General features: G+C 37.6%; 48 protein-coding genes, 2 other RNA genes, 1 pseudogene and 1 riboswitch (2 of these 52 cut by a window edge). Of the genes and pseudogenes, 31 read left to right on the forward strand and 20 right to left on the reverse strand.

Translation table 11 applies throughout. The annotated features are described in order from the left end of the window. The 9 genes from ACIQZI_RS09635 to ACIQZI_RS09675 form a co-directional block, all read left to right on the forward strand. On the forward strand, positions 1 to 520 hold the 3' portion of the coding sequence (locus tag ACIQZI_RS09635) for an ABC transporter permease (protein ID WP_403072443.1). The gene continues 248 nt to the left of window position 1, outside the view; the window shows 520 of its 768 coding nt (coding positions 249-768); the start codon falls outside the window, past its left edge; its stop codon occupies positions 518 to 520. A 332-nt stretch (positions 521 to 852) separates the two neighbouring features. Beyond that, positions 853 to 2,931, forward strand: coding sequence for a glycoside hydrolase family 3 N-terminal domain-containing protein (locus tag ACIQZI_RS09640; RefSeq protein ID WP_403072446.1), 2,079 nt, complete (start codon positions 853 to 855; stop codon positions 2,929 to 2,931). A 17-nt stretch (positions 2,932 to 2,948) separates the two neighbouring features. After that, complete coding sequence (locus tag ACIQZI_RS09645; protein ID WP_403073964.1) at positions 2,949 to 4,214, forward strand: exo-beta-N-acetylmuramidase NamZ family protein; 1,266 nt, start codon at positions 2,949 to 2,951, stop codon at positions 4,212 to 4,214. 246 nt (positions 4,215 to 4,460) lie between these two features. Further along, entirely contained in the window at positions 4,461 to 5,009 is a 549-nt protein-coding gene (gene lepB, locus ACIQZI_RS09650) for a signal peptidase I (protein ID WP_062182488.1), read from the forward strand. 559 nt (positions 5,010 to 5,568) lie between these two features. Beyond that, positions 5,569 to 7,314, forward strand: coding sequence for an ABC transporter ATP-binding protein (locus ACIQZI_RS09655; RefSeq protein ID WP_403072450.1), 1,746 nt, complete (start codon positions 5,569 to 5,571; stop codon positions 7,312 to 7,314). Between the two features lie 4 nt (positions 7,315 to 7,318). Further along, a complete protein-coding gene (locus ACIQZI_RS09660; protein ID WP_403072453.1) occupies positions 7,319 to 9,337 on the forward strand; it encodes an ABC transporter ATP-binding protein in 2,019 nt (672 codons plus the stop codon). 626 nt (positions 9,338 to 9,963) lie between these two features. Continuing rightward, positions 9,964 to 10,548 carry a glycerol-3-phosphate acyltransferase gene (locus ACIQZI_RS09665; RefSeq protein ID WP_403072456.1) on the forward strand — a complete coding sequence of 195 codons (585 nt, stop codon included), beginning with the start codon at positions 9,964 to 9,966 and terminating at the stop codon, positions 10,546 to 10,548. Positions 10,549 to 10,553: 5 nt separating this feature from the next. Then, on the forward strand, positions 10,554 to 12,146 hold the full coding sequence (locus tag ACIQZI_RS09670; protein WP_403072459.1) for an aminotransferase class V-fold PLP-dependent enzyme: 1,593 nt from the start codon (positions 10,554 to 10,556) through the stop codon (positions 12,144 to 12,146). A 6-nt stretch (positions 12,147 to 12,152) separates the two neighbouring features. Further along, entirely contained in the window at positions 12,153 to 14,006 is a 1,854-nt protein-coding gene (locus ACIQZI_RS09675) for an LTA synthase family protein (RefSeq protein WP_403072462.1), read from the forward strand. Positions 14,007 to 14,129: 123 nt separating this feature from the next. On the opposite strand, the gene metC is transcribed toward ACIQZI_RS09675, so the two are convergent. Continuing rightward, entirely contained in the window at positions 14,130 to 15,302 is a 1,173-nt protein-coding gene (gene metC, locus ACIQZI_RS09680; RefSeq protein ID WP_403072465.1) for a cystathionine beta-lyase, read from the reverse strand. Next, positions 15,299 to 16,411 carry a methionine biosynthesis PLP-dependent protein gene (locus ACIQZI_RS09685; RefSeq protein ID WP_403073966.1) on the reverse strand — a complete coding sequence of 371 codons (1,113 nt, stop codon included), beginning with the start codon at positions 16,409 to 16,411 and terminating at the stop codon, positions 15,299 to 15,301. The genes metC and ACIQZI_RS09685 overlap by 4 nt, the downstream gene beginning before the upstream one ends. A gap of 207 nt (positions 16,412 to 16,618) precedes the next feature. Further along, positions 16,619 to 16,730: riboswitch (SAM riboswitch) on the reverse strand. 228 nt (positions 16,731 to 16,958) lie between these two features. On the opposite strand from ACIQZI_RS09685, the gene ACIQZI_RS09690 reads away from it, so the two are divergent. Continuing rightward, complete coding sequence (locus tag ACIQZI_RS09690) at positions 16,959 to 17,417, forward strand: hypothetical protein (RefSeq protein ID WP_403072468.1); 459 nt, start codon at positions 16,959 to 16,961, stop codon at positions 17,415 to 17,417. A gap of 768 nt (positions 17,418 to 18,185) precedes the next feature. On the opposite strand, the gene ACIQZI_RS09695 is transcribed toward ACIQZI_RS09690, so the two are convergent. Beyond that, on the reverse strand, positions 18,186 to 19,142 hold the full coding sequence (locus ACIQZI_RS09695; protein WP_403072471.1) for a patatin-like phospholipase family protein: 957 nt from the start codon (positions 19,140 to 19,142) through the stop codon (positions 18,186 to 18,188). 773 nt (positions 19,143 to 19,915) lie between these two features. On the opposite strand from ACIQZI_RS09695, the gene ACIQZI_RS09700 reads away from it, so the two are divergent. Then, entirely contained in the window at positions 19,916 to 20,425 is a 510-nt protein-coding gene (locus tag ACIQZI_RS09700; RefSeq protein ID WP_403072474.1) for a hypothetical protein, read from the forward strand. Positions 20,426 to 20,876: 451 nt separating this feature from the next. Further along, entirely contained in the window at positions 20,877 to 21,092 is a 216-nt protein-coding gene (locus ACIQZI_RS09705) for a hypothetical protein (RefSeq protein WP_403072477.1), read from the forward strand. Between the two features lie 296 nt (positions 21,093 to 21,388). Here the strand turns inward: ACIQZI_RS09705 and ffs are convergent. The 4 genes from ffs to ACIQZI_RS09725 all read right to left on the reverse strand — a co-directional run bounded on the left by ffs (position 21,389) and on the right by ACIQZI_RS09725 (position 23,217). Next, positions 21,389 to 21,653, reverse strand: an RNA gene (gene ffs, locus ACIQZI_RS09710) — signal recognition particle sRNA large type. A 64-nt stretch (positions 21,654 to 21,717) separates the two neighbouring features. After that, an RNA gene (gene rnpB, locus ACIQZI_RS09715) (RNase P RNA component class B) lies at positions 21,718 to 22,105 on the reverse strand. Between the two features lie 133 nt (positions 22,106 to 22,238). Next, positions 22,239 to 22,352, reverse strand: a complete 114-nt coding sequence (locus ACIQZI_RS09720) for an HIT family protein (RefSeq protein WP_403073968.1) — start codon at positions 22,350 to 22,352, stop codon at positions 22,239 to 22,241. A 247-nt stretch (positions 22,353 to 22,599) separates the two neighbouring features. After that, the gene (locus ACIQZI_RS09725; RefSeq protein ID WP_403072480.1) at positions 22,600 to 23,217 is read right to left on the reverse strand and encodes a TetR/AcrR family transcriptional regulator; all 618 of its coding nucleotides are present in this window, start codon (positions 23,215 to 23,217) and stop codon (positions 22,600 to 22,602) included. A gap of 169 nt (positions 23,218 to 23,386) precedes the next feature. Between ACIQZI_RS09725 and ACIQZI_RS09730 the strand changes: the two genes are divergently transcribed. Together ACIQZI_RS09730 and ACIQZI_RS09735 are read left to right on the forward strand one after the other, a co-directional pair. Further along, the gene (locus ACIQZI_RS09730; protein ID WP_403072483.1) at positions 23,387 to 24,580 is read left to right on the forward strand and encodes a YhgE/Pip domain-containing protein; all 1,194 of its coding nucleotides are present in this window, start codon (positions 23,387 to 23,389) and stop codon (positions 24,578 to 24,580) included. Positions 24,581 to 24,837: 257 nt separating this feature from the next. After that, a complete protein-coding gene (locus tag ACIQZI_RS09735) occupies positions 24,838 to 25,947 on the forward strand; it encodes a lactonase family protein (protein ID WP_403072486.1) in 1,110 nt (369 codons plus the stop codon). A 637-nt stretch (positions 25,948 to 26,584) separates the two neighbouring features. Here ACIQZI_RS09735 and ACIQZI_RS09740 read toward each other — a convergent pair. After that, positions 26,585 to 27,061 carry a GNAT family N-acetyltransferase gene (locus tag ACIQZI_RS09740; RefSeq protein ID WP_403072489.1) on the reverse strand — a complete coding sequence of 159 codons (477 nt, stop codon included), beginning with the start codon at positions 27,059 to 27,061 and terminating at the stop codon, positions 26,585 to 26,587. 130 nt (positions 27,062 to 27,191) lie between these two features. Between ACIQZI_RS09740 and ACIQZI_RS09745 the strand changes: the two genes are divergently transcribed. Further along, positions 27,192 to 27,626, forward strand: coding sequence for a MarR family winged helix-turn-helix transcriptional regulator (locus ACIQZI_RS09745; RefSeq protein ID WP_062182452.1), 435 nt, complete (start codon positions 27,192 to 27,194; stop codon positions 27,624 to 27,626). Between the two features lie 261 nt (positions 27,627 to 27,887). Here ACIQZI_RS09745 and ACIQZI_RS09750 read toward each other — a convergent pair whose 3' ends face one another. Next, complete coding sequence (locus ACIQZI_RS09750; protein ID WP_403072494.1) at positions 27,888 to 28,340, reverse strand: hypothetical protein; 453 nt, start codon at positions 28,338 to 28,340, stop codon at positions 27,888 to 27,890. Between the two features lie 287 nt (positions 28,341 to 28,627). After that, on the reverse strand, positions 28,628 to 29,005 hold the full coding sequence (locus tag ACIQZI_RS09755; RefSeq protein ID WP_403072497.1) for a DUF3888 domain-containing protein: 378 nt from the start codon (positions 29,003 to 29,005) through the stop codon (positions 28,628 to 28,630). 202 nt (positions 29,006 to 29,207) lie between these two features. On the opposite strand from ACIQZI_RS09755, the gene ACIQZI_RS09760 reads away from it, so the two are divergent. After that, on the forward strand, positions 29,208 to 29,909 hold the full coding sequence (locus tag ACIQZI_RS09760) for a class I SAM-dependent methyltransferase (protein WP_062182446.1): 702 nt from the start codon (positions 29,208 to 29,210) through the stop codon (positions 29,907 to 29,909). A gap of 138 nt (positions 29,910 to 30,047) precedes the next feature. Here ACIQZI_RS09760 and ACIQZI_RS09765 read toward each other — a convergent pair. Then, a pseudogene (locus tag ACIQZI_RS09765) lies at positions 30,048 to 31,070 on the reverse strand (IS1595 family transposase). 234 nt (positions 31,071 to 31,304) lie between these two features. On the opposite strand from ACIQZI_RS09765, the gene fumC reads away from it, so the two are divergent. Then, positions 31,305 to 32,687, forward strand: a complete 1,383-nt coding sequence (fumC, locus tag ACIQZI_RS09770) for a class II fumarate hydratase (RefSeq protein ID WP_403072501.1) — start codon at positions 31,305 to 31,307, stop codon at positions 32,685 to 32,687. Between the two features lie 189 nt (positions 32,688 to 32,876). Then, complete coding sequence (locus tag ACIQZI_RS09775) at positions 32,877 to 33,119, forward strand: hypothetical protein (RefSeq protein ID WP_062182440.1); 243 nt, start codon at positions 32,877 to 32,879, stop codon at positions 33,117 to 33,119. A gap of 110 nt (positions 33,120 to 33,229) precedes the next feature. On the opposite strand, the gene ACIQZI_RS09780 is transcribed toward ACIQZI_RS09775, so the two are convergent. Both ACIQZI_RS09780 and ACIQZI_RS09785 read right to left on the reverse strand, forming a co-directional pair. Next, positions 33,230 to 33,721 (reverse strand): GNAT family N-acetyltransferase, encoded by a 492-nt coding sequence (locus ACIQZI_RS09780; protein WP_062182438.1) that lies wholly within the window; start codon positions 33,719 to 33,721, stop codon positions 33,230 to 33,232. 254 nt (positions 33,722 to 33,975) lie between these two features. Continuing rightward, positions 33,976 to 35,709 carry an ABC transporter ATP-binding protein gene (locus tag ACIQZI_RS09785; protein WP_403072506.1) on the reverse strand — a complete coding sequence of 578 codons (1,734 nt, stop codon included), beginning with the start codon at positions 35,707 to 35,709 and terminating at the stop codon, positions 33,976 to 33,978. Between the two features lie 605 nt (positions 35,710 to 36,314). Here ACIQZI_RS09785 and ACIQZI_RS09790 point away from each other — a divergent pair. From ACIQZI_RS09790 to ACIQZI_RS09815, 6 genes are all read left to right on the forward strand, one after another. Continuing rightward, entirely contained in the window at positions 36,315 to 37,442 is a 1,128-nt protein-coding gene (locus tag ACIQZI_RS09790; RefSeq protein ID WP_062182432.1) for an ABC transporter ATP-binding protein, read from the forward strand. Next, positions 37,439 to 38,377, forward strand: a complete 939-nt coding sequence (locus tag ACIQZI_RS09795) for a carbohydrate ABC transporter permease (RefSeq protein ID WP_403072510.1) — start codon at positions 37,439 to 37,441, stop codon at positions 38,375 to 38,377. The genes ACIQZI_RS09790 and ACIQZI_RS09795 overlap by 4 nt, the downstream gene beginning before the upstream one ends. Then, positions 38,374 to 39,192 carry a carbohydrate ABC transporter permease gene (locus ACIQZI_RS09800; RefSeq protein WP_403072513.1) on the forward strand — a complete coding sequence of 273 codons (819 nt, stop codon included), beginning with the start codon at positions 38,374 to 38,376 and terminating at the stop codon, positions 39,190 to 39,192. Before ACIQZI_RS09795 ends, ACIQZI_RS09800 begins: the two co-directional genes overlap by 4 nt. A 51-nt stretch (positions 39,193 to 39,243) precedes the next feature. Then, positions 39,244 to 40,587, forward strand: coding sequence for an ABC transporter substrate-binding protein (locus ACIQZI_RS09805; RefSeq protein ID WP_403072516.1), 1,344 nt, complete (start codon positions 39,244 to 39,246; stop codon positions 40,585 to 40,587). A gap of 156 nt (positions 40,588 to 40,743) precedes the next feature. After that, on the forward strand, positions 40,744 to 41,511 hold the full coding sequence (locus ACIQZI_RS09810) for a glycerophosphodiester phosphodiesterase (RefSeq protein ID WP_403072519.1): 768 nt from the start codon (positions 40,744 to 40,746) through the stop codon (positions 41,509 to 41,511). Positions 41,512 to 42,041: 530 nt separating this feature from the next. After that, the gene (locus ACIQZI_RS09815; protein WP_403072522.1) at positions 42,042 to 42,941 is read left to right on the forward strand and encodes a glycerophosphodiester phosphodiesterase; all 900 of its coding nucleotides are present in this window, start codon (positions 42,042 to 42,044) and stop codon (positions 42,939 to 42,941) included. 413 nt (positions 42,942 to 43,354) lie between these two features. On the opposite strand, the gene ACIQZI_RS09820 is transcribed toward ACIQZI_RS09815, so the two are convergent. The 4 genes from ACIQZI_RS09820 to ACIQZI_RS09835 all read right to left on the reverse strand — a co-directional run bounded on the left by ACIQZI_RS09820 (position 43,355) and on the right by ACIQZI_RS09835 (position 46,663). After that, positions 43,355 to 43,831 carry a thioesterase family protein gene (locus ACIQZI_RS09820; protein WP_062182417.1) on the reverse strand — a complete coding sequence of 159 codons (477 nt, stop codon included), beginning with the start codon at positions 43,829 to 43,831 and terminating at the stop codon, positions 43,355 to 43,357. 18 nt (positions 43,832 to 43,849) lie between these two features. Beyond that, the gene (locus ACIQZI_RS09825) at positions 43,850 to 44,812 is read right to left on the reverse strand and encodes an L-carnitine dehydrogenase (RefSeq protein WP_403072526.1); all 963 of its coding nucleotides are present in this window, start codon (positions 44,810 to 44,812) and stop codon (positions 43,850 to 43,852) included. A gap of 1 nt (position 44,813) precedes the next feature. Beyond that, the gene (locus ACIQZI_RS09830; RefSeq protein WP_403072529.1) at positions 44,814 to 45,707 is read right to left on the reverse strand and encodes a beta-keto acid cleavage family enzyme; all 894 of its coding nucleotides are present in this window, start codon (positions 45,705 to 45,707) and stop codon (positions 44,814 to 44,816) included. Between the two features lie 419 nt (positions 45,708 to 46,126). Next, positions 46,127 to 46,663, reverse strand: coding sequence for a GbsR/MarR family transcriptional regulator (locus ACIQZI_RS09835; RefSeq protein WP_403072532.1), 537 nt, complete (start codon positions 46,661 to 46,663; stop codon positions 46,127 to 46,129). A gap of 292 nt (positions 46,664 to 46,955) precedes the next feature. Here ACIQZI_RS09835 and ACIQZI_RS09840 point away from each other — a divergent pair, with 292 nt between their 5' ends. From ACIQZI_RS09840 to ACIQZI_RS09870, 7 genes are all read left to right on the forward strand, one after another. Continuing rightward, positions 46,956 to 48,089: a betaine/proline/choline family ABC transporter ATP-binding protein gene (locus ACIQZI_RS09840; protein WP_403072535.1), complete on the forward strand. Its 1,134-nt coding sequence runs from the start codon at positions 46,956 to 46,958 to the stop codon at positions 48,087 to 48,089. Between the two features lie 19 nt (positions 48,090 to 48,108). Continuing rightward, positions 48,109 to 48,762 carry an ABC transporter permease gene (locus ACIQZI_RS09845; RefSeq protein ID WP_403072538.1) on the forward strand — a complete coding sequence of 218 codons (654 nt, stop codon included), beginning with the start codon at positions 48,109 to 48,111 and terminating at the stop codon, positions 48,760 to 48,762. A gap of 18 nt (positions 48,763 to 48,780) precedes the next feature. Then, complete coding sequence (locus tag ACIQZI_RS09850) at positions 48,781 to 49,695, forward strand: osmoprotectant ABC transporter substrate-binding protein (RefSeq protein ID WP_403072541.1); 915 nt, start codon at positions 48,781 to 48,783, stop codon at positions 49,693 to 49,695. 17 nt (positions 49,696 to 49,712) lie between these two features. Then, entirely contained in the window at positions 49,713 to 50,396 is a 684-nt protein-coding gene (locus ACIQZI_RS09855) for an ABC transporter permease (RefSeq protein WP_403072544.1), read from the forward strand. A 101-nt stretch (positions 50,397 to 50,497) separates the two neighbouring features. Then, on the forward strand, positions 50,498 to 52,243 hold the full coding sequence (locus ACIQZI_RS09860) for a CocE/NonD family hydrolase (protein WP_403072547.1): 1,746 nt from the start codon (positions 50,498 to 50,500) through the stop codon (positions 52,241 to 52,243). A 148-nt stretch (positions 52,244 to 52,391) separates the two neighbouring features. After that, positions 52,392 to 53,420: a serine hydrolase domain-containing protein gene (locus tag ACIQZI_RS09865; RefSeq protein ID WP_403072550.1), complete on the forward strand. Its 1,029-nt coding sequence runs from the start codon at positions 52,392 to 52,394 to the stop codon at positions 53,418 to 53,420. An 80-nt stretch (positions 53,421 to 53,500) separates the two neighbouring features. Beyond that, positions 53,501 to 53,953, forward strand: coding sequence for a GNAT family N-acetyltransferase (locus ACIQZI_RS09870; RefSeq protein WP_403072553.1), 453 nt, complete (start codon positions 53,501 to 53,503; stop codon positions 53,951 to 53,953). 144 nt (positions 53,954 to 54,097) lie between these two features. Here the strand turns inward: ACIQZI_RS09870 and ACIQZI_RS09875 are convergent, their stop codons facing one another. The 3 genes from ACIQZI_RS09875 to ACIQZI_RS09885 form a co-directional block, all read right to left on the reverse strand. Then, positions 54,098 to 54,970 (reverse strand): DMT family transporter, encoded by an 873-nt coding sequence (locus ACIQZI_RS09875; protein WP_062182386.1) that lies wholly within the window; start codon positions 54,968 to 54,970, stop codon positions 54,098 to 54,100. A 743-nt stretch (positions 54,971 to 55,713) separates the two neighbouring features. Further along, positions 55,714 to 56,850, reverse strand: a complete 1,137-nt coding sequence (locus ACIQZI_RS09880) for an ABC transporter ATP-binding protein (protein WP_403072557.1) — start codon at positions 56,848 to 56,850, stop codon at positions 55,714 to 55,716. A 115-nt stretch (positions 56,851 to 56,965) separates the two neighbouring features. After that, positions 56,966 to 57,671: the 3' portion of a PucR family transcriptional regulator gene (locus tag ACIQZI_RS09885; protein WP_403072560.1), read on the reverse strand. The gene runs 185 nt beyond the window's last position; only the last 706 of its 891 coding nucleotides appear in the window; the start codon falls outside the window, past its right edge; it ends in the stop codon at positions 56,966 to 56,968.

Raw genomic sequence — 57,671 nt, forward strand, 5'->3', positions numbered from 1 at the left:
TCTTATTTCAATGGGAAGTATTGCTGGTGAAAGAGAAAAAGGAGTAGCTGCGATGGTGCTTGTCAAACCAGTCAGCAGAGCGGTTTACCTACTCGCAAAATGGTCAGCGTATTCGTTGCTTGCAGTTGGGAGTTTTATCTTTGGAATGCTGTTAACCGCTTATTATACGAACTTATTATTTTCAGAGAATTTAATTTGGGCAGATACAATCGGCGGCCTCTTGCTTTATCTCCCGATTATCGTTTTAATTATCACTCTCTCAATCTGTGCTTCATCTTTTTCCAAAAGTGCAGTCACAGCTGGGTTTATCTCCCTTGTCCTTTACTTGCTGATTATGAATGTTCCTAAATTCCTACAAGCACGATGGGTAGATTATTTGCCGCATGGTTTGGTAAATGGAGCTAATGAGTTTATGAAAGGAAATATAATTGATTTAGCAGGACCTTTACTTGGCGTATTTTTCTTAATCGTTCTTGTTTTGGCAGTAGGCATTGTCCAATTAAAAAGGCAGGAAATATAATATAGAAAGTCGAAGGATAGCGATTGGGCTATCCTTTTTAAAGTTAATCTCGGTTTAACGGGCTGTAATACTCCATATCAATTTTTTTAAGAGCAATCATTTGAGGATGAAAAAAACCACTGATGGAAGTTTCAATTTGTTAAATGGTGGATAAAACGGTCTTTTATAACCGGTATAACAGTTTTCACAATCTGAATTTAATGTGATTGAAAAGGGCAAAGGCTATATAGATGAAGCTCATCGATTATTGTTAGGCTATTTGTAATCGCCTCCAAATAGGTAATTTTTTCTTAATAAGGGAACACTACGAATGATGAGTTAGGAGGAGTGCAATGAGTCAAGCGATGAAAATGATATGGATGTACATGATGATTGCGGCGATCATTATTTCTCAGATTACAATAACGAGTCCTGGTCTAGCAAAGACAAGGGATACTACGGTCCAAGACTTGATTGTTTTTCAAAATATCCCTCAAATAGAAACAACTTCAGGGAAATTATTTGTGTTAAAAGCGATCCAAAGATACGAAGATGGTCATTTTGAACACACAACATCAGAGGTAAAATGGCAATCAACGAATCCTAAGGTAGCAAAGGTTGATCAACTAGGAAATGTAAAATTCACGGGTAAGAATGGAAGCGCGCAGATTAAGGTTTCAAAAGGGAATTTAAAAGATCAGATTGGCGTTCGTTACAAGGGGCAAGGTGAACTTGTGAAGAAAAAAGGGAAAAGATATGATGTAATCAATCAAGCGATAAAAAAAATGGCACTGGAAGAAAAGGTTGGTCAAATGTTGATGCCAGACTTCCGAACGTGGGAAGGCAGTCATGTAACGAAAATGCTTCCAGAGATTTACGCACTTGTTAAGAAGTATCATTTAGGTGGGGTTATATTATTCCAAGAAAATGTCGTATCAACAGAGCAAACAACGAGACTTGTTGCGGATTATCAACAAGCAGCTGAGAAATATGGATTGCTGATGACAATGGATCAGGAAGGTGGAGCAGTTACGCGGCTGCAAACTGGAACGGATATGCCTGGAAATATGGCATTGGGTGCCACTCGTTCTCCTGAATTAACTTCGAGGGTAGGACTGGCGATTGGAGAGGAATTAGCCTCACTCGGCATTAACATGAACTTTGCACCTGACATGGATGTGAATAATAATCCTGATAACCCAGTGATCGGGGTTCGATCATTTGGAGAGGATCCAAAGCTTGTGGCTGAACTTGGGACTGCTTACGCTAAAGGGTTGCAAACAGCTGGAGTTGCAGCGACGGCCAAGCATTTCCCGGGGCATGGAGATACCGCTGTCGACTCTCATCTTGGTCTACCTGAAGTACCCTATGACAAAGAAAGGCTAAAAGAGGTTGAACTTTATCCTTTTCAAAAGGCAATGGAGGCAAATATTGATGCGATTATGACCGCGCATGTTACCTTTCCTAAAATCGATAATACAAAGGTCATCTCGCAAAAAACGGGAGAAGAAATTGCACTACCAGCAACATTATCATACAAAGTCTTAACGGAATTGATGAGAAATGAATTGAAATTTGAGGGAGTTATTACGACAGACGCGATGAATATGAATGCCATTGCCGAGCATTTCGGATCAGTCGATGCGGCAATTCGTGCTGTAAAAGCGGGTGCAGATATCGTATTAATGCCTGTTGGTTTGGAAGATGTTGCTGATGGTTTGGTTGAAGCGGTAAAAACAAAGGAACTATCAGAAAAAAGAATTGAACAATCTGTTGAGAGAATTCTTACATTGAAAATAAAGCGGGGAATTATGAAGGAAGAAACACCTCAGCTAATTTCTGAAAAAGTCGCTTATGCGCTGGATGTTATTGGGTCTCCAGAGCATAAACAAATTGAAAAAGAAGCAGCTGAAAAATCGATTACGCTTGTAAAAAACAATCACGTATTGCCGTTACAACTTAATGAAGGGGATGAAATTGTCGTCCTTGGACGAACATATCTCACTGATTTAGCAAACGCGGTTAAAAAACACCATCAACATATAACGGTTATTGAGGCCAATGCAAACTATACTCTAGCAGCTGAACAATTGGAAAGGATTCGTGATGCTAAAGCCGTCATTATCGGATCAGACACTTCGACAGTAGCAGACCGTTTACTTGAGAACCCGCAAATGAAAATGATTAATCAAGTGATTGCTGAAACAAATGCTCCAGTGATCGGAATCGGCATCCGTAATCCATATGATGTTATGGCATTCCCAGCGATTGATTCGTATCTCGCCATGTACGGATTTAGACCGGTAAGTTTTGAAGCCGCTGGAGCCGCTATCTTTGGGGGAATCACTCCTCAAGGTAAGCTACCAGTCGCTATTCCAACACTAGATGGTAGTGGAATGCTATATGAATATGGTCATGGACTTACCTTGTAAAAGAAGGAGGGCTAATGTTGAAGAAAAAGTATCTCGCGATTTTGACCATGGCTCTCATTTTTTCATCACTATCCATTGCTTGGGCGGAAAGCGAGAAATCAAACAAGGATAAAGGAATGGTAGATAAAAAGTTCAAATTAGGCGTTGAAGTATTGCTTACAGAACAAAAGAAGTTACTTCAAGGAAAAAGAGTTGGGCTCATCACGAACCCAACTGGGGTGGATCAGGAGCTTACTAATATTGTTGATCTCTTAAACGACGAAGATGATATGAAACTAACTGCTTTATACGGACCAGAACATGGTGTCCGCGGCTCTGCAAAGGCTGGCGAATATGTGGAGTTCTATATCGATGATAAAACAGGACTCCCTGTTTATAGTTTGTACGGTCAAACAAGGAAACCAACACCTGAAATGCTAGAAAATATTGATGTACTTTTGTTTGACATTCAAGATGTCGGAACACGATTCTACACGTATATTTATACAATGGCCTATGCAATGGAAGCTGCAAAGGAAAAAGGCATCCCAATCATCGTATTAGACCGCCCAAATCCATTGACGGGTACGGCCGTTGAAGGGACCGTTTTAGACATGAAGTATGCTTCTTTTGTAGGGAATTACGCCATTCCACTAAGACATGGAATGACGATAGGGGAATTGGCCCAGCTGTTTAATAGCAAGTTCAAAATCGATGCTGATTTAACCGTTGTCAAGATGAAAGGCTGGAAGCGGGACGTGTATTATGATGAGACACCTTTGCAATTTGTCCTTCCTTCGCCAAACATGCCCACTCTTGATACGGCTATCGTCTATCCGGGCATAGCTTTGTTTGAAGGTACGAATATTTCAGAAGGGAGAGGAACAACAAAGCCTTTTGAACTAATTGGCGCACCATTTATCGATGGAACGGAGTTGGCCCAGCAGTTGAACACGCTCAAATTATCTGGGGTAATTTTTCGGCCGGTATCCTTTACACCGACCACATCTAAGTTTGCTAATCAGCTATCTCATGGTGTGCAGATTCATATAACCGATCGGAAGAAATTTCAACCGTTTGACACAGGCGTTCATATGGTAAAGGCCGTTCATGATTTATATCCAGATCAATTCCAATTCCAAGCTGCAAATCGTGCAGGAATCTCATTTTTTGACCAACTTGTAGGGAATGGTTGGATCCGACAAGGAATTGAAGAAAGACGAAGCGTGAAAGATATGAAGAAGCAATGGGAAAAAGAATTATATGACTTTAAGAAAACAAGGTCTCAGTATTTACTTTATTAATGGAACATCTATAGATGGTGGCAAGACTCGATAATCGACATATAAACAACTTAAAGGTCATCCGATCATAATGTGGATGGCCTTCTTTGTTTTGTATGAATCTGGAGACTTTTTATCTTCAGTGACTATGCGCAACGTTAAGCGCTTGAAATATTAAGATTTTTTAATAACTTTTCAAAATCTTAATATTATTTGAAAAAAATAATGGTAAACTAATAGTAATCACTGTTGAAGAGGGTGGATTTGATGAGTTTTAATCAAGTTAAGGGTGAATTTGTATCGTGCCTTAAGGCGTGTATCATTGCAATCATGATTGTTTTAATTTGCCGTACCTTTCTATTTACGCCCACTTTGGTGAGTGGTGAATCCATGATGCCTAATTATCAGGATGGTAATTATGTAATCATCAGTAAAATGAGTGAGATTGATCGGTTTGATACAGTCGTCTTTCGGGCCCCTAGCGGAGATGGAAACTATGTGAAACGAGTAATTGGTCTGCCAGGGGATACGGTGGAAATGAAAGATGACCTTTTATATATCAATGGAGAACCGAATCCAGAATCCTATTTATTGAAAGCGAAGCAACAACTCAAAGCGACAACGCTGCTGACCGGAGATTTTACCTTAAAAAGTGTGACAGGATTTTCGATGGTCCCTGAAGGATATGTTTTTGTTTTAGGAGATAACCGATTGGTTAGTAATGATAGCAGGTATTTTGGGTATATTCCTATGAAATCCATCATTGGGGAAGTGAAATTCAAGGTGTGGCCATTTAAGAATCAACAGGTAAAATAGAAAGTGATTCATGAAGAGATTTTTTCAACTTTTTCGTCAAGTTATCTTTTATGATATAGATATTTCTAAAAAATTCAAATAATTTTAAATATAAAAAATAGGGATTGACAAAGAGATTAACTGATAGTAATCTATTTTACATAAATGTACAAAAAGACTAATGTGTGGGAGGCGAACGTGATGATGACATTTGTTATACGAGATCATAAACGTAGCAATTTGAATACAATCACAGCCTACCTATGTACTTTGTCTTGACATTTTGACAGAGTTATTAACGGGTGCTTACATCAAGCGCAGGCTGCGAAAATATCGTGGCTTGCGCTTTTTCTATTGTTTGCGTTCTTTTTTGAACGTAAAGGTATGTAAAAGCTTTCGCTATGTGGCGGGAGCTTTTTGTTTTTATTGAAATAGATGCATTCGCATCCTTTCAATATAAGGAAGAAGAACCTTAAGGAGGAACCGAAAATGAAAGTACTTAAAAATGTGAGACTATTCAATGTCTGTGATCCAGAAAGTGGCTAGGAAGAGCTGATTTGAGAACAAGGGAGGAAAATAGATGTTTTCGATTTTTAGAAAATTGTCGTGGTATTTTAAAGAACAATGGAAACGATACACGATAGCGATTTTATTTTTATGCTTGGTAAATATCATGGAGGTCATACCACCTAAGCTGATTGGGATGGCAATTGATGACATTAATAATGGAGCATTAACTCGTGAGGGGATCATTCGGTATATCGTTTATTTAGCAGTCGTTGGCCTAGTAAGCTATCTTTTCGGTTATCTATGGAGTTACTTATTGTTTGGCGGCGGTCACTTGGTCGAACGTAAGCTAAGGACTGGGTTTATGGGACATCTGTTAAAAATGACCCCTACTTTTTATGAAAAAAATCGAACTGGCGATTTGATGGCGAGAGCAACCAATGATTTAAAAGCGATCTCCATGACGGCTGGATTTGGGATATTAACTCTTGCTGATGCTGTTTTGTTTACGTTAACGATAATGCTTGTGATGGGAATGACGGTCAGTTGGACTTTAACAATCGCGGCCGTTTTACCTCTGCCAATTATGGCAGTTATGATGCAAGTATATGGAAAAAGAATTCATAAACGTTTTACAGAAGCACAAACTGCTTTTGGAAATTTAAATGATAAAGTGCTTGAATCCGTTGCGGGGGTTCGGGTGATTCGAGCTTATGTTCAAGAACGGGAAGATGAGCGCCGTTTTGATGAAATGACGGAAGATGTCTATAAGAAGAACCTGGAAGTAGCGAAAATTGATTCACTGTTTGACCCGACTATCTCTATACTTGTTGGAATCAGTTATTTGATTGGTCTTGGGTATGGTGCCTATATGGTGTTTCAGCAGCTAATCACACTCGGCAATCTTGTATCCTTTAATGTCTATTTAGGCATGTTGATTTGGCCAATGATCGCGATGGGTGAGCTAATTAATATCATGCAGCGTGGGAATGCTTCTCTTGATCGTCTCACTGAAACGATGTCCTATGAAGTAGATGTGAAAAATGAACCTAGTGCAGGACTGATTGGTCATCCTGAAGATCTATCATTTGATTCTGTCCACTTTACGTACCCAAAGTCTGAAGTGGTGAACCTAGACCAAGTATCTGTAAAGATTGGACGCGGGCAAACATTAGGAATTGTCGGGAAAACAGGAAGCGGGAAAACGACATTTGTTAAACAGCTCCTACGGGAATACCCGCTTGGAGAGGGCGTACTTTCGATTGCAGGAATCCCTATTAATCAGTTGATGATTGAAGAAGTCCGCGGGTGGATTGGCTATGTACCGCAAGATCATTTTCTTTTTTCAAGATCCGTAAAAGATAATATTTTGTTTGGAAAAATGGATGCTACAGCTGAGGAGTTAGCGAAGGCCATTCGCTTGGCAGATTTCGAGAAAGATCTCGAAATGCTTCCTGAAAAGCTTGAAACACTTGTTGGTGAAAAAGGGGTTGCTCTATCAGGTGGGCAAAAACAACGAATTTCGATTGCGAGGGCATTGATTAAAGATCCAGAGATCTTGATTCTCGATGATTCATTGTCTGCAGTGGATGCGAAAACAGAAACAACTATCATTGAAAATATCCAAAGAGAGCGTGCCAGTAAAACGACGATTATCACGACCCATCGCCTGTCTGCTGTTGCGCATGCCCAATGGATTCTTGTACTCGATAACGGTAAGGTGATTGAAGAAGGTAGGCATGAAGATCTACTTGCTTTAGGCGGCTGGTATAAGAAGCAATATGAACGTCAACAAGTAGAAGCAGGAACTGTGAGGTGAACGTATGAAAGTCGCAAAAAAACTATACCAATATGCAACTCTATATAAAAAATTAATTATTGGTGCGCTCATCCTGTTAACCATCTCCGTAGCCGCTGATTTAACAGGACCGTTCATTGCTAAGAAAATCATAGATTCCCATATTCTAGGCATTGAATCAAAATGGTACGAAACAGAAGAAAGTAAAGACGCTGTTTTTTACCAAGGGAACTGGTATAAACGTACTGACTATTTTACAAATCATGAAACGAGAGGGCAGGAAGTCAGGGTTCTACAAGTTGGGATCAAATTTGTCTTTGTGGAAGGTGCGGTACCGTTTGAAGGTAGCCGGAAATTGGATGGGTCGACGTTAATAATTACGAAAGATGGGCAATCGGAGAGGTTTCCTGCAACTGTTTTAGGAAAACAAGACTTAATGAGCTTTTATCAACCAGAGATTGCTAGAATCCTCATGCTTGTAGCTTTTTATTTCGGTCTTGTTTTAATCTCCTCGCTGTTTCAATTTTTCCAAAGTTATTATTTACAAAAATCAGCAAATCGAATTATTCAACGGATGCGTAATGACCTCTTCACACATATGTCGAGGCTGCCGATTCGCTATTTTGATAATTTACCAGCTGGCAAAGTTGTTGCGAGGATTACGAATGATACAGAAGCAATCCGTGAGTTGTATGTAACGGTTCTTGCGAATTTTTTCTCAAGTACGATTAATATTATCGGGGTGTTCATTGCCTTATTCATCTTGAACCCACCGATCGCACTGGTAGCTCTCGTTCTTGTTCCAATCCTTGTGATTTGGACGATCATTTACCGGAAGTTTGCTTCAAAGTATAACCATATCATTCGAGCAAGAATCAGTGATATTAATGGAATGATCAATGAATCGATTTCTGGGATGACAATCATTCAAGCATTTAACCAAGGAAAAAGTGCAAAGGAATCTTTTGAAAAGTTGAACCAAGAGCATTTTACGTACCAAAATAAAATGCTGAACTTAAATTCACTCACAAGCCATAATTTAATTGGCGTATTAAAAACCATTGCATTGGTGCTGTTCATCTGGTATTTCGGTGGCATGTCATTGACCGTTTCAAGTGCTATTTCTTTAGGGATGTTGTATGCGGTTGTAGATTTTATCAATCGTTTATTGCATCCAGTTCAAGGAATCGTCAACCAGTTCGCAAACCTAGAGCAAGCGTTAGTGGCTGGAGAACGAGCATTCAGCTTGTTGGACGAACCTGGAATTTCAGTCGAGGATCAAAGCATTCCGCGTTACAAAGGAAATGTGGAATTTAAAGATGTGTCATTTGGTTATAAAGAAAATGAATATGTGTTAAAGGATATTACTTTTCAAGCGAAACAAGGGGAAACTGTTGCATTGGTGGGTCACACTGGATCAGGAAAAAGCTCGATTATGAATTTACTATTTCGATTCTATGATACGAATAAAGGGCAAATTATGATTGATGGGAAAAACATTCAAGAAATTCCGCATCAAACCCTTAGGGAGCATATGGGGATCGTGCTTCAAGATCCTTATTTATTCACAGGTACAATTGCCTCCAATATTAACCTTGAAAATGAAGTGATTTCTCGGAGTGAGATTGAAAAAGCACTACGTGATGTTGGTGGAGATAAAGTATTAAGTCACTTATCAAAAGGATTAGATGAACCGGTTATTGAAAAAGGCAGCACGCTTTCATCTGGACAACGACAACTCATCTCATTTGCCCGGGCACTCGCCTTTAACCCGGCTGTTCTCATTTTAGATGAAGCGACCGCAAGCATTGATACGGAGACAGAAGCCATCATTCAGTCTGGGATGGAAGTCTTGAAAAAAGGCAGAACAACTTTCATCATTGCTCATCGACTCTCAACGATTAGAAACGCGGATCAAATTCTTGTGCTTGATAAAGGACGAATTGTTGAAAAGGGAAATCATGATGAATTGATGATTCAAAAAGGAAAGTATTATCAAATGTATGAATTGCAGCAAGGCCAGAAGAATGAGGTTGCAGGATAACAATAAATAGATAGTAGACGGCTTTATACTAATTGGATACTCTTACTATATTAGTAAACGGAGGATTTCTATCTAGTATGGAGCCGTTTTTTTGTATGAAGGACAAGGGGACGGGTCTTCGCGACTTACTCATATAGCTAATCTACTTAGCGGGTATACTTATATGATCGAGAAAGCATCCGAAAATCCGGCTCCGCACCGCCACCTTCATAAGGTGATACAATTTGAAAATCGGAACCTTTTCCATTGTTGACTTCGTTGGGCTTAGAGCAGACGCTCATGGATATTTTTATAGATTAATTGAATGAAATAACGACAAGTTTGGAGAATATGCGTTAATATCTAAAAATACGTGTCAAAATCCCAAAATATGTTTCAAATCCGAAATGCCTCATTTACACGAATTCATTAATCCCCTTATTTAATAAATCGAACTCAAAAATATGCGTAAAAACAAGAAAGTTCTTTTGTCATATCTTTTATATGACAACATATATAGCATGTAAACACTTCTTTAAAAGAATCCATTGTATTTCCTTTATTTGTGTAGTATTTTCATATAAAATGGAAATAAAAAGGCCTGATAGAAAAATAATCTAATTGAATGCAGTGAATGGAGTAGTTTAATGATTCAATCGATGATATTAATCGTACTTTCTTATGCTTTTGGCTGCATAAATGGTGCTTATTATCTTAGTAAATGGAAGATGGGAAAAGATATCCGCGAACTCGGAAGTGGGAATGCTGGGGCAAGAAATGCAGGACGGCATTTAGGGAAAAAAGGGTTTCTTTTTACGGTTGTCATTGATGCTGCCAAGGTGTTTATGGCGTTGCTCATTGTTAGTACCTTAACAGAAGTAAGTGAAATGGTCATGCTATTATGTGCTTTCGGTTTATTAATCGGACATATTTGGCCAATTCAGCTTCAATTTCGTGGTGGTAAAGGAGTCGTGGTTTTTTTAGCCGTTACCCTTTATCTTGTCCCAGTTGCTATTGTGGTGACAGGAATTGTCATGGGAATCGGTTATTTATTGTTACGTAGATTTACCATTCCCGGTATGATATCAATGCTGACAATTCCGATTACTACTTGGATAACTAGACATTCATGGACTTATTCAATAGGCTTGCTGTGTATGTTGATTATTGTGCTATTCGCTCATATACCGAACAGCAGGAAGAAAGAAAACTTAGAAGATATAGGAGAGTGAACATAGTGGAATTTGTTTATAAAATCGCTTCAGAGCAAAATGAGTTCGAGCAAATTTATAAACTTAATTATCAAACATTTGTGGAAGAAATTCCTCAACATAACCAAAACGAACAGCAGCGATTGATTGATCGTTTTGATAAACAAAATACATACATGATTGCTAAGAAAAATCATGAGGTCGTTGGAATGATCGCCGTTAGATCCAACCGTCCCTTTTCATTGGATCAAAAACTAACGAATTTGGACGACTATTTACCAAGTGATGCGAACCCTTGTGAAATAAGACTTCTTACTGTAAAAGATGAATTCAGAAAAAGTCCCGTTTTTTATAAATTAGTTGAAGTGCTAGTCAACTATTGTTTGGAGAAAAAATACAATATGGCGCTCATATCAGGTGTAGAGCAGCAAATCCCTTTATACAAAAGAATGGGTTTTCAAGCGTTCGGGGAGATGGTTGGAACAGAACAAGCCAAGTTTCAGCCAATGTATTTGACAAAAGAGCAATTTGAAAACTCCACAAAGGTGTTCAAGCGGCTAATAGCTAGAAAATCCAATGAATCTAGCAAAGTTTCGTTCCTTCCAGGACCGGTACAGCTTCATCCTGAAGTAGTAAAGACTTTTGCTCTGCCTGCACTCTCACATCGCTCGGGTGTATTTATAAAGGGAGTGGACAAGATACGGAAAACTCTTTGTAACATGACAGAAGCCAAGTATGCACAAGTTGTTGTTGGGACTGGTACATTAGGCAATGATATCGTTTCTGCTCAGCTATCTCAGATTGAAGGCGATGGTTTGATTTTGGCAAATGGTGAATTTGGCTATCGGCTGATTGACCATGCCTCACGCTTTAATTTGTCATTTTTTACGATTGAAAAAGAATGGAATACGCCCATTTCGGTTTCAGAGATCGAACATTTCTTAAGAGAAAACCCGAACATTAAATGGATCTGGACGGTGCATTGTGAAACTTCAACCGGCTATTTATTTGATTTGGAAAAAATCGAAGAGCTTTGTCTTAAGTTTGGTGTTGAATTATGTGTCGACGCATGCAGCTCGGTTGGTGTTGTCCCGGTATCCTTCAAAAATGTACTAATGGCGACGACAGTCAGTGGAAAGGCATTAGGATCATACCCTGGTCTGGTTATAGTTTTTCACCGGGAAAAGCTACGTCCGAATGCTAACGTGCCAAGGTATTTAGATATTGGCATGTATCAAGAGTATGAAGGTGTTCCTTTTACCCATTCTTCTAATTTATTAAAAGCGTTGCACGTTGCATTGCAAAAAGTAGATAGCAGCATAATCGAAACAAAAGCGGCATTCATTAGAAAATTCTTGGAGGAAAATGGCTATAATTATTTAGGAGACGAAGCCTATTCACCAGGCATTATTACCATTTGTTTGCCATTCTATCATTCTTCCAAAATGCTAGGTGATTATTTGAAAAGTAAAAACATCCTTACAAGCTATGAAAGTAACTATTTATTAAAGCGAAACTGGATCCAAATTTCGTTAATGGGTCATCATAGTGACGAATCAATTCGTACTTTGTTTCTTGCTTTGACGCAAGCAAAAACAGCCTTTGCTAGTAAGGTGTGATGGGATATGACGCAGAAGGGAATACGTGTTACACCGAAGTTGCTGTTTTTCCTTGCATGTGCATGTATGTGGTTGAAGACCGTTATCGTTTCATTTATTGGTTTTGATATTACCATCCACACATGGTTTGATGCGCTGCTTCTTGTTGTCAATCCAATCGGTTCATTGTTTTTATTAATCGGACTCAGCATGTACTTTACAAAAAGGCTTCATATTAAATGGCTTTTGGCGATTATGATACTAGTAACAGGATTGCTTTATGGAGATTTACTGTATTACCGTTTTTATATTGATTATGTGACCGTTTCTATTTTGTTTCAATTTAAAAATGTCGGGGGAATTGGACCAAGTACGTTTGAGTTGATGAAGGCATGGGATTTACTCTTATTTGTAGATATAATAATCATTGCCTGGCTTTCAAAAAAAGCCATTGTTCAATCCAAAGAGATAAGTGTCCGTTTCAAAAAACGGTTTATCGGCTTTAGTACATTATTACTTTTTTTACTAGCAGGTCTTGGGTGGAGCCAGTCTCCTTATCTTTTTTCTGCCTCGTATAATAGAGAGCAGATGGTTAAAAGCATCGGTCCTTATAATTATCATCTTTATGACATTGTAATGGGGCTTCGTCCTACTATTGATCGTGCAGTGGCTACACACGTTGATACTGCGAAAATCGAAGAATATATGGCGAGTAAACAGGAAGATACAACGGATTTCTTTGGACTGGCAAAAGGAAAGAATATTGTGTTAATCAGTATGGAATCCACACAAAACTTTGTAATCAATCAAAAAGTGAATGATCGAGAAATTACACCATTTTTGAATGACTTAATAAAAGAAAGCTTTTATTTCAATCAAATTTATGACCAGACTGCTCAAGGAAAAACATCCGATTCTGAGTTTATGATTGATACAAGTTTATACCCGCTGTCTGGAGGATCTGTTTTCGTCAGACGACCTGGGAATACGTTTACTAGCCTACAACATCTATTGAAAGAGAATGGTCAGTACTATTCCGCCTCCTTTCATGGCAATGACCCGTCCTTTTGGAATCGAGAAAAGATGTATGAAAACCTTGGCTACGATCGTTTCTTCTCCAAACAAGATTACCAGGTAACCGATGAGAATTCGGTGAATTATGGTATTAAAGATATTCCTTTTTTTGAACAATCTGTGGAGCTCATGAAAACAATGCCTGAACCATATCTTGCAAAATTAATTACATTGACGAATCACTTTCCATTTTTGCTGGATGAAAATGACCAACTGATCGCGATGGGGGATACCGACGAAGGTGTCGTAAATCGGTATGTGACAACAGTTCGTTATCAGGATGAAGCAATCAAGCGATTGTTTCAAACGCTTAAAGATAATGGGATGTATGAAGACACAATCTTTGTGTTGTATGGAGATCATTACGGAATTTCAAAAAAATATGAAGCGGCATTAAGTCAAATGCTAGGTGATGCGTATTCGCCAATTAATCATATTCATTACCGCCAAGTACCAGTGATTATCCATATCCCTGGTGAGGGCGGGGAGACTATTTCTGTTCCAGGCGGAGAAATCGACATCCGGCCAACACTTTTACATTTATTGGGCATGAAAGCAGAAGACACCATATCGTTCGGTCACAACTTATTCACAAGGAAAGCAAGCCATCCCGTGATTTTCAGAGATGGTGGTTTCGTGAATGATACGTATATTTTCCAAGATGGGGTTTGCTATAATAAATCATCGGGAGAACAGTTAGATAATACTGCCTGTGAACCATATCAAAAAACTGTTCATGATGAATTAGGATTGTCAGATGAGATAATATTTGGAGACTTATTGCGATTTAAGGGAATAAAAGATTAAAAATGAGGTTGTTTGAAAAAGGTTCTGACTCCACACTCTATACACCGTTTATTGTGTCATTTATACGTGAAATAAACAATCTATAGTAGCTGTGGGAGTCAGAACCCTTGCGTTTTAATCATATTAAACAGTAAGAACTAGTTTACTTTTTTCCAAGGCATTCGTGAAATCTTTAATCAAATCATCTGGGTTTTCAAGGCCTGCTGATAGACGAAGCAGGCTTTTTGTAATGCCACGTTTTTCACGTTCTTCATCAGACATTGCTGCATGTGACATCTTCGCTGGATAAGATAAAATCGTTTCAACAGCACCAAGGCTTACAGCAAAAACTGGTAGAGTAACATTAGAAACAAAGGAGCGTAGAACATCTTCATTTTCTAATTCAAAAGAAAATACTGCGCCAGCTGACTTCGCTTGTTGCTGTTGCAAAGCAAATTGTGGATGGCTGTTAAGTCCTGGATAATGAACTTTTTTTACAAGTGGATGTGATTCCAAGAATGCAGCGATTTTTTGAGCAGATTGTACAGAATGCTCCATTCGGACATGCAATGTTTTCAGGCCGCGCATCACAAGCCATGCATCCTGAACACCGAGAACGGCTCCGAATGAATTTTGCAGAAATCCAAGTTTTTCTGCTAATTCTGGATCACGTACGACGGCAAGACCGGCCACGACATCGCTATGTCCGGATAGGAATTTAGTCGCGCTATGAAGGACAATATCTGCTCCCAATGTTAGTGGCTTTTGTAGTGCTGGTGTTAAAAATGTATTATCAACATATGTTAACGCACCAATTTCTTTCGCAATACAACAGATCCCATGAATATCTGACACCTTCAAAAGAGGGTTAGAAGGTGTTTCTATATAAATGGCTTTCGTATTAGGTTGAATGGCTGACTTCACACTTTCTAAGTCCGTCATATCAACAAAGCTATGTTCAATATTGAAGCGGGAAAGTACTTGTGTGACCATCCGAAATGTTCCACCATATACGTCTTCAGATACAATCACATGATCACCCGCTGACAGGAGCATGAAGGCAGTAGAAATTGCCGCCATTCCTGATGCGAAGGCAAATCCATTTGTACCTTCTTCAAGTCCAGCAATAATCTCTTCCAACGCTTCGCGAGTTGGATTCGCGCTTCTGCTATAATCATATTTCCCAAACTGGTCACAATCAAATTGATGGAAAGTGGAAGCATGTTGAATCGGCACGCTTACTGCCCCGTTTGTTGCATCATATTTATAGTTATTATGTAGAAGTAATGTTTCAAAGCTGAAATGATCTGCTGTCATGCTGATACCTCCTCTTTTATTTTAGCAAATGCTTGTTCTAGGTCTTGGATGATATCTTCCGCTGCTTCAATTCCTACAGAGAATCGGAGCAGCCGATTACAAATACCGTTTGCGATTCTTATTTCTTCCGGGATGTCCCCATGTGTTTGTGTGGCAGGGTAGGTAATAAAGCTTTCGGTCCCGCCAAGACTTTCAGCAAATGAGACAAGGTTTAAGCTTTGTAAAAATGAATTCACATATTGTTCATCGCTTACTCGGAAAGAAAGCATTCCTCCTTTTCCCGGATAGAGAACATCTGTAATGGATTCATGGCTAGAAAGATAATCTGCAAGTTTCCGTGCGTTTTCTTGATGTCTTTCCATTCGTAAAGCAAGTGTCTTCATTCCACGCATTAACAACCATGAATCGAATGGACTTAGTACCGCACCTGCACTATTATGGTGATGTGCTAGAGCTTCAGACAGATCTTTCCCTTTAGATATAATGAGTCCAGCAAGCACATCATTATGTCCGCCTAAATACTTCGTCGCACTATGAATTACAATATCGGCACCGCTTGCAATCGGTTTTTGAAGAAGAGGCGTATAGAACGTATTATCGACGATTAATAGGACTCCGTATTGTTTGGCTATGGCTGACACCGCATCAATATCCGTTTCCTGCATAAGCGGGTTTGTAGGTGTTTCTAGAAAAATCGCTTTTGTTTGAGGGGTAATACTGTTTTCAATCTCATTTACATTACTTGTGTCAACATATGTACATGTTAACCCCCATTTTTTAAAATCTTTCTCGAGCAAACGGTAAGTACCGCCGTATAAATCACGGCTGACAATCCATTCATCTCCAGATTGGAAAAGGGAAAGGACTGTGAAAATGGCAGCCATTCCAGAGCTACAAGCAAAACCTTGATCGCCACCTTCAAGTTTAGCTATCGCTTGTTCAAGTAGCTGACGAGTTGGGTTCCCTGACCGAGAATAATCATATCCAGTTGATTGACCAATTCCATCATGGCGATAAGCAGTTGAGAAATATACAGGAGGACTTACTGCACCAGTTGCAGTTTCACTTCGATTCCCTAATTGAGCTAGTTGTGTATCAATTTTCATTATCGTTCACGGCTCCCTTTTTTAGAATATAAAAACATCAATGAGCGTCTGTTCTAAAGTTCAGGCGATGAAAAAAGTTCAGGTTCTAAAAATTGTATCACCTTATGAAGGTGGCGGTGCGTAGCTGATTTTGCGAAGCTCTGCCCCTTTTCCATAGAAAAAAGTCTTCTATAAGAAGAAGACTTTAGAATCGCATAAGTATGCAGTCTCTTCTTATCTACCAAGCCAAATAGCTTGATGGAATTAGCACCTTGGCAATATTTTACGATTGCTGGTTGCTGAGGCGTCACAGGGCCAGTCCCTCGACCTCTCTTGATAAGAAAAATTGATTATTAAGTTAATTAAGAATTTACTATACTTTCTCTTTATTGTCAATTAAAAGCATATTATTATTTACACCACTAAAAATGGAATTAATTTGTAATTAATGTATTAAATATGTTACTTGATATAAAGAAATTGAAGAATCAATACGTTCAGTAATAAACAATATAAAAAATCAATTAAGTGACGTTTGTTAGTTTATCTGAATATAATGCCTACATAGGGAGTGAGGATATTGAATAAGGCCTGTGAATTTGATACAAATAAAAAAGTAATCCACTCCTTTCAACGTAGTATCGAAATTACTTCAGCAATCCTATTATTAACCGGGCAAATTACAATCATTGGCGTGTTTGTAAGACCAGGCAGATTTAGTCTTTCGTTAGGTGGTCCTCTTTTTGGAGGGCATCGTTTAGAAGGGAAGGACCACTCGCAAGAAGGAAACCTTTTTATCGATATACTGGACATCATTATAGCTATATTATTAATCAACGATGTAATACATGTGACTGGCACATTTGTGTCGTCTGGTGATTTTTCAATTAATGTTTCAGGTCCTATTTTCGGTTATCCTGAAGTTCTTCCGGCACTGCCAATTGAAGATTATAACTTTTTTAATAAAATAGTAACGCAGCATTATATCGTTCCACCAGAATTATTAACTAATATAAAAGGGAATGAGTAAAATGTCATTAACAGATATACCTACAGTAAAAACTTCTAGAAACAATACATTTTTAATAGCGCTCCCCATTATCATTTTCATATTTTTCTTCACTCAGCAAAAGTCCACAGATGTCTAAATTTCTAAAAAGGAAGGATCTTAAACCTAAAACCTAGAAAAGATGGGGTTAGAAACTTTAAGTCATCCTTACTGCTAATTGACAATAAAGTCCTTTAAAAAATAAGAAAGTTGTTTAATTCTTATTAAGCTAAAGGGGGGCGTTAGTCTAACAAAACATGTACTTATGTTATGTTCCTCCACAATTGGGCGTGATTGTTGAGCAACACAGGTAGAACATGACCAAACCTTTTTATAAAAATCTTATACTTGGTTAGAAAGATTAACTCCATTTTGATCAATCTTTATTCAAAATGGAGTTTTTTGTGTTTGTTGATAAATCAGGGTTTGTGATTTTATTTTAATTAAGCTTTATTAAAATGCTACATACACTATACTGTTGCTTTGTAATAAAATTTGATGATTTATATTAAAGATTGATAATTTGTAAAAAAGTTTGATTAAAATCACATTACCCCTTTAGTTTTTCTTAAAGATTTTTTGGATATTTATGTTAAAATAACAATTAAGATTGTGAAAAAATGTACTTAAACTAACGGGGCAGGTTAGTTGAAGAAGAACTGAATGAATAAATAAAAACAGCCAGTTTGGCTGTTTTTTATAAAAAATCCAAATGCTTGCAAAAAAATAATCAGATTTATGGAAGTTATATTAATTCCAGTTTTTCTCTATAAATTGAACTGCAGGTTGTAAATTTGTTTTGTTAGCAATTGAAATGAGAGCGGGGACCACAGAAGGGTCCGTTTTGGAGAAATTAGGGATCCGTGGATTTAACCGAAAAAAACGATTTCCTAGAAGCTGAGAACTGACCATGGATTCATAGTAACCGGATCCACTAGCGACAATCTGAAGAAATGGCAGTAAAGGTTCATTGGGCGATCGGTCCAAAAGAACTCCCCAATTTGGGGGAAGGTTCTTCATATTTTCGGGGCGTATGTTATCTGCACTAACCATCCCCCACCCCTCTGTATCTCTTCTTAATTGAGTCGGCTCTTCACCTGTTCCAATGGATAATACCGCAATTTGATCCAGCGGCTGTTTGGCTTTCCCCACTGCAAACGCGATACTGGCTGTACTGGGGTTAGTTGCTACTGTATACCCATCCACATAGTTCTGATAGGCTCTTTGCGTCGCGGGAGCCCCACTGCTCCGTAGTATTACATCACTCGCTTTCTCATTAAAATAGGGAGAGTCAGGAAAGTTGTGGAATAACACAGGAGTCCAACGATTCAGCTCCGGTGAGAATAAATGAAATGCAGGGACAACAATTCGTCTTTTTAAGTTTTTGAGGAGAAGATCTGGTGGAAAAAATGTTTGAACTGCTTTAATGAAACTAGAGTATGGTAATTGTTGGTTAAAAACAGGTCCGCCTGGTCGGGAAACGCTGAATGCCGGCAGGATTTTATCCTTAAAAAACTGGAATGTCTCCTTCGGCGATCTTCCACTTGCTAACGCAAGGGCAGTGAATGAACCGATTGAATTTCCCGAAAAAACATTGGTTCGACTAATTAATTTTGGATTTTGCTGAGCCAGTCTGTTCAAAAGTTGTAAACTTAAAGCACCTAAGGTACCGCCTCCATCAAAGGACATGATCCGATATTTTGTCAAAGTTGATTTCTCCTTTCTAATCTGATCACAAGTATCATTCAGTATATGTTTATTTCATGTCTTGTATGGGTATGAATACCACTTTTACCTGAAATCCTTCAGGAGCCGCCGGATTATGTAGGTAAACATCCAAGGAAAGACTCCATCAAGTATATAAAAGAATACTACGACGAGGATAGATGAGACTACGTTTGAGTAGCAGTACGGGCAAGCCAAACGGGAATTTATTATGCACGTACTTTGTTTGTAATGGGTTATGAGAAAATCAGAAAGTACAACTAAAAAAAGCTTGAAAGAAAATTAAAAAAACATAGCGGTAGAGTACGGCTTCCTAGCATGCAAGATTTTAGCGGGGGTGACAATCCCGATTTCCAACGAGGACGACAGCTGCCTATTCCGTTCTCAAACAGGTTATTTTGCAACCTTGTGCACAAAAGGTTATTGATTATTATTATTATTAAATATCGTGTGGCCCTTCAAGATGGAGGTGGCTTTTTCTAACAACAAGATTGTGAAGAATTACACTTCAACTAAAGGGTAGCTTTACTTGAATAAAGAGTAAAGCCTTTTTCTTATTGAAGTAACGAGGCAGGTTAGTTGTACAACAATAATATTAAATAAAGGATTTTAAACGAGAAATGGGAATAGTCTGAAAAATGCCTATTCGTTGAAACTTTAAAGCATTTCAAACGTATTACATTTAAAAAGGGAGTGGAGTTATGCCAAAAAATAATAACAAAGTAAAATCCTTTTTTATATGTTTAATGTTGATAATGTCAGGGTTCTTAATAGCTGCTTGCTCTCAAAAAGAAGAGGAAGATCAGCAAAAGACAGCAATTAAAAAAGTTCTTGAGCATCAATTTACTGGTCCAGATGAGGAGTTTATGGAGCTATTATGGAATCCTAAATATAGAACTGTTGTGAATAATAAAGAAGAGAACCAAGAGTTAGATAAGTATGAAGCAGAGGTATACGGACCTTACTTTACAGAATCTGGGCTTGATTCCTTCATAGCTGCATTTGGTGGTACTCAATACCCAACTTATGCTTACTATAATGGCTATAAGTTAAGTCTTAAGAATATCACGATTGAGCAAAGCGAGAATATTTCATATCGTTATACCTTCATAGCAAAGGTCGGTTATCAGAAAAATGAGGATGAAGAAAAAACTACAAATGTAGAAGGTGAAGTCATCTTCTCTTCAAAAGAAGAAGGAAAAATCGAGGGATTTCAATACGTGAATGACAATGGCTTATCGGATATTTTAAGAACGAGAAATTGACCAATTTAACAAGCAAACACAAAAAGGACCTAATTTGGTCCTTTTTTATGATTATAATAACAACAATATTGTTTAACATAGCCATTCAAAAAAGAAGTTTGTGAAAAAACGTACTTAAACTAAAGGGGTGCTTTAGTGAAAGAAGAATTTGCATAAAACACCTCTTTTTTATGCGGCTACCATGCTTCTTCAGAAGCCGAAAATATTGATTCATCAACAATGTATAAAATCATGTATAAACCATACTAAAAATGTATAGAGTATTCATGTGATACTTTAAGGCCTTGTTCAACTAAAGGGCCAGATTGTGGAATAACACTGTGTGGTAAAAAAATTTACAAATGCTTATTAATCCCTCCTCGTAAATTTGTCCCTATTGGACAAAATATGTTACGGGACAGTGCTGCTAAAACAATAGCACTTCCCTATAAAAAACGAGGGAGTGAAATAGATGGCTGATATCAACAAACGCAAACGTGACGATAACGATACTGGCAAGGCAGTAGGAACTGGTGTAGGTGCTTTTACTGGGGATACCATGGCTTCTGCTCTTGATCCATTTGGTTCAGTTGCAGTTGCAGGTGCTGTTTCTGGCGGAGCGCTGGACAACAAGGCGGGGAAAGGTCCCGTTGATGACGACAATCATGGCTCCAAAACAGGAGATTAGAATTAAGTAAAGTCATCCTTTAACCGAAGGGTTATGGTATGCAGTGGACTTCCTAATTGGGAGTCCTTTTAGAGGAACTTCTTATGTTTGCAAATTACAAACTTGCTTTATCTATCGATAAAATCCGGTAGAAATGAGTAAAGTATTTGAAAGTACTTATCTTCAACTAACGGGCGCAATTGTGGAGCAACACAAGCAGAAAATGGTCAAATTTTATTTTAAAGCTAAAATAATGAATCCTATCACAAATAAAAGTGTCCTACCCTAGGACACTTTCTATCATCATTTATGTAACACCGTACCCTGCCATTGATAGGAACAACCAAGCGTTACTTGTAAACGTAAGCTCAAATGAGGCAACCCTGCGGCACATGGGTGAATCTACTTATGGCTGCTTCCTTCCGGCTCTGACCAGGTTCATAGGTTTCCATTGCACAGGACCCCATTCTCATCACCACTTTTACAAGGCAAACCTTACATGTTCAAACCTCAAGCAGGCATTCAACTCCGCTGTGGCGGATTGCGGATTACAGGGCACCGCCAACTCCCCGTCTAGTACGGTATGTATAATTCAAACATACCTTATGTGATTTGATCATTCATGGCTGAATTCGGCTCATGAAATGGCTGTAAGCCAGGTTCTGTTCCTGCGTGCTATAAACGAATGCCAATCTCGCACGACAGGTGTAGTCATCTAACTATCGATCTTTGACCGATCCATCCTTTTGGTTCATTTCCCGCAGGATGGTGCCCCTACCTAATTTCGGGTTGCTCGCTCGTGGGGTTTACCTCGTTCCATTTCGTCCGTTTCCAGACGAACTCCGTCACTGTGGCACTTTCAGAATACTCTCAGCCTATCACGTTGGACTTAGCATGATTTCTCCGCCGTCAGACAAGTAATAAATTCTTGTTGCCCACCTTTGCAGATGGCACGAACACTCCGGGCATCTCAGCACCGGGCGAGCCTGGACTTTCCTCAACTCTTCTAACAAGAGCTGCGACTACTCACCATTTCATATTTTGTTGTTCATCAGCTACATTCATAGTGTACCATACAAGAAAAGAGAAAATCACTAGTTAATGGTTTCTAATGTTGGAATATGTTTCTCTATTAGTTTGACAGGAAATGATCAATATATCCGCTTCTCAGGAATAACCGAACACCGGCGGTTTTTCCATATCTCCTTTATATCTAGGAATGAGATGGACATGTACATGGAAAATGGTCTGCCCTTCGGATTCACCACAATTGATGCCGATATTATAACTATCCGGCTAATGTTGTTCATTTTTGATCTTTTTACCCTCAAATTCTTGAGCACTTAAATCAAAATACTGTTCCACATGTCTTTTCGGAATGATATTTATACATATTTGTGAAGCTGTGCTTATTGTACTAACGGGTGCTTTACTTTAATAAGAAACTTATAGAAGATCTTCCACAATCGGGGCTTTAATTGAACAAGCAGCTAAAAGGATCTTCCAAACCGAAGATCCTTTTACTAATTTATTTTTTTAACCCAGCAGCAAAGAAGGGACCATTAACTGTAATAGTCGATAGAATTCGTGCCATTTCTTGAGGAGATTCTTTCCTGCCACTATCCAACCATTGTTGAATTACTCCTATATGTGCAGATGCAACATAGGAAGCTAAATATTGTCCTGGAACAAGTAAATTCTCCTTCTTAAAAAGTGCATCTGGGTTATCTCCAACCATTATTTTCCAAACGAAATCTTTCAGCCTTGTTTGAAATGATAAATCTCCTTTTGGGCCTAACACTGCTTTCATAAAACCACTATTTTCATTTAGATATTCAAAAATTGAAACTACAAAGGGAAATGGTGTTAAAGTCGGTGAATTGGTTTCAAGTACGGCAATAACTCCTGGGATGTTCTGTTTTGCAATTCTGTACATCTCAAGCATAATTTCGTCTTCACATTTAGTTATTAAATCGAATTTGTCTTGATAGTGTGCATAAAATGTTCCTCGATTAATCCTCGCTCTGGTTGTTATGTCTTTAACTGTAATTGCCTCGAAACCTTTTTCATCGATTAATTCTACTAGTGCATCTCGGATGGATTCTTTTGTCCGAATGACCCGTAAATCCGTATTACTTTCACGCAAGGTACTTCCTCCCTAACTTTTATCCAACACATTTATAAAAAGTGTTCCGTAACCAACACATCTGACATTTTTGATTATTGAACAGAAAATGATTAAATTATAGAATTAGAAATATAATAAACAACAGGTTGTTTATTATTATAACAAATAAACAGGGAGGAATAAATATATGTTCAAAAACAAACTGTTATTAGTTTCACCAATCATTGCATTGGCAGTTATTTTTATTTTCTCACTTACATTATTTCCATCGGTCCAGCCACAACCGAAAAATCTGCCGATTGCAATCGCAAATGAGGATGAAGGAGTGGAAATTCCTAATCAGCCAAAAATGAATATGGGTCAAACGATTGTTGAAATGATGCAAAAAAATTCAAAAGCAACAAAAGATGAAGGCCCTGCTGTGAAATGGGTTAAAGTAAAAACAGCAGAAAATGCACAAAAAGGAATGGATAACCAAAAATATTATGCAACATTGGTCATTCCGAAAGATTTTAGTGCTAAACATGCATCATTAAGGACACCAGCACCTTCTTCTCCTGAAGTTCAAATATATATCAATCAGGGAATGAATACAGCAGCTTCAACAATGGCAGGACAGGTATTGAATGGGATAGTTGACAATATGAACAACAATGTCCGTAAACAGCTCCTTGATGGTTTTGAAAAACAAGGTGCAACCCTAACAGCAAAACAAGCTGCAAGCTTAGCAACTCCTATTACAAAAACAGTTACTAATGTGAATGAAATTGGTACTAATAGTGCAAACGGCAATTCTCCTATTTCCTTATTCCAGCCACTATGGATTGCAAGCTTAGCTAGTGCAGCTATTATCTTTATTGCTGTTAGCAAATTACCAATTGCTAATCGAAAAGAGAACCTTGCTACAAAGGTAGTACAAATTCTAATGGGGGCAATTGTTTCACTTGTTGTCGGATTTGGATTAACGTGGTTAGCAGATGGAATGGTAGGATTAAATATTCCACAATTTACGGATACAGCTTTATTTCTAACGATTACATCCTTTAGCTTTTTCCTAATGATTTTAGCTGTACTTTCGTTGTTAGGAATTAGAAGTATCGCTGTTTTTGCCTTGATGTTATTCTTTGGTGCACCATTGCTTGCGATGGCTCCAGAAATGATCTCCCCATTTTATCGAGATTGGATTTATTCTTGGTTGCCAATGCGTTTTATGATAGAAGGTTTGCGTGAATTGTTCTTCTTCGGAAAGGGACTAACTTGGAGTTCACCTTTATCTACCCTTGTATGGATTGGAGTAGTAAGTATGGTAATCATACTAGCTTCTGCTTTGAAACTTAATTCACTAAAAGAGAAAACACAAACCGAAAAATTAGAGATATAACAATAAACAAGCCGTTTCCTTATGGGAAAACGGCTTGTTTTAGAAAATGTTTGTGAACAAACGCACTTAAACTATCGGGTGCATTACTTTAATAAAAGGAGCTGTGATCAGCCTCTTTTTATTATGCAACTAACGGGGCAGGATAGTGGGGTAAGTGGATGATAGTCCACCTCTTTTTGTAAACCAGTTTAATTCCATTTTCGGAATGTAAACGACAAAAGAACCATATAAAATTATGGAAGGAGGAGAGACATAAAATGCAGATAATGAACAATTATTTTCGTGCACGTACGAGCATGGTGTACATGATGACCAATAATGAAGTAATGAATCAAATCATTGCCTTTTACATGGACATGAATGGTATGCTCACCTTTGCGGGTTCCTCCCCAACTAATGGTAGAGGTACTGGTACAAAGGAAGTTTCCACTGCAACAACAAACGATGGCGTCGACCCTTTAGCTTCACAAAGCGCCCTAACTTTGTCTAGTGATGGACGTTTTCTACTTGCAGTTAACGCAGGCAGCCATAGTGTCAGTAGTTTCATCATAACCGATAGTGGAAGGCCTGTTCTTGTTGATGTAAAGCCATCAGGAGGTGCTCAGCCCAATAGCGTAGATGTGTTTGGTAATCTTCTCTATGTCTCCAATGTAGGTCATGCCGAAAATAATTTTGCGTCAAATATCACTGGTTTTCACATAGATGATAACGGACGCCTTACTGCTATTCCAGGATCCACTCATTCTCTTAGTACTTTAAATGCTCAGCCGGCGCAGGTTCTCTTTACTCCAGATGGCAGTAAAATCGTTGTCTCCGAGCTTACATCAAACCATCTCAGTGTATTCCATGTAAATAAAAATGGTACGGTTATAGGACCGATTGTTAATGATTCTTACGGCCAAGGACCATTGGGCGCTTATTTTCTATCTTCTGGGATCCTCTTAGTTACAGAAGCAGTTTCAAATGCCTTGTCATCTTATTCATTGAGCAACGATGGTAAACTTTTTGTGATCAGCGGCTCTGTACAAAACGGATATCAGACTGCCTGTTGGGTTGTAACAACGAGGGATGAACGTTTTGCATACACTACCAACACTTTAAGCGGAACCATCTCCACCTACCGAATCGATCACAATGGAGCATTATCAGTGGTAGGGCATATTACGAGTACACCGCCGGGTACAGCACCAGGTCTTCCAATGGATGTTGGAGTCAGTAAAGATGGACGACATTTTTACACACTTAACGGAAATCAGGGTACAGTGTCAGTATTTAATATCCAAGATGATGGTAGTCTAGTAAGATTACAGGTTGCTGCCTGGACTAACTTTCCTTACTTTGGGTCGCAAGGTTTAGCTGTTCTTTGATGCTATTAGGTTCACCATACTGGGAGGAAAAGAATCTACAGGAGTTTCTAAAAACAAGGCTGCCGACATATTGGTGGCTTTTGTTATGAGACAACATAATTGCAAGCAAGATTGTGAAGAAATGTACTTAAACTCCCATGAAAATTAAAATATTCTTAAAATCAAAAACGAGCATACAAAAATAGACCCAGAAAATTACTTTTAAAAAAAGGCTGAGTCTTATAAGTGATCTGATTGGGTTTGGTAAATCGTTAAACAAAAACCTCTAATTATAGCAAATTAAGTAGAGGCTAGCGCGACGACCCAAAAAGGATTAATCTCCCATGAGTGCTACCCATAAAGGGTGCAACAGTCGGTGGTACACTGTGGTCGTCGGAGTCAGACTAACGGATGGGCTCAAAGGCAGCATAGTTCAACGACTTTCTTCGCTAGCCATTAAAACATTATCGACCTAGAAACCAATTTTCATTCTCTGTGGTGCAACACTGATTTTGTGCTGAATGGATGGCTAACGGGGCAGTTTAGTTTAAGTACAATCCTTCACAAAGTTAGAAAAAAGCCGAGCTCCACATTTGGAAATCGGCTTTTTTCTATATATTAATTTCTAATTATAATTGATTTAATGGACTTCTTATGGTTAATTCAAACCTGTTAAATACCACGCATCCATAGCTGAATGATCAGAACCTGATAGTGGTTCATGTAAAAGTGTAAATCCAAATTTTTCATATAATTTACATGCAGCTTTTAATTCATGCTGTGTTTCTAAGTAGCACTTTGTATAATGTTTAGAGGCAAATGACAGAGCTGTTTCCATTAGCTTCTTTCCAAATCCTAAACCTTGTGTTTGGGGAGTTAAGTATAGCTTTTGTAATTCACAAATTTTTTCATGTTCGTTAAACGGTGCTATACCAATTCCGCCAACAACTTCGCCCTCCATTTCTACTACCCAATAGTTCGCATGTTTTAAATTAGTATAATAATGGTAAAGGTCGTTAAGTTGCGGGTCAAAATAAGCTGTTCCAGGAATCGCTAAGCCAAGTGATTTTAGTGAATCCTGTATTATTTCTTTTACTTTTGCATTGTCTTCTTTTTTAATTTCTCGAATAATCATATACGTTCTCCTTCAATTAGGTCTTAATAAAGATTGCTAAAGATTTTTGGAAATTGTTGACTAAGTCTACATTTTAAGGATATAGTTATATTAATATTAAATGTGGACAAAGTCAACTAAAGGAGAATGTATGGATAAAGAAATTATTGATGATATCAGACAATTTAATCGATTTTATACAAAGGTACTTGGTTTATTTAATACCCAAATTCTAGATACAGATTATTCATTAACCGAAGCACGAATACTATTTGAAATTAGCGAGAGAACTGAGTGTATTGCGAATAATCTCGTTCAAGAACTTAATATTGATAGAAGCTATATGAGCAGAATTTTACGTAAATTAGAGAGGCAAGAATTAATAGAGAAAAAAAGTTCAACAACAGACAACAGAAAAAACTTTCTCTTTTTGACAAAAAAAGGAGAGGAACTGCTGGATAAAATTAATATTCAGTCAGATGAACAAGTCAATCAATTGTTTAATGGACTAACTGAAAGTGAGATTAATGAAATTCGTATTTCAATGCTGAAAATAAAAGAAAAAATAGATAAAAATAAACTTTAAAAGTTCGGAAAATTGTTGACTAATTTTGGTCGAGAGGTTTAATTAGTTTGCACTGGTGTAAGTGCAAACTGAACAAAACAACTATCTTTTGACGCACCATGCCCATGTGTGAATTAATTCACTTAAGCTAACGAGTGCTTTACTTGAATAAAGAGTAAAGCCTTTTTTCTTATTGAAGTAACGGGCAGGTTAGCTTAACAAGAGGTGGTGATAAAAGGACAAGGAAAATTCCTAGCGGGTTCAGTTAGAAGGTGGAAATATTTATTTGCTTCTTCTTTTGTAAAATAAATAGATGATACCGAACAACAAAACGACTCCAATAAAATACACCAATAAATTATTCAAAATATATTTCTTATGGTCATATTCCCCGCTACCAGTATATTTGCCGTCATATTTAGCTTTAATAAACGATTCTTTGCTTTCTTTAATTGCGATTGCTTCTTTTGTTGTTGCACCTTTGATTTCATAGTAATCAGTTTCTTTTGGAAACTGATTTGAAAAATTTCCACTATAAGTGCCTTCTCGGTCAGAATACTTAGTTACCTTACCTATTTTCTTACCGATTTTATTGGGTTTTATATGGGTTTCTGAAACAACGTAGATGTTACCATCGTAGACAACAAAAGCATATGCCCAACTTGCATAAGTTGTACTAATAAGAAAAGTACAACCAATTAGAAAAACGAAAAATAGACTCATTATCTTTCTCAACTACATCCCCCATAAAAATAGACGAATTAAACAGTAATATCGTTACAAATAAAATTGACTATAATTTTGGCATTCAATGCGACCTTGAAATTGAAAACTAATATCTTCTTTCTATAATTTTATTCCTATTGCTACACTTATCTAATATTTCCTGCCAATTCTAGATGAAACTCAATATACCAATGAAAAAGGCGTTCCAAAACTGTTGTCAGTTTGAACGCCAATTTGTATGTCATTTTAATTTTTCAACCTCTCAACTGAACCCGTTAGAAAATTCCCTTGTCCTTTTAAACATCTCGAATATGTTTAAAATCGGTCACTTTTTGACCATCAGAAGCAATTCTTATTGTAATTTCATCAATCCCATTCCCAATATGTGGTCCATAATAAGGGTGAACTCTAACTATTACTTCATAAGAACCCCCAACACCATGCAATTGTTTTATATTTATAATTTTAGTATCCCATCCTGCCCATTGAGGAATTCCTTTTGGCGCATCTTTATAGATTTCTGCCAAAGCCTTATCAATTGAGGATCCGAGACTTCTAATTAAGGCGTATTTAAACATTTCATTGGCGTTTTCTTTTTCAGTCGCTTGAACAGAGGCAGAAACAAGAAAAAGTATAAACACCGAGATACAAATTGAAACTAGGATTCTCTTCATAAGCATCACCTAAATCTAGTGTCCCTCTTTCAAAGAATCTTAATCAACTAACGGAGCAGTTTAGTTCAAAGAGAAATAGTCAAATATAGGTTGATCGAAGTGGATAAAAATAATAGAATAGACGAAATATCCCAAGTTCAAATTCGATATCTTAGGAAGATAGGCTTTTCTATTTCTAAACTTTTATTAAGGGGGAGAAAAAATGGAAACAACAACTTGGCAACGTCAAGATGTCACACAACATTATCTTGAACAGGTTCGAGGGGGAATTCCTTTTGGAGCTGAACAAGCCAAAATTATGCTTCAAGTAGTCAATCATTTTACTCGTAAACCGAAAAGAATTATGGACTTGGGATGTGGAAACGGGTTTTTGGCTGAAATTTTGCTTAAATCTTATCCCGAGGCTTCTGCCGTGTTATTAGACCATTCCGAACCAATGATTGAAAATGCACGTGTCCACATGAAAGATTATATGAATCGTTGTGAGATTATACTTGATGATTTTAGTCATTCCATTGGTCAATATGCTGAAGCAGGGACAGTGGACTGCATTGTTTCTGGGTATGCCATTCATCATCTTCCTCATACAAAGAAAAAGGAATTGTATCAAGAAATATACAAAGTCTTAGCACCAGGCGGAATTTTCATAAATATTGAGCATACAGCTTCTGCCACCCCTGAAATAGAAAAATTGCATGATGAGCTTTTTATTGACCATCTTTCAATTCATAATAAAAAAGACAGACAAGAAATAGCTAAGGAATATTACAACCGCCCTGATAAAGAAGATAATATTCTAGAAAGGGTAGATATTCAGGTTAATTGGCTTAGAGAACTGGGTTTTAAGCATTCGGATTGTTATTTTAAGTGGATGGAACTTGCTGTTTTTGGCGGAGTAAAATAAACAAAATTCAAGCTTTTTTATTGAGCTAAAGAGTGCTTTAGTAAAAAAAAGAACAGCAAAATACATGAGCTTGGAGATACATTTCCCAGCTCGTTTTTCATATTATTTCCTATGAAATAACATGAAAAATCTTGGCACTTAGAATGCGGAGTTACTCAGTCTTAACTTATCTGTGGCTTTCCAAGTTCTATGAACACTTGCCAAGATAAGCATTTGCTTTTTCTTGCTCAAATCGCTTTCCATTTTCCTATTGACGAGAAATTGAAACCACACTAAATAAAGTTGTAAATACTTCGTAGAAACACCATTAAAACGACTTATCCATTTCTTTAAACGGGAATGGTAATTATTAATATTATTGAGGTGGTAGATGCCTTTCTTTACATATTCGTTCTTCCTGCCGTTTATGATGACGTGTTCCACATCGTTATTAGACGTATAAGATTTGTAAGAATTGTGAGCATTGGAAATAAGCACCGTATCACTCTTAAAATGCGATGTAAGAGTTGGATCAATTTGCTCTACTAGAATTTTACCTGAACCGACTCGCTTGGAAAGGGTTGTTTTGTTTCGGTCTCTAGCTACTAATACACAGACTTGTTCATTGGAGATACCTCTTTTTGTAGCAGAACCGCCACGTTTTCTTGGTTTACGGTTCGCAATAACCCTTCGTCCTTTATGGCTTTCTAAGAAGTATGTTTCATCTACTTCTACTAGACCTTCAAAAATACCGATACTTTCTTTGGCGAGAGCAGACAACACTTTGTGCCTTCAGTAAAAAGCAGTTACGTGAGTGATAGCAATTTTAAAAGCTGTTTTACGAAGTGATAAACCATTCAACATACGCTCAATAAATGGAATCCATTTGTCTGCCTTTTTCGAACGATTCATAGGGGAATTGGTCAAGTCATTGCTTAATTTATGACAGTCTTTGCACTTATAACGTTGGCGACCATCTCACTTGTTATCACGAACCACTGATGTACTTCCACAATGACGACAATGAAATCCATGTGAAAACTTCGTCTCTCTCAATTCACCAATTAAAGCTCTTTGTTGTGAAGCCGACACCGAGAAATGGCAGGTTAGATAATCTTAAATGGATTCTTTGTCCCTAGCTCTAAAAAAAGAAATATCAGCTATTATGTTCGTTAAAGTCATTTGAATTGCCCCTTTTGTAATTTATACAGTCTAGATACCACAAAAGATTATGATTTATTTGAAATCAACCAATGACTTTAACATAGCCTATTTTAATTGTTTTAAGCGCAAAACATTTGTACAATAATATTGTATGTAGAATTTTCAAAAACTAAAGCGCTAACAAGAGAAGTGCAAAGGGGATTCCTACTAAGTAGGACTGCATTAGTGTTATACAAAAGAGGAGGAGAAGAAATGGAATATAGAATCGAGAAAGATACAATGGGGGAAGTAAAGGTTCCATATGACAAATATTGGGGTGCGCAAACGGAAAGAAGTCGTAACAACTTCAAAATAGGGAATGAAAAAATGCCGATTGAATTGATTCATGCATTTGCTTATGTAAAACAAGCGGCTGCTAAAGTGAATTTTGATCTTGGTGATTTATCTGAAACGAAGAAAAATGCCATTGTAAAAATCTGTGGTGAAATTCTAGAAGGCACATTGGACAAGCATTTCCCGCTAGTTGTCTGGCAAACGGGTAGCGGTACACAAAGTAATATGAACGTAAACGAAGTCATCGCAAACAAAGGAAATGAGTGGTTGAAGGAAGTTGGCAGTGACGAATTACTTCATCCAAATGATGATGTGAACAAAGGGCAAAGCTCGAATGATACATTCCCAACTGCGATGCATATAGCGGCATATGTTGAAGTGGCAAGCAAATTGGTTCCCGCAATCAAAGTACTTCGTGATACATTTGCAGCGAAAGAAAAGGAATTTGCAGACATCGTGAAGATTGGCCGTACGCATTTACAAGATGCTACGCCAATCACACTAGGTCAAGAAATCAGCGGCTGGAGAGCGATGCTTGATAAATCACTAAATATGGTTGAGGAAAGTAGCAAGCATATCCTAAACCTTGCTCTTGGTGGAACAGCAGTTGGAACCGGAATTAATTCTAAGCCAGAATTTGCTGCTTTATCTGCAAAACAAATGGCCGAGGATACTGGATTTGATTTTGTTACATCGGATAATAAATTTCATGCCTTAACAAGTCACGACGAAATTGCTTATGCACATGGTGCAATCAAAGCCCTAGCAGCAGATTTAATGAAAATTGCCAATGATGTAAGATGGTTAGCAAGTGGCCCAAGAAGTGGGATCGCCGAAATTGCTATTCCTGAAAATGAGCCAGGAAGCTCAATCATGCCTGGTAAAGTGAACCCAACCCAAAGTGAAGCATTAACGATGATTGCGGTTCAAGTAATCGGTAATGATACAGCAATCTCAATTGCGGCGAGCCAAGGAAACTTTGAATTGAACGTATTCAAACCTGTTATTATTTATAACTTCCTGCAATCTGTCAAACTATTGTCTGACGGAATTCACTCGTTCAATGACAACTGTGCAGTAGGAATTACAGCAAACTTAGACAAAATTAAAGAAAATGTTGAACGTTCATTAATGCTTGTAACAGCACTTAATCCGCATATCGGCTACGAAAAAGCAGCGGAAATTGCAAAAACGGCATTTAAAAACAACTCAACATTAAAAGAAACCGCCCTTAAACTAGGCTGCCTAAACGAAGAACAATTCGAAGAGTGGGTAAATCCGCAGAATATGGTGAATAACTAAGTAAGTAGATGTGCAGTAGATAAGGTAATAAAAAAAGAAAATACCCAAGTTCAAGTTGTGTTAAGAGGGGGCTGGCCACTTACCCTTTACGCCGTATCAAGTGTACTATCACTTGTTTTTCTGCATATAGGAGTTTCGTGGTTTGACCCCTTGGTTTTGATCCCGTGATGAAAATAGGAGGAAATGAATATGACATTATGTCCGCTTTGTAATGGACTTCGAAAAATTCATGTTGCATGCACAGAATGTGAATCCGAAATGAAGGATATGGGAAAAGCCATGGACTATGATGATGAGTATAGTGCATATATGGATATTGATACCTTAAAGCAAAACGACGGCTTTCCAGATTCATTAAAAAAAGGTCAGTGTCCACATTTAATGAAGTGTCTGAACTGTAATCACGATGAGGTTATCTTAGTTAAGGAATGAGAAACAAAAAAACGAATCGAGCTTTCGGTATGAGAGAGTCGATTCGTCAATAGCTGTTCATTCCGCTGATCCTTTATCTTGCTTGCGTTTTATAGCAAAGGCTGTGTTAATCACAACAACTTATATAAATAATATTCATTAACGGGTTCTCCGTTAATAATCAGCGAATGAACCTTCTCACCTTCCAAGATAAAGCCCATTTTTCGATATAAATTAAATGCTTTACTATTGTCTTTTATAACAGTTAATCCTAATCTTGATAGTTCATTTTCTCTTGCCCACTCGAATACTCGATTGAATAATTTAGAGGCGATACCTTGCCCTTGAAATTCTTCAAGGACACCTAATACGAGATAAGCAGAATGTTGATTTCTTTTTACATTTCCGCCAAATGCTGCGATAAAACCTACGAGTTTATTTTCCCGTTCGACAACAAAGATGATTGATTTCTTTTCAGATAAAATTCTTTCAATGGATTTTATCTGTTGTTCACGAGTCGTTTTTCTTTCACCAGGTTCAAATAACATAAAATGAGAGTCATCAATTCTTTTACTTAATTCGATAAAACCTTCTGCATCACGAACTTCAATGGGTCTAATCACGACTAACGACTCCTTTCAAACTATTATTCTCCAAATGGGTCATCGTACCAGCTAAAGATTCAATGAGAGACTTTACATTTCTTTATGCTTCAACATAAAGAAATCAAGCATACTATCTTTTTTTTGAGGTGCGAAGATTTTAGGTTTTATTATGTAATCAAAAGAAATGGTAAAACAAAAGGACATTACTACTGTTAGAGTAATGCCCTTGTTTTAATCATTTTATTTTAACAGAAACTTTATTATTTTCCTATCTATGCCAACTGTTGCTCGGCGAATTCACGATATAAGTCATGTGATAGAGTTAAATCCTGATGGGTACCAATGCCTGTTACTTGTCCTCTTTCGATGAATATGATTTTATCAGCATCGACGATTGTGGATAATCGATGAGCGATGACGAATGTAGTACGTCCTTCCATTAATCGTGTTAATGCTTGTTGGACAACACTTTCTGATTGGCTATCTAAGCTTGCTGTTGCTTCATCCATCATGAGAATTTTAGGGTCTCGTAAAAAAGCACGGGCGATAGCGATCCGTTGTCTTTGCCCACCAGATAGTTTCACACCACGCTCACCAACTTCCGTGTCCAATCCTTTCGGGAAATCTTCAATAAACTGGTCGGCGTATGCCATTTTAGCGACTTCCCATAGACGTTCATCAGATATTTGTGTTGAATCGTTCAAACCATAACATAAATTTTCGCGAATTGTCCCAGCCATCATAGCACTTTCTTGTGATACATAACCAATTTGACTGCGCCATGAATCAAGTGATAATTGATTTATTGGCGTGTTGCCGATTCGTATTTCTCCTGTAGTCGGTTCGTAAAATCGTTCAAGTAAGCCAAACATCGTTGTTTTACCGCTTCCGCTTGGTCCAGCAAAAGCGATCATTTCGCCAGGTTGAGCTTCAAGTGAAATATTTTCTAGAACAGGTTCACCCTCACTATAAGCAAAGGACACGTTTGAAACTTGAATTGGCTCGTTTGTAATATCCATTTCTATGCCATCTTGGCCAGATTCTAATGGTAATTCCAAAATCTCGATAATTCGCTCTGTCGCACCTTTTGCTTTTTGTAATTGTGTAAAGAACATCGCAAAGGATGTGATCGGCATAATAATTTGGAATAAATAAAGTAAAAAGGCGATAAGTGAACCAGTTGACATCGATCCATTTGCTACCCGCATACCGCCATACCCAATAATCATTACAATGACAACCATAATGACGAGGTACATAATTGGACCGATTAAAGCAAAAATACGTGCTTCCTTTAATCCGTAACCAAGTAATTTCTCAATGCCTGTTAACCCATTTGTTTCTTCATTTTGTTCAGCGGTTGAGGATTTCATTAAACGAATTTCACTAAGTGTTTGTTGAATTTGTCCTGTGAAAGTGGCTGTTTCATCTTGTAAACCACGTGAGATTTTTGCCATTTTTCGACCGAGTGGAATCATGATGACTAATGTTATTGGTACAGAAATTAACATCAGAAGTGTCATTTTCCAATCCATGACAAGTAAGATGACAATGGCACCAATAATCGAAATAATACCTGTAATAAATTGAGGGAAGTGATTCGAAATTAAATCTCGCACAACACTTGTATCATTAACGACTCGACTCACTGTTTCCCCACTTGATTGTTTATCAAAATAAGTTACTGGCAATCGAATCAGTTTTAGCCACATGCGATCACGAAGCCTTGCGACAATTTTATGGCCGACTAGGCTTAATAAATAAATGGAGATTCCGCTTATGATCGCTTGGATAATAAAAGCTGCCCCAATGCCGATTATGAGTGGAACACTTAATGATGCGACCGAAAACCCATCTACTAAATTTTTTGTCAGTAATGGCACGACAAGGCCTGCAATAGTTGTTAGAAGGCTTGCTGTTAAACCAATAATAAGTGCGACTTTCGGGATATTCGTTGATAAAATTAGGGAAATAAATGGCTTTAAGCCACTTTTTTGATTTTTCATTGTCTAGAACTCCTATCATTGCGATCTATCTATTGTCGGTGGAGAGTGGAGGGTTTTCAACTGCAGTTCTTCCATTATGATCAGCATGAGGTCTCATGTCAATAATATGTTAGCCTCGAGTCTTCCTTCAAGCATTGCGCTTAGGTAACCAAAAGAGTATTGCTCAAATCTTGTAGTGGCTTTATGACATTTATTAATCCTTATGTCTCTTATGGATGCAATCTAGCCGTTGATTCATCAAGAAATTAGAGTACAATCGTTAGACCAGAGCCGGAAATGGCTACTAACCTTCGTGGTACAAAATAAATTTGTAGGAGGCATTGGAAACATAGGTGGGAGATGAGGAAAACCTTCACTGATAATAGTTTCACTATGTGTTCCTTTGAACCGTATCATATTGAGATAAGGTTTCAACGCTGCTTGCATTTGTAAAAGACGCTTAGACAGATTGTCTAAGCGTCTTTTGTGTTAAGAGATTGTAAATTAATTTACATAAATCGCTTACAATTTAAAAGGTTTAACTTTTATGTAATGAATTGGTAAACCCCATTATTTTAGTATGAAAATATGTTTAAATGGGTCTGACGAAAGATGGAGGTTGAAAAATGAAGCACGTAGAATTGATGGATATATCAAAGTCGTATGATAAACATACAAATGTATTAGATGAAATTAATCTTTCGATTAACAAGGGGGAGTTCTTTGTTTTAGTCGGTCCCTCTGGATGTGGAAAAAGCACATTATTAAGAATGGTTGCAGGGTTAGAAGAAATAACCGGAGGCGTACTGAAGCTAAATGATGAAGTAGCAAATCATCTACCACCTAAAAATAGAAATTTATCTATGGTTTTTCAAAATTATGCACTTTACCCACATTTAACAGTAGAGCAAAATATACTTTTTGGTTTAGATGTTAAGAAGGTTAATAAAAAAGAACAAAAAAGAAGACTCATGGAAACGGCAGAAATGATCGGTTTAAGTGAATTATTGAAAAGAAAACCTAAGGAACTATCTGGTGGCCAAAGGCAGAGAGTGGCATTAGCTAGGTCAGTTGTAAGTGAAGCACCACTTTGCTTAATGGATGAACCACTATCAAATTTAGATGCCAAATTGCGGGCGCATATGCGCGTTGAAATTCGTAGATTGCAAAGAAAGTTGGGTCTCACAATGATCTATGTCACCCATGATCAAGTCGAAGCAATGACAATGGGTGACAGGATTATGGTTTTGAATGATGGGAAAGTACAACAGGTTGGAAAACCGATTACTTTATATAACGAACCAGCCAATACATTTGTAGCCTCTTTTATTGGCTCCCCAAAGATGAATATGGGAAAAGCTGAGTTATTCGTTGAGAATCGTCAAATTAAAGTGGAGGACAAGCTTACGTTTAATTTAAGTCCGTCAGATTTAATACATATACCAGCAGACAAAAAGACAATGATTGGCATTAGAGCAGAACATATTTATCCAGCAACTGAACAAGATGCAACTAATTATTTAGAAGTTGTTGGTGTGGAGCAGTTAGGAAATGAAACGATTATTGTTTTTGAAGAATTAGGAGGCCATCTATGGAATGCCAAATGGCCGGGCCAATGGGCGATTAATCCGGGTGATAAGGTTCCAGTTAACATTTCAGTTCGAAATTTTTGTTTCTTTGATGCAGAAAATGGTCAATTAATACAACCCGCATATCAAGAACAAAATCAAGAGCAAGAGGTCATCGCACAATGAATACAGAATCTGCTATGCCGTTTGAGTATAATCAAGTTCATTTCGAGGAGTTAAAAAAACAACAGCGTAAAAAAGTTTTCTTGAAAGGCCTTTTATTCTTATTACCCTCATTACTTTTATTTAGTATTTTTATATTTTATCCAATGATCCGCACGGTATATTTAAGTTTCTTTTTAACAAATCAAGCAGGTATAACAACAGTTTTTGTTGGAATGCAAAATTATATCGATATCTTCACATCTCCAATATTTATGAAAAGTTTAACATCAACATTTTTATTTGTTTTATTTACAGTGCCGGGAACGATTATTGTAAGCTTGTTTTTGGCAGTTATTGCAAATGAAAAGATAAAAGGGATCGGCTTTTTCCGAATGATATTTTCATCCACAATGGGGGTATCTGTAGCGGCAGCTTCTGTTTTTTGGCTATTTTTATTTCACCCGAGTATTGGATTTTTTAACAAAATATTAGTGACATTCGGTTTTGATAAAATCGGTTGGTTAACGAATCCAGAATGGGCCCTTGCTTCTGTTTCATTATCAACAGTTTGGATGAATATTGGATTCACATTTTTAATTATTCTTGGTGGTTTGCAATCCATTGACTCTCATCTATATGAAAGTGCAAATATAGATGGTGCGGGATTTTTCTACAAATTGCGACGGATTACAATCCCGATGCTTTCTCCTACCTTATTCTTTGTGGTCACTGTTTCAATCATTAATGCCTTTCAAACCTTTGGCCAAATCGATATGTTAACAAAAGGTGGACCAAGTAATGAAACAAATCTTATCGTTTACTCGATTTATCGTGAAGCGTTTGTGAATTATCAGTATGGTACAGCAAGTGCACAAGCTGTCGTCTTGTTCGTTATTATACTCATCATGACAGTGATCCAGTTCAAGCTTGGCGAAAGGAAGGTCCATTATCAATGAGGATGCCTCTTTCTAAAAAAATCGTCTTATATACATTACTCACAGTATCGGCATTCCTAGTATTTGTCCCGATCATCTTTGCTTTCTTGATGAGCTTTATGAATAGTCAGGATGCGATGTTAGGTAAAATAATCCCTTCTGTTTGGACACTTGATAATTACGTGAAGGCATTCGAACGTTTACCATTGCTGAAATTTCTATTCAACAGTTTAATTACTTCTCTGCTAATTATGATCGGTCAGTTAGTCTTGTCTAGTTTAGCGGCTTACGCATTTGTTTTTCTGAAATTTAAAGGGAGGGATGCTTTATTCTTTTTGTTTATTGCAACCATGATGATCCCATTTGAAGCGTCGATTATCCCGAATTTTCAAACGATTAAAGGGATGAATTTATTAGATACATATCCAGGGTTGGCCTTGCCTTTCTTGGCTACCGCATTTGGTACTTTTTTATTAAGACAAACATTTAAACAAATTCCTAAAGAACTTAAAGAAGCAAGTGAAATTGCTGGGATGGGCCATTTTAAATTTTATTTAACAGTCGTATTACCCGTTGCAAAAACAAGTCTAGTTACATTAGCACTTTATGGCTTCTTAACGGCTTGGAATATGTACTTATGGCCGCTTTTATCCACAACAAATGATCATGTACGAACCGTTCAAATTGGCTTAAAGCAATTGCAATCACAAGAAACAGTCAATCAATGGGGAGTTGTAATGGCTGGTGCCATGGTTGTGGCCATTCCTACGCTGATTTTATTATTCGTAGGGCAAAAGAGACTCCAAAAAGGGTTAGCTGAAGGTGCACTTAAATAACGATGGGTTCAATGATTATCAAATAGAAAAAAACTAAAGGAGACTATTACAATGATAAAAAAGTTTTTCGCTTTAATTATGGCAAGTCTATTAGTGATTCTAGCTGGTTGTGGTTCAAATCAAACATCAAGTACTGAGAAAGGATCTACATCTGAAAAAGATGACAAACAAGTTGTTACATTCTGGCATTCCATGAGTGGCGTGCCTCAAGAAACATTAAATAGTATTGTAGAGGAATATAATAATTCCCAAGATAAGGTTCAAGTAAATGCAGAATTCCAAGGAACGTATGAAGAGTCACTTCCGAAGTTTCATAGTGTTGGTGGAACGAAAGATGCTCCGACCATGATTCAAGTACAAGAAATTGGTTCAATGTCTATGATTAATAGTGGGAATATTGAAGCTATTCAAAAATTTATTGATGCTGAAAATTATGATATGAGTGGTCTCGAAGAAAATATTATTAACTATTACAAAGTAGATGACAAATTCTATTCCATGCCTTTTAACTCCTCAACACCTGTCATGTACTACAATAAAGATGCATTTAAAAAAGCTGGATTAGATCCTGAAAAAGCTCCAGAAACGTTTGAAGAAGTAGAAGAAGCAGGTAAGAAAATTGTTAAAAGTAATGACCAAATGAAAGGATTCGCTTTACAAGCATATGGTTGGTTATTTGAAGAGTTATTAGCTAATCAAGGTGGATTACTGTTAAATAACGACAATGGTCGCACAGATACACCTACAGCAGTCGAATTTGATAATGAAAAAGGGAAATCAATCTTTGAATGGGCAAAAAGAATGACGGATGCTGGAACTTTTGCAAACTATGGAACAAACTCTGATAATATGCTTTCTGGTTTCTTAGCAGGCGATGTAGCGATGTTCTTACAATCATCAGCTTCTTCAAGAGACGTGATTGACAATGCTCCTTTTGAAGTGGGCGTAGCTTTCTTACCTCACCCTGAAGCTGAAGAACGTCAAGGTGTTGCAATTGGCGGTGCAAGTTTATGGATGTCAAGCGGCAAAGAAGAAGCAGAACAAAATGCAGCTTGGGAATTTATGAAATATTTACAAACACCAGCAGTACAGGCTAAATGGCATGTAGGAACAGGCTACTTTGCCATTAATCCAGCTGCTTATGATGAGCAAGTTGTTAAAGATGCATACAAAGAAATGCCACAATTACAAGTTTCTGTACAACAGCTTCAAGCGACAAAACCGTCTTTTGCGACACAAGGTGCATTAATGGATATGATTCCGGCAGAACGTAAAATTATCGAAACCGCACTTGAAACAGTTTATAACGGTGGAGATGTAGATGAAGCATTCAATAGTGCGGTTGAACAGGTGAATGCAGCGATTGAACAATCTAATGCAGCAAGAGGAAAGTAATTTTTAATGATCGTTGATAAAGCAAAAAGAAAGAGAATAAAGCGAAAAAATGCTTTGTTCTCTATTTCATTATCCCTAAGTACAAGGGGCGGCCTCATTTGGTAAGTTTAATCAATTTTATTGGGGAAAATTAGAAAAGGAAGGATTGTGTTAATCATGATTCAAACTAAAATATTTGGCCACCGTGGAAGTATGGGCACTATGCCAGAAAACACTCTATTGGGATTCCTTCAGGCATGTGAGTGGGGGGTAGATGGTATTGAACTCGATGTACAATTGACAAAAGACGGAGAATTAGTAGTGATTCATGATGAAACGATCGATAGAACGACAGATGGTACAGGTTATGTGAAGGACTATACTCTACAAGAATTAAAACAGTTTAGTGCAGGAGTAAAATTCTCTAATTTAGCCTTATTTGATAAACATGTTTGGTCTAAAGAACGTATACCAACCCTAGAAGAAGTCTTAGAAATGATTACACCTTATCAAATTGAATTAAATATAGAATTGAAAACAGATATGTTTCCTTACGATGGGATTGAGGAAAAGGTTTTAGCGATTGTTCATCAATTTGATTACGCTGATAAAGTAATTTATTCTTCATTTCATTTACCAACTATACTAAAATTGAAAAAACTTGAGCCAAATACAAGAATTGCATGGTTATTAGTTTATGAACTCAGCCGTCCTTCTGAATATATTCAAAGTTTAGCATTAGAAGGATTACATCTTCATAAAGATTTACTATTAAACAAAGGGAATTATGGTATCAGTGCAGATGATTTTAAGATCAGAGCGTGGACAGTAAATGATCCAAAAGAAATGGAACAACTAGTAAACATGAATAATATAGATACCATTATGACAGATTTTCCAAAGGAAGCTCTTTTCTTAAGAAATGCTCACTCAGTAAAATTTTGATTTCAGATTTTTGTTTTAAGATACCTGATGACTAGCACCACCCGAAAGAAATACGCTGTTAAATATCTATATAATTATTTGAGGAACGATTCAATTCGAGTAATCACGAATGCATGTGGAGTGCTGCGTTGATAAAACAAGCTAAATAATGAGCAGATGGAGTAAGGGGGATCTTGTAATAGATCTCCGCTTTTCCATCTGCTTTTATTTTTAATGTCACGGAGTTCAAACGTACTACCTATTCTTGGGTTTTGAAATACTTGGAAGTTTCATTTACTTCAACTACCCCATCTCCTTTGAATGAACGAATCATAAAACTAGTGTAATAAACAATATTGAACAAGTGTGTTTATTACGAAGGTATATAGGTGAAAGATAGAAAAGATTGATTAAAATTTTTTGTGCTGGTTACAAAATACCTGTAACTTGCCTTTCTAGCTTTTTATCAGATTCTATTGTATAAATAACTGGAAGTTGAAAACCTCCAATTTTAGGGTGTTGTAAATCATTTTATGAAGGAGATAACCGAGATGAAAAAAATATTGCCTACTATTATCTGTTTATTTTTCATTTTCGGAGTGTATGTCACAATAGATAGTCAATGGATACAGAACCGAGCAGAAGTTGACATGAATTCGTTTATTGTGATCGGACACCGCGGTGCTTCAGGATATGCTCCCGAGCATACAATTCCTTCTTATGAACTTGCTTTAAAACTAGGTGCGGATTATTTGGAAATCGATTTGCAGATGACGAAAGATGGAAAGTTAGTTGCAATGCATGATGACTTGGTTGATCGGACTACCAACGGTAAAGGAAAAGTATCTACTTATACACTCGCAGAACTTCAAGAGCTTGATGCGGGGTCATGGTTTAACATAGAACATAAGAAGTTTGCCGATTCAGTTTACGAGAATTTGAAGGTTCCTTCATTAGACGAAATTATTGATACGTTTGGAGAAACAGCCAATTATTATATCGAAACGAAGAATCCAGACAAATATCCAGGTATGGAAAAAGAATTACTCAAAATATTAAATGAAAATGGATTAATAGGTTCAGATGCTATAAAAGGAAGAGTAATCATTCAATCATTTAGCGAAAAAAGCCTTCGCAGGATTCATGCAAGTAATCCAGATATTCCGCTCATTCAATTGATAAAATACCAAGGGAGAGCCAAAGTCTCAAATAGTCAAATCAAGAGATGGAAAGAGTATGCAAGTGGGGTTGGACCGAACTATCGAAAGATTGATAAAAACTACATTCATACGATAAGAAAGGCTGGCTTGTGGATCCATCCGTACACAATTGATAACCAAGAAGATATGAAAAAGTTAATCGGGTATGGCATTACAGGTGCGTTTACGGATATGGCTGACCGGCTAGTTCAGGTAAGCAAAGAAGTTCCAGCCCCGACAAATTATGAGTAATAGTGGACAACATAGTAAAAGCCATATAAAAAGCCCTTGGGTAAGATTTGTTTTGAAAAGTTGAAGGGAACTGTTGAGTGGACGGAATCTATTTATCACGGGTGCTGATGATCGACTCTAAAAATAGAAGAAACTCGTCAAAAAGAGCCTTTATTAAAGCGGAGAAAAGGACTTTTTAGGGATATGAGAAGGTCGATATGTATGGATTACCAATTCCTTAATGGGGCAGTTGTATATAGTCCTGTTTTCTTGCACAAGAGGAAGGATATTACTTATAGAACCTGAATCTTAATGAAGCGTAGGTGGGGGATGAAGCCCCCCACTGATTGGATTTTTGCACTATTTCTCCGAGTTGCGCTTATGAATAGCCCGTAACAAAGATCCCTGAGAGACATCAGGAGGGAATGTTTTAATTAATTCTTACGGATTCCAATCTTCCGACCAGCCTCATTAGGCATGGGGTGGGACTGATAATCGTTTGCCATATTTTCAACCCGTGTTTTGATAGATGCTGGAAACGGAGCAGGGCGTCCTTCGGTCATGTCCATTCCCATCAACATTTGTTCACTTGTTGCTAAGCGATCACCCTGGTCATTTTCCATGACGAAAAATACATGTAGTCGTTTGGCGTCGTGGTCTAACAGATGGATTGTGACACGAAGGCCTTGACCTTCATGTGCCTCTTTTATAAACAGGAGATGTGTTTCTAATGTATAGATCGAATAATGATATTGATTACGAAAGTCAGCATTGATCCCTAACACGATCATTAGACGATCAACGGCCATGCTAAATACGATTGCATAAGCAGCATCAGTCATATGTCCGTTATAGTCGATCCAATCCTTTCGAACGATGTCTTCTAGCAACGGTTTTACGGTTTGAGACATTTCGCACCCTTCCTCCCTTTATACTTTCCCGCTTAAGTTTGCTCCTGGCCAATATTTTTCTAGAAGTTGAAGGAGTTCGATCAGAAAATCATCACGACGCTGTTCAAGTTGAGATATTGGATGTCCAGCTGTTTGCTGTTCACAGCCAGCCACAACTTTATTCGTTAGCCCCTCCGTTAGTTCAGGTGCAACGAGTTTGGTCCAAGGAAGTTTTAATGCAGGTCCAAATTGTTCGAGCATATGCTTCATCCCTTGTTCACCGCCAGCGAGGTGCAGGGTTAAGAAAGGTCCCATTAATGCCCAGCGTAACCCAGGACCATAAACAATTGCCGCATCTATTTCTTCTGTTGTAGCGATGCCGTCATTTACAAGATGTAATGCTTCGCGCCAAATTGCTTCCATAAGACGATCCGCAATATGCCCTTCGATTTCGTTAGATATAACAAGCGGTTTCATCCCGATTGATTCATAGAAATGTTCTGCCCGTTTTATAACGTCAGAGGAAGTATTTTTCCCACCAACAATTTCTACAAGTGGCACTAAATACACTGGGTTGAACGGATGAGCAACAATGACACGTTCTGGTTTTTCGCATTTTTCCTGTAATGTGGTAGGCATAATGCCAGATGTACTTGATGCAATGATCGCATCGGGTTTTGCATGTTGATCGATCATTGCTAATAGTGTTTGTTTTAATGCTTCGCGTTCTGGTGCGTTTTCTTGAATGAGATCTGCGTTCGCGATGGCTTTTGTAAGATTAGGTTCAAATATAAGTCGATCTTTTGAAGCTCCGGCAGCTAACCCTTTTTTTTCAAGAGCTGGCCATGCTTTATCGATTGCTGTTCGCATGCGTGCCTCAGCAGTTTCTGCTGGATCTGTTGCGATTACATCATAGCCTTGAGCAAGAAAACGAGTAATCCAGCCATTCCCGATAACTCCTGTACCAACAACGGTTACTTGTTTGATCAAATTTGAATCCATACTATTCAGCCTTTCCGTGAGGATTATTTAATTTGAGGTGTATTCTTGCTTCTTGAGGTGTCATCGGCTTGGTACCAAGACCATCCATGATTGTGATAACTTTTTCTACTAACTGGCCATTTGTTGCAAATACCCCTTTATCAAGGTAAAGGTTGTCTTCGAGACCTACGCGGACATTTCCACCAAGCAGCATTGATTGAATCGCTATTGGCATTTGATGGCGTCCGATCCCAAATGCAGACCAGTGAGCATTTTGGGGAAGCTTATCTCGCATGTATAGCATTGTTTCCGCATCCGCATCAGCTCCCCAAGGAATACCTAGGCAAAATTGAAACATAGGATCCCCGTCAATAAGACCTTCATCCACTAATTGTTTAGCAAAGCGAAGATGCCCAGTATCAAAGCATTCCAATTCTGGCTTAACACCACATTGTTGAATGAGACGAGCTTGTTTGCGAAGCCAGTTAGTTGGGCTTATATAAAGTTGATTGCCAAAGTTAAGGCTGCCACAATCAAGTGTACAAATCTCTGGTAATAATGTACCGACAGGTTCATGACGTTCCTCAGGTGTTTGGATGTCAGTTCCTGGCCCACCGACTGCTGGGTCTTCTTGGCTAGGAATCCAGTCACCACCACCACCTGCTGTAAGGTTAAGAATGACATCAGTGTCGGATTCACGGACTCGTTCCACCACTTCACGAAAAAGTTGCGGATCATGACTTAGAGCACCGGTTTTTGGATCGCGGACATGGATATGGGCGATTGTCGCTCCAGCTTTTGCTGATTCAATCGCAGCATTTGCAATTTCCTTAGGTGTGATTGGAACATGATGGCTCTTTTTTGTTGTATCGCCTGCACCAGTTACTGCGGATGTTACGATTACTTTTTTACTCATATCGATCCTCCTGTTCTTCTTTTTAAAAATATTCACTTGTAGAGGTTGTTCAAAAAGTCCGGTAAAGAAGCTTGTGAATGCTCATGAATGACCTTCTGTTAAAATCGCGCACGTCCTGTGCAAGCAAGTCCAGCCCTCACGTATTATTGTATACGCGCAGACTATCGCTAACAGAACTTCTTTGCTCTTTTATCTTCCTTTTTGAACACGCACTTGTACAAAAAAAAGAAAATGGACAGTGTTTCACCATTTTCTTTTTAAATAAAGGACCGGAACCCGCTTACCTTATTACTAAATTCAAAATAGTTCGTAATAAGATTAAGGCGGCATGGGCAACGTGTTTTAGTTTGCTATTATTCCACCCCTAATTAGGTTCAGATCACAGGTATATTTAATTTATCTTCCATTTTAGAAATGAATTATGATTTTGGAACATGCTTGAAAATTTCCCCGCTATCAAAGAAATCGACTAAGCGTGTTAACCAGTGGTAATAATCCAACCATTCCTTTGTTTCTTTGAGTAAGTCATTGACTTTTTGTTCTATTTCTTCTGTTAAAGTTTCATTCTCGAGCATGGCCTTTAATTCGGTTGATAATTTTTTCTCGAACAGTTTATTTTTTTTGATGGTTTTTTGCCAGTTGGAAGTGAATAACGAAACAAAGGTCTGGTAATAGTCTTGCTCAACATTATAAAGGTCTTTACGGACGCCTTTTTCAAAGACTTTTTCAGCAATATTGAGATCTAGCATTTCACGAACCACTTGGCTCATGCGCGTTTTACTCATGCCTGTTGCTTCTGATAATTCATCAAGGGTCATCGCTTTTCTATTCATATAGATAATACCAAGCACTCGGCCAACTGTTGTTGAGACCCCGAATGTGTGCATATTATCCGCAATTTTTTCAACAAAATGATCTTCTACTTGTTTAATTTTACTAAATTGTTTTTCATCCACAATGATCATCCTTCCAATTGCCAGCTGCATATGTCACTGTATCACATTTGAATAAAACTGGAAAATTAGTATTTGGAAGGAAATGAACAGATTGTCGAGCATTTATAAGGAATGTCATGCTTAAACTTTGTGCAATGAAAAGTTTACGTAAATTTCGTACAATTTGTACAATTTGTAAACTTTTTAATTTACAAACTTTACTTTACACTTAAGAGGTCACTAAAAATTTTTCACGGTTAAGTCCTTACATTAAATCGATTGATGTAAGGAAAATAATGGAGGTGTCTTACAATTGCTGAAATTTGACCACGTTTCGAAAATGTATAAGGGAGGAAAAAAGGCAGTTAACGACTTATCCTTAGAGTTTAAAAAAGGAGAATTTATTGTTTTTATCGGACCAAGTGGCTGTGGTAAAACGACAACAATGAAAATGATTAACCGCTTAATCGAACCTTCTGAAGGAAGCATTTATATTAATGGAGAAAACATTTTAGAAAAAGATCCAGTACAACTTAGACGCGAAATTGGGTATGTAATTCAACAAATTGGACTATTCCCTCATATGACGATTCAAGAAAATATTTCACTCGTTCCAAAATTGTTGAAATGGCCGGAAGAAAAACGTCGTACACGTGCAAGAGAGTTGTTAGAACTTGTTGATATGACACCAGAATACTTAGACCGCTTTCCACATGAACTAAGTGGTGGGCAACAACAACGTATTGGTGTGCTACGAGCATTGGCAGCTGATCAGTCCCTTATTTTAATGGATGAGCCATTTGGTGCGTTAGATCCTATTACCAGAGATGCTTTACAAGAAGAGTTCAAAAAATTGCAACAAAAACTAGGGAAAACAATTGTGTTCGTTACGCATGATATGGACGAAGCCCTTAAATTGGCTGATCAGCTTGTGATATTGCGAGATGGTCAATTGGTACAGGTAGGTACTCCTGATGAAATATTACGAAATCCGGTAAATGATTTTGTTGAAGAATTTATTGGGAAGGAACGGTTAGTTCAAGCTAGACCTAATATTCAAACAGTTGGGCAGATCATGAACTCAAAACCTGTTACTGTGACAGAGGACAGAACATTATCTGAAGCCATTCAAATAATGAAGCAACAAAGGGTAGATTCTTTACTGGTTATTGATGAAGAGCAGATGCTTAAAGGGTATATTGATGTTGAAATCATTGATCAATCCCGTAAAAAAGCGACACATGTTGGGGATGTACTGGTAACAGAATTACTAACAGTTGATAAAGATACACTGGTTCGTGATACAATTCGAAAAATCTTGAAAAAAGGGATGAAATATGTTCCTGTTATTGATCAAAAACAACGTCTTGTTGGGATTGTTACAAGGGCAAGTCTTGTTGATATTGTCTATGATTCTATTTGGGGCGAAGAAGAGATTGAACAATAATTGAAAGGAGGGAGAGGTGATGGATCGTATTATTGAGTTTTTTACTAATTATGGCGGCGAAATGTTATTTAAAACTTGGGAACATTTATATATATCATTAATTGCGGCACTATTAGGGATCATTATAGCTGTTCCACTTGGGGTTGCGCTAACTCGATTTCCAAAAGGTGCCGGCTTTGTGATGGGGATTTTAGGCGTTATTCAAACGTTTCCGAGTTTTGCAATTTTAGCCTTTTTTATTCCAATTCTAGGTGTTGGTAAAGTTCCAGCTATTATCGCTTTATTTTTCTATTCAGTCCTACCTATCTTGAGGAACACATATACAGGTGTCAATGGTGTTAAACGTAGTTTGCTTGAAGCAGGACGCGGGATGGGTATGACTGGATGGGAACGTATCCGTTACGTCGAAGTGCCACTAGCAATTCCTATTATTATGGCAGGTATTCGTTTGTCCACTGTATATTTAATTGGTTGGGCAACTTTAGCGGCTTATATTGGAGCTGGTGGACTAGGTGATTACATTTTTAGCGGTCTTAACTTATACCAAGCCGAATTCATTGTTGCTGGAGCGGTTCCGGTTACTATTTTAGCCTTATTGGTTGATCTTCTTTTAGGTCGTATTGAAGAAAAAGTAACACCTAAGGGAATTAGAAAAATGAAAGAAGCCGTTTAGGTAGGGGGAGCATGAAACGTGTTAAAAATAAATAAGAGTTTACTAGTTGCATTCGTCTCTTTGACTGTTTTCATTAGTGGTTGTTCTCTTCCTGGCTTGAGTGGACCGGCTAAGAATACAGTTACTGTCGGGACATTGGGTACGTCAGAATCACAGATTATGGGGAATATCGTTCGCCTTATGATTGAACATTACTCGGATGTCCACGTTGAAATGGTCAATAATTTAGGTTCATCGATCGTCCAACATAAAGCGATGATGAGCGGAGATGTTGATATTACTGCGACACGTTATACAGGAACAGACTTAGCGGGTGCGTTAGGAATGGAGCCGGTAAACGATCCACAGGAAGCACTTGAAATTGTGCAACGTGAATTTGAAGAACGATTTGATCAAACATGGTTTGATTCATATGGGTTTGCTAACTCTTATGCATTTACTGTCACGAGAGAATTAGCTGAAAAAGAAAACTTGAACACAGTATCCGATTTAGAACCATTTGTTTCTGAGTTGAAATTAGGCGTTGATAATGCCTGGTTGAAACGAAAGGGAGATGGGTATGAGGGTTTCGTCTTAGAGTATGGGTTTGAATTTGGCAAAACGTATCCGATGCAGATCGGTTTAGTTTATCAAGCGGCAGCGAACGGAAAGATGGATGTTGTGCTTGCTTATACAACAGATGGCCGTATTAAGGCATTTGATTTAAAAGTATTAGAGGACGATAAGTACTTTTTTCCACCATATGATACGTCAGTTGTTGCGAGTAATGATGTATTAGACAAACACCCAGGTCTCAGAGATATCCTTCAAAAACTAGCAGGTACAATTGATACAGAAAAAATGCAAGAGTTGAACTATGCTGCTGATGGAAAAATGAAGGAACCATTAATCATCGCAAAAGAGTTTTTGGAAGAACACAATTACTTTGAATAATTAGGGGGTGACTATTAATGGAAACGATACAGGAGGTTTTATATTATTATTCTCAAAACACAGGATATGTATGGGAACAATTTTATCGGCATTTTTTAATGGCTGCTTATGGTGTGATTTTAGCAGCGATCGTTGCAATACCGCTTGGAATCTTAATTGCCAGATACCATAAGTTAAGTATCTGGGTCATGTCTTTAGCAAACATTATACAAACGATCCCGGCATTGGCCATGTTAGCTGTGCTTATGTTGGTAATGGGACTTGGAACGAATACAGTTGTGTTTGCTCTGTTTCTCTATTCCCTTTTACCAATTATAAAAAACACGTATACAGGCATTCGAAATGTTGATCATGCTTTACTAGAGTCCGGGAAAGCGATGGGGATGACCAAGTTACAAGTGTTACGAATGGTTGAGCTACCGCTTGCTTTGTCAGTTATTATGGCAGGATTACGAACTGCGTTAGTTATTACAATAGGTATTGCGACCATTGGTACGTTCATTGGTGCTGGCGGATTAGGTGATATCATTTTACGAGGTACAAATGCTACAGATGGGACAGCGCTTATTTTAGCAGGGGCAATCCCTACCGCTTTGATGGCCATTATCGCTGATGTTGTGATGGGTTGGATAGAACGAAAGTTATCACCCATGAAAAAGAGAAAGGGTACCGTAAAGCAAGTTGAAGAGCTCGCAGTATAGCCTTTCTTAACAGCAGGTCATTAATGAGCGACGAAGAAATTGTAAACTTTTTACCAGCCTTTTTGAACAAGCTCTTAGAGAGGGAAAAAGGAGGAACTCATGTGACTATTGTACAAATTTTACTAGAGAAAGATGTTCCTTGTACGTTACGGGATGGTACGGTTCTATATGCAGACATTTATCGCCCTAATAAGGAAGGAACTTTTCCGGTTCTGCTGACCCGACTGCCTTATAATAAAGCTTTGCCTATGTATTCACATCGGTATCTCGATACAAATCGAATGGTGCAAAATGGATATGTAGTCATTGTTCAGGATGTCAGAGGACGCTTTGCATCTGAAGGAGATTTTGTCCCATTTTTACATGAAGCGGAAGATGGATATGACACGGTGGAATGGGCGGCAAAACTCTCTTTTTCAAATGGAAAAGTGGGGATGTTTGGTTTGTCCTATTATGGCTTTACTCAGTTGCTGGCTGCTACGGAACGGCCACCACATTTGCATGCGATTGCTCCTGCCATGACGTTATATGACTGGCGTGAGAACACAGTAGAAAAGGGTGGGAAGTTCTTGGTCGGTTCTTCAGAAACATGGGCACTTCAATCAGTTGCACCAGATCAGATTAGTCGAAAGTATAAAGATCCGAAAAAGTATGCTGAGATGATGGGGAAAATGGCGGAATATGACAATCGGATAGAAGAATGGTATCATTACAAGCCAATTCAGGATTGGCCTCCACTCAAAGAGCTAGGAGTAGCTGGCTTCTTTTATGATCTTGTTGGTGATACATGGAGTGAAGATCAATGGGATCGAGTGAATATTACAAACAAATATCACAATATCGAAGTTCCGGCTTATCATATTGCTGGCTGGTATGATAACTTTTTACAAGCAACGCTTCAAAATTATACGAAGTTGAGTGACATGGTGGAATCCGATCAAAAATTAATTATTGGTCCATGGGGACACGGTTTATTTAGTTCTGTACTAGGTGAAAGGTCTTTTGGCATTCATGCATCTGGCGATTGGATTGATCAAAAAGAAGACTTGACTAATTTACATATTCGATGGTTTGATCATTGGTTAAAAGACAAGAATTCGACTGTGTTTGAAGAAGCGCCGATTAAATTGTTTGTTATGGGGATTAATAAGTGGCGTAGTGAAAATGAATGGCCGTTAGCTCGAACAAAGTATACTCCTTTTTATTTACATAGTGAGGGGGGAGCAAATACTCGCTTTGGTGATGGGCGTTTAAGGTTTGAAAAGCCGGAAAATGAACCAGTCGATACATTTGTGTATGATCCTGCGAATCCAGTTCCATCAAATGGGGGAGCAACCTTGTTTTCCGGTGTTAACACGTTGGGACCTCTTGATCAGCGAGAAATTGAAAAAAGAGATGATGTATTAGTTTATACATCAGAGCCTTTAGAGCGAGCACTTGAAGTGACAGGCCCAATCAAAGTGAAGCTTTGGGCAAAAACAGATGCGCAAGACACGGACTTTACCGCGAAATTAATCGACGTTATGCCCGATGGAAGAGCTTATAATTTAACAGATGGTATTGTTCGTACGACGTATCGAAATGGACAGAAGCAGGAAGAAGCCATAAATGATGAAGTCGTTCAATATGAGATCGATTTATGGGCAACCAGTAATGTGTTTCTGCCTGGCCACCAAATAAGAGTGGAGATTTCGTCCAGTAACTTTCCACGCTTCGATGTGAATTTTAACAATGGTACAACGATGCTGGAAGCCACAAAGTATCAGACAGCTAACCAAACCATTTATCACAATGAAGAGTACCCCTCTCATATTTTGTTACCGGTCATCCCATGCATTGAAAACTAAAATGATATCAAAAAAATTGCTATTTATTAGCAATTTTTTTCATTATAAAGATAAAATAGTGAAGTGCAATGTGTTGGAATTATTACCAGAAAAATATACAAGCGAAATTTAATAATTAAAGGCAAATTATTAGATGGTGGTGTAGAAGATGAAGAATAGAGATTTAAAGATTAATACATCGATTGAAAAGCTCTTGAACAATGAGGATTTTTCTGGAGTTGTCATAGTTAAGGATGAAACTGAAGTGATTTTGGAGTCAGCATCTGGTTTTGCCAATCGCGTGGATGAACAGCTGAATACCATTCATACACGCTTTAGCATCGCTTCAGGTTGTAAGTTGTTTACTGCAATTGCGATCTGCCAATTAGTTGAAAATGGCCAATTATCTTTTGATACACGACTTAAAGACTGTTTGGATATAGAATTCCCTCATTTTAATGAAAATGTATTGATCCACCATCTCTTAACACATAGCTCAGGAATTCCAGACTATTTTGATGAAGAGATAATGGCTGACTTTGAAGATCTTTGGAAGGCAACACCTATGTATCTATTAAAAAGTTTAAAAGATTTTCTACCACTTTTCCAAAATGGCAACATGATGTTCAAGCCTGGAGAGAAATTTCATTATAATAATGCTGCATTCATAGTTCTAGGGTTGATTGTTGAGCAACAAACAGGCTGTTCTTTTTCAGACTATGTTGTAAAGAATGTTTTTAAACGATGTGGAATGAATGATTCTGGTTATTTTTCTTTAGATCAGCTTCCTAAAAACACATCTTACGGATACATCGATCATGAGGATGGGACATGGAAAACGAATGTCTACTCAATTCCTATCCAAGGTGGTGCAGATGGAGGAGCCTATATTACTGCTCCGGACATGATTAAGCTTTGGGAAGCATTATTTAATTTTCAGCTATTAAATGAAACAAATACGAATTTGCTTTTGACTTCACACATTCATGTGAAAGAGGGAGTAGATTACGGGTATGGGGTTTGGATTAACAAACGGAATCATTCCATCTACAAATATCATGTAATGGGCTATGATCCTGGTGTGAGCTTCCATTCAGCGGTATATCCTGAATTTGGGATTATCGTTGCAATTCCTTCAAACAAATGTTCAGGTTCTTATCAAGTAATGAAAGCAATAGAAGAATATATGGAGGGATAACCGATATTTTGTGTTCAGAGCTTGGAATAAGTTTTTACCTACTAGCATTTTAAGAGAGAAAGCCGGGTAGAGGAGAGAATATGGATATAAGGAAATTAAATGTAAATGAAATACCACCAATGGATTTATTGTTATTAGCTGATCCTTCGCGAAAAATGGTTGAACAATATATCGCTAGGGGAGAATGTTTTGTAGCTGAAATTGATCAACAAATTATTGGCGTTTATGTGCTACTACGAACACGTCCCGAGATGGTGGAATTGGTGAATGTTGCTGTAGCAGAACAGCATCAACATAGAGGGATAGGGAAGCAGTTAGTATTGGATGCAGTTCAATCCGCCAAGCGAAAAGGATATAAAACAATAGAAGTTGGTACTGGGAATTCAAGCATAGGACAGTTAGTACTTTATCAAAAATGTGGCTTTAGAATGGTTGATATCGATAAGGACTTTTTTATTAAGCATTATCAAGAAGACATTTTTGAGAATGGTATACAGTGCAGGGATATGGTTCGATTATCTCAGGATTTATAAGGCGAACAAAAAAAGATTGTAGTGAAAATCTCTTTTCACTACAATCTGACTGTGATCTATTGAGTGTTTTAATAACTCCTATACACATAAGGATCATTAGAAATCCTATCAACTTCTTCTGGTTACTTACCAGAAGAAGTTTGTTTAAATAGCTTTTTTTCGTTGATAAGTAGAAAGCACGACTCCTCCCACAATGAATAGGGACCCTAATAATTCTACACTGGTAATTGGTTTGGATAGTAAAATGAATCCTGTAACCATGGCGACAAAGGGCTCTAAATTAGATAATATAGATGCCTTTGAAGCATCGACATGTCGAATATTATTATTCCAAATAAGTGTGGCTATGCCATGCACAATAACTGCTGTTCCGATTAATAAAGCCCAATCAGATATATCAAAGCTGATCCGAATTGGAGCGTCTAATGAAAAAGCAAATGGGATCGCTACAATAAATCCAACAAGATTTGAATATAAAGTAATCGTAAGAGGGTCTACTCTTTGCGAGAGTACTCTTGTCATAATTATCATAATGGCGAAAGTAATCATCGTTACAACAATCCATAATAATCCTTTATCAATGTGAATCGTTGATAAATTCCCTTTCGTTACAACAAAATAAATGCCGATGACCGCAAGAAAGGAACCCATTAACATACGAGTCGTTAATTTTTCTTTTAAAAATACAGCGGCTAAAAAGCTAGTTAAAATAGGAGTAGTAGCTAAAATTAATGCAGATGTTGTTGGATCAGCTGTTTGTAATCCCATAAAAAAAGACCATTGATTAATAAATACACCAATAACTCCTAAAACAAAAAGCCACATCAAATCTACATTATTCACACGTCTAAATCCTTTTTTGTACAAAGATAATCCAATTAACACTAGGACAATAAACAGTAGTCTCAGCATAGTTAGCATAGTTGGGGAGAAATCTTGAACTAATATCTTACCAAAGACAAAATTACTTCCCCATACAACAACACATAAAATCAGCCAAGAATAAGCTTTTAACATTTAAATCATCACCGTACCTCTAACAAAATGCCATTGGTCTATTATAAACGTAATAGCTTGTTCCGTATACTATTTTAATAATTCGGATATAAGATGTTCTTATATCCGAATTTCCCCTTTTTTTGTGAGGGATTGTACCTGGAAATCCTGAATCTATTTAAGCTGATCCGAATGGGTACTTATGTTTAGCGCTAACGAAATATTTAGATCCTAAAAAGTGGGAATTGATTAAAATGCCCAACAATATTCTTTGCAGTTCTTCATTAAATAAAGGGAAGGATGAATTTATATATGAGGGATGGATGGAAATGGCGAAAAGGTACCGGGGAAAAACATTAAGTAAGCTCCCTTCAAAAGGACGAGGGGACTGTCCGTTGTGTAATCGAAAAAGAATTAAATTATTATACTCTCATAAAACGGAAACAAAAAACATCATTCAAGTATGTAAAAACTGCCGACATAAATAAGTTTGCCAAGATTGCTTCGACGACTTTTTTTGTTGAACGGGCGGGAAAGGGTAAGCAATGTTAGCGATATCTACTATGGGCTGAAGATTTGGTCGGTTTGAATGAGTTAATCCGTTTACTTAATAAACTAGAGGCTAAAAATAGCTAGAAATGAAGGAGCTAAGAGTAAGTTTAGCGTTCATTGAGAACAAAAAAACAGTGCAATTTCATAGGTGAAATGCACTGCTCCTTTATAAGTTTTCATAGCTTTTTCACTCTAAAAGAGGAAAGCTGAAATTATCTGACTGCCTCTTTTAGCTGGTTTAATTCCGATACAGGTCTGATGCGTTGTTCTGTTTCGACATCGAAGAAATGCGCTTTATTCATATCCAGTGCCATTTCCAAATTATCGCCTGCTTGAACGATTGTACGAGCATCAACACGTGCAACGAAGTCTTGGCCACCTAGTGAAGAGTAAAGCATGAACTCTGCACCCATTAGCTCAGCTACTTCAATGTGGGCACTCATTCTCGTTTCTGGAGAAGATTCAATGAATAAAGGCTCATCGTGGAAGTCTTCAGGGCGAATTCCCAAAATGATCTCTTTTCCTACATAGCCTTGATCACGAAGAAGCTTCATTTTGCCTTCAGGGATTGCGATAGATTGGTCACCAATTTTAACAAAACCATTTTCTAGTTTTCCATTTAAGAAGTTCATGGCTGGAGAGCCAATGAAACCGCCCACAAAAACATTTTCAGGTCTTTCATACACATCTTTAGGAGCACCAACTTGTTGGATGATACCGTCTTTCATAACGACAAGGCGTGTGGCCATCGTCATTGCTTCTGTTTGGTCATGGGTAACATAAATTGTTGTTGTGTTTAAGCGTTTGTGCAGTTTTGCAATTTCAGCACGCATTTGCACACGTAGCTTAGCATCAAGGTTCGACAATGGCTCATCCATCAGGAAGACTTTTGCGTCACGGACGATTGCACGACCAAGGGCAACACGTTGACGTTGACCACCGGAAAGGGCTTTAGGTTTACGATCCAAGTATACTTCGAGACCAAGAATTTTCGCCGCATCTTTCACGCGTTGATCAATTTCTGCTTTCGGCATTTTACGAAGTTTTAGCCCGAATGCCATATTATCATATACAGACATATGTGGGTATAGTGCATAGTTTTGGAAGACCATCGCGATATCGCGATCTTTAGGCGGAACATCATTTACACGTTTTCCATCAATGTAGAAATCACCTTTTGAAATTTCTTCAAGTCCTGCGATCATACGTAATGTTGTCGATTTACCGCAGCCAGAAGGTCCTACGAAAACGATAAATTCCTTATCTTCAATTTGTAGATTGAAATCTTCTACAGCCGTTACTTTATTATCGTAGATTTTAAAAATATGTTCTAATTGTAATTCTGCCATTTATAAAACCTCCCAATCTCTTGTCTATGAATCTATTGTATTGGAAGCGTATTCAAAATAATATAGACAGGGTGCACAAAAATGATAGTATGTTTTTATGCAAGTTGCCATAGATTTAAAATTCTGATAACAAAATTAGCAAATAAGCAGGTAATGCATGATTAAAGGCTCGTACATCAAGGCCTGTTTTATCAATAAATTTATCGATGCGATATTGCAAACTGTTGCGGTGAATATAAAGTCTCTTAGCAGCTAAACTTGCATTTGAATTGCATTCAATATACGTTTTCACTGTACCAATTAATTCTTTATCTAGTAAAGTCTCGCCGAGTAATGCAATAGTAAACCATTTTTTTTCTTCTTCTGTTATGCCCTCTAAAAAAAGGAACGGAAGTAGATCAGCAAGAACTATCATTTTCCGGTTTTGGATAAAATTCTTCGCTTTAAGGTAGAATTTCTTTTCCATTTCATAGTGAGAGGATAACTCTTTATCTACAAAATGAAAGCTGCCTAGGAATATTTCAATCTTTGTATAAAAATCACTTTCCAATGTTGAAAGCATAGCCATTAGTTCTTCTTTGTCTAAACCATCTTCTGTTTTTCCCTCGATTAAAGCTCCTGATCTATCACTCGTCCATACTAATATAGCATTTGATGAAACGAATGACAGTAGCGCATCTTCAAAATCACGACCAGAAAAGTCATTGTGATCAAAGTGAAAGTGGGTGAAACGAACATGTTCCCAGCGTGTTTTGGGCAATTTCCCATTCTTATGTAACAAGAAATCACTCCAAGGCTGTTTGGTCGAAGAATCGTTTCGC

The organism is Peribacillus sp. NPDC096379 (genome assembly GCF_044762875.1).
Taxonomy (GTDB): Bacteria; Bacillota; Bacilli; order Bacillales; family DSM-1321; genus Peribacillus.

Bases quoted from the DNA above. Each gene is read 5' to 3' on its own strand.
- ACIQZI_RS09640 (WP_403072446.1), top strand. From the start codon at position 853: ATGAGTCAAGCGATGAAAATGATATGGATGTACATGATGATTGCGGCG.
- lepB (WP_062182488.1), top strand. From the start codon at position 4,461: ATGAGTTTTAATCAAGTTAAGGGTGAATTTGTATCGTGCCTTAAGGCG.
- ACIQZI_RS09655 (WP_403072450.1), top strand. From the start codon at position 5,569: ATGTTTTCGATTTTTAGAAAATTGTCGTGGTATTTTAAAGAACAATGG.
- ACIQZI_RS09660 (WP_403072453.1), top strand. From the start codon at position 7,319: ATGAAAGTCGCAAAAAAACTATACCAATATGCAACTCTATATAAAAAA.
- ACIQZI_RS09665 (WP_403072456.1), top strand. From the start codon at position 9,964: ATGATTCAATCGATGATATTAATCGTACTTTCTTATGCTTTTGGCTGC.
- ACIQZI_RS09675 (WP_403072462.1), top strand. From the start codon at position 12,153: ATGACGCAGAAGGGAATACGTGTTACACCGAAGTTGCTGTTTTTCCTT.
- metC (WP_403072465.1), bottom strand. From the start codon at position 15,302: ATGACAGCAGATCATTTCAGCTTTGAAACATTACTTCTACATAATAAC.
- ACIQZI_RS09700 (WP_403072474.1), top strand. From the start codon at position 19,916: ATGTCAGGGTTCTTAATAGCTGCTTGCTCTCAAAAAGAAGAGGAAGAT.
- ACIQZI_RS09705 (WP_403072477.1), top strand. From the start codon at position 20,877: ATGGCTGATATCAACAAACGCAAACGTGACGATAACGATACTGGCAAG.
- ACIQZI_RS09730 (WP_403072483.1), top strand. From the start codon at position 23,387: ATGTTCAAAAACAAACTGTTATTAGTTTCACCAATCATTGCATTGGCA.
- ACIQZI_RS09735 (WP_403072486.1), top strand. From the start codon at position 24,838: ATGCAGATAATGAACAATTATTTTCGTGCACGTACGAGCATGGTGTAC.
- ACIQZI_RS09740 (WP_403072489.1), bottom strand. From the start codon at position 27,061: ATGATTATTCGAGAAATTAAAAAAGAAGACAATGCAAAAGTAAAAGAA.
- ACIQZI_RS09745 (WP_062182452.1), top strand. From the start codon at position 27,192: ATGGATAAAGAAATTATTGATGATATCAGACAATTTAATCGATTTTAT.
- ACIQZI_RS09755 (WP_403072497.1), bottom strand. From the start codon at position 29,005: ATGAAGAGAATCCTAGTTTCAATTTGTATCTCGGTGTTTATACTTTTT.
- ACIQZI_RS09760 (WP_062182446.1), top strand. From the start codon at position 29,208: ATGGAAACAACAACTTGGCAACGTCAAGATGTCACACAACATTATCTT.
- fumC (WP_403072501.1), top strand. From the start codon at position 31,305: ATGGAATATAGAATCGAGAAAGATACAATGGGGGAAGTAAAGGTTCCA.
- ACIQZI_RS09775 (WP_062182440.1), top strand. From the start codon at position 32,877: ATGACATTATGTCCGCTTTGTAATGGACTTCGAAAAATTCATGTTGCA.
- ACIQZI_RS09785 (WP_403072506.1), bottom strand. From the start codon at position 35,709: ATGAAAAATCAAAAAAGTGGCTTAAAGCCATTTATTTCCCTAATTTTA.
- ACIQZI_RS09790 (WP_062182432.1), top strand. From the start codon at position 36,315: ATGAAGCACGTAGAATTGATGGATATATCAAAGTCGTATGATAAACAT.
- ACIQZI_RS09795 (WP_403072510.1), top strand. From the start codon at position 37,439: ATGAATACAGAATCTGCTATGCCGTTTGAGTATAATCAAGTTCATTTC.
- ACIQZI_RS09800 (WP_403072513.1), top strand. From the start codon at position 38,374: ATGAGGATGCCTCTTTCTAAAAAAATCGTCTTATATACATTACTCACA.
- ACIQZI_RS09805 (WP_403072516.1), top strand. From the start codon at position 39,244: ATGATAAAAAAGTTTTTCGCTTTAATTATGGCAAGTCTATTAGTGATT.
- ACIQZI_RS09810 (WP_403072519.1), top strand. From the start codon at position 40,744: ATGATTCAAACTAAAATATTTGGCCACCGTGGAAGTATGGGCACTATG.
- ACIQZI_RS09815 (WP_403072522.1), top strand. From the start codon at position 42,042: ATGAAAAAAATATTGCCTACTATTATCTGTTTATTTTTCATTTTCGGA.
- ACIQZI_RS09820 (WP_062182417.1), bottom strand. From the start codon at position 43,831: ATGTCTCAAACCGTAAAACCGTTGCTAGAAGACATCGTTCGAAAGGAT.
- ACIQZI_RS09825 (WP_403072526.1), bottom strand. From the start codon at position 44,812: ATGGATTCAAATTTGATCAAACAAGTAACCGTTGTTGGTACAGGAGTT.
- ACIQZI_RS09830 (WP_403072529.1), bottom strand. From the start codon at position 45,707: ATGAGTAAAAAAGTAATCGTAACATCCGCAGTAACTGGTGCAGGCGAT.
- ACIQZI_RS09845 (WP_403072538.1), top strand. From the start codon at position 48,109: ATGGATCGTATTATTGAGTTTTTTACTAATTATGGCGGCGAAATGTTA.
- ACIQZI_RS09855 (WP_403072544.1), top strand. From the start codon at position 49,713: ATGGAAACGATACAGGAGGTTTTATATTATTATTCTCAAAACACAGGA.
- ACIQZI_RS09865 (WP_403072550.1), top strand. From the start codon at position 52,392: ATGAAGAATAGAGATTTAAAGATTAATACATCGATTGAAAAGCTCTTG.
- ACIQZI_RS09870 (WP_403072553.1), top strand. From the start codon at position 53,501: ATGGATATAAGGAAATTAAATGTAAATGAAATACCACCAATGGATTTA.
- ACIQZI_RS09875 (WP_062182386.1), bottom strand. From the start codon at position 54,970: ATGTTAAAAGCTTATTCTTGGCTGATTTTATGTGTTGTTGTATGGGGA.
- ACIQZI_RS09880 (WP_403072557.1), bottom strand. From the start codon at position 56,850: ATGGCAGAATTACAATTAGAACATATTTTTAAAATCTACGATAATAAA.